Source organism: Mesorhizobium sp. B2-6-2, from assembly GCF_006440615.1.
Classification (GTDB): Bacteria; Pseudomonadota; Alphaproteobacteria; order Rhizobiales; family Rhizobiaceae; genus Mesorhizobium.
The window spans coordinates 1-53,446 of record NZ_VFUG01000020.1 but is presented as its reverse complement, the minus strand read 5'-3'; the positions used below and the strand labels follow the sequence as shown (position 1 = coordinate 53,446).

Genomic DNA, 53,446 nt, shown 5'->3' with positions numbered 1-53,446 from the left:
TCGGCCATGCGCGCCGTGATCAAGAATTTTCCGGCCGCTTTGACTCTTGGCGCTCGGCTGAGTGGAAAAGTCCAGCCCGTTCCAGGCTTTTGACTTCTAGTGCGTTTCACCGTTTCACGGAAACGGCGAAACGCCCTGTCTCTTTGTTTTTTAGGCAATTCCGGACGGAAAACCGCTCACACTTTTCCTGGAATTGCTCTAAATCGCAGCGACAAAACTTTTCCAAAGCCCGGCATCGAAGCATCGTTTCCCGCCACGGACCGGGATAGCCGCGATCGGCTGTGACCGCGCTCAGCTCAGCTTGTATGCGCGACCAGCCTGTTCACCGTCTCGGGGAAGAAGTCGGGCGCCGAGAGCCGCTTGCCGAACATCATGTCGTATTGGATGAGCCGGAAATCGTTGATCTTCGGATCGATCTGCTTCTGCCTCGCCCAATCCGGCGTTGCTTCGCCCACGGGCGACAGGAGCAGGTTGCGGTCGACCACCCGGTAGTGTTCGCGCAGCGCGCCGAGGAAGCCGGTGTAATAGGGGTGGCTGATGCCTGCCGTGGTCAGGATATGGTAGGGCAGGAAGGCCGGGCTCACCGAGCCAATGTTCTCGACCGGACCGGAGCGGTTCGACCAGATGACCAAAGGCGTGTCGTGGTGTTCGAGCGCGGCGACCGCCGGCTCCTTGCGCGGCGCGACATTGTCCTTGAGGAAGCCGGTCTCGACATACACAGGTCCGAGCGGCGGCAGATGGTCGCCGAAGAAGGCGATGATGGTCGGCCGCTGGCGGGCCTTCGCCCAGTCGATCAGGCGCTGCAGGCCGCGGTCGGCGTCGGCCGACCCCTCGGCATAGGAAAGCAGCGATTCCCGCGCCCAGGAACTGATCGGCGCGTCGATCGAATGCGTCGGGTTGTAGTAGCGGTAGGGCTCGTAAGGACCGTGGTTCTGCAGACTGACGGCGAACAGGAACACCGGATCGTCGCTGGCGTCGGCCTCGCGGATGATCTCGTCGGTCATCGCCGCGTCGGAAGCCAGCGGCCCGCGCTTTTCCATCGGCGGCAGCGTCTCTTCGGAGCGAAAGTCGTTGAAGCCGAAATCGGCATAGACGGCGCCGCGGTTCCAGAACCAGTTGGTGCCGGGATGGATGGCGCGCGCCCGGTAGCCCTGGCTCTTCAGGAAGGTCGCCAGCGACGGCGTCGGGGTGCGCACATATTGCTGATAGGGGATCGAGCCGGCCGGCAGGAAGGCGTTGGAAAAGCCGGTCAGCGCCTCGAACTCGATATTGGCCGTCATGCCCCCGAACTCGGGCGAGAACATCGAGCCGGAGCGCAACGCCCTGACCGTCGGGATCGGGTCGGGCTTGATGGTGACGCCGGGCAGATGCGTCGGATCCCAGAAGGATTCGCTCATCACCACCACGATATCCGGCTTCTCGTCCGGCACGGAAGCGGCGACGTCGGGGCGCTGGATCGCGGCCATCGTCTTCTCGGAATAGCCGGGCGGCGCCGCGACATGCGCCATCGGCACGTTCATCGCGAAGGCCAGCGCAAAGCCGTTGGAGGCGTAGTTCTCCTTCTGGTCCCACATGATCGGGATGATCTGCAGCCGGTCGCGCGTCCACGAGAAGGTGGCGTAGTCCATGATCGAGACGAAGAAGGCGAGCAGCGGCACGGCAAGCGCCAGCCGCGCCAGGCGGCCCTTGCGGCTGAGGATGGGCACTCGCCGGCGCCAGGTCCGCCAGCCGTAGACGAGCAGCGTCAGGCCACCGACGATGCCGACCGCCAGCATGACGGCCGTCCACGGGCGCTCGCGCACCAGAAGCGGCATCAGCGCCACGATCTGGCGGGCAAACAGGAAATCCGTGGGATAGAGCGGGTCGCCGAGGTAACGCGATTTCTGGTGGCCGACAAAGGCCAGCGCCAGCGTCAGCGGCGCCACGATCATCAGGCTCTGGTGGCTGCGGCCGAGTATGGCGTCCAGTCCGAGCAGCACCAGGGCGAAGACGATGATGGTGGTCCAGCCGGGCTTGAAGGGCTGCATGAAGAAATCGACTGTGCCGAAGAAATCGCCGCGTACGATCAGCTCGATCGCGAAGACGAGCAGGGCTGAGGCAAGAAGCGTCGACAGGCCGTAGCGTACGGTCGGCCAGGCTCGTCCCGGCAGATAGCCGGTGGACGGATCGTCTTCCAAAAATTGCGGCGCGGGTTTGGCCGCGCCTTTCCTGATCCTTGCCACTTTGCTTCCCCGGCCCTTGTCACGCGTCTTCCACTCGCGTCACGCTACTGTCATCGAAATGTCACGCAAAGCTAGCGCCTGTGGCGGAAATAAGAAGAGCCAGCAAACTAAACGTGAGCGGTTTTCATCAGGTGTGATCAAGTAAAAGGCCTTTTGGAACAGGCAGTCAGCCGGTTCTTCCGGCCGAAATGCAGGCCGAAGAGACGCCTGCGGGCTTGACTTGGCTGTCCGCCTTGCGCCAGAGGCAGACAAAATCAGCCTCTGGAGAGACCTCAAATGGCCGTCGCATTCACCTTTCCGGGACAGGGCAGCCAGGCCGTCGGCATGGGTAAGGACCTCGCCGATGCATTCCCCGAAGCACGCCGCGTCTTCGAGGAAGTGGACGCCGCGCTCGGCGAAAAACTGTCGAAACTCATCTGGGAAGGACCGGAAGAGACGCTGACGCTGACCGCCAACGCCCAGCCGGCGCTGATGGCGGTGTCGCTGGCGGCGATGCGCGCGCTCGAAGCGCGCGGCTTCTCTTTGAAGGACAAGGTGGCTTATGTCGCCGGCCATTCGCTTGGTGAATATTCCGCGCTTGCCGCGGCCGGCTTCGTTTCGGTCGGTGACGCGGCGCGGCTACTTCGGACCCGCGGCAACGCCATGCAGGCGGCGGTGCCGGCCGGCGAGGGCGCCATGGCCGCGATCATCGGGCTGGAACAGGCCGACGTCGAGTCCGCTTGCGCCGAGGCAGCTCGCGAGGTCGGCAACGGCTCCGTCTGCCAGGTCGCCAACGACAATGGCGGCGGCCAGCTGGTGATCTCCGGCGCCAGGCCGGCGGTCGAGCTGGCGGCGAAGCTGTGCACCGAAAAAGGCGCCAAGCGGGCGCTGATGCTGCAGGTTTCCGCCCCCTTTCATTCGGCGCTGATGACGCCGGCCGCCGACATCATGCGCGAGGCACTGGCCGGTGTCGCGAAATCCGCGCCGGTGGTTCCGATCGTCTCGAACGTCACCGTAACCCCGACCAGCGACCCCGATGAGATCGCCCGCCGCTTGGTCGAGCAGGTGGTCGCCCGCGTGCGTTGGCGAGAGACGGTGGAATGGTTTGGCGCCAACGGCGTCGCGAGCCTCTATGAAGTCGGCGCAGGCAGGGTGCTGTCGGGCCTGGCGCGCCGCATCAACCGCGACATCGCCACCGGCGCCATCGGCACGGCGGCGGAGGTCGAGGCGGCGCTGGCGGCGCTTGGCTAGGAACCTATCATAGGTGCGATATGGTCAGATCAAAGCCAAGGCGGAGCAAGGTCCAGCGCTCGCGAGACCGTGAGGACTATCGCCTCGCAGCTGAGGTCGTGAAGAGCATCGGGCTTGGACAGGAAAATATCCTTAATGCCGAAGATTTCTGGCACGGTTTGGACGATTTAACGTATACGGAACGCGCATCGCCTGTGGCGCGCAAAAATGAGGTTGGAAAATGTTCGAACTGACCGGCCGCAAGGCGCTCGTCACCGGTGCATCGGGAGGCATCGGCGAGGCGATCGCCAGGGTGCTGCACAGCCAGGGCGCGATCGTCGGCCTGCACGGCACCCGTGTGGAGAAGCTGGAAGCCTTGGCGGGCGAATTGGGCGACCGCGTAAAACTGTTTCCGGCGGACCTGACGAACCGCGACGCGGTCAAGGCGCTCGGCCAGAAAGCGGAGGCCGATCTCGAGGGCGTCGACATCCTGGTTAACAATGCCGGCATCACCAAGGACGGCCTGTTCGTGCGCATATCGGACGCCGACTGGGATTCTGTGATCGAGGTCAACCTCACCGCCGTGTTCCGGCTGACCCGCGAGCTGACCCATCCGATGATGCGCCGCCGCCATGGCCGCATCATCAACATCACCTCGGTGGTCGGCGTCACCGGCAATCCCGGCCAGACCAATTACTGCGCCTCCAAGGCAGGCATGATCGGCTTTTCCAAGTCGCTGGCGCAGGAGATCGCCACCCGCAACATCACCGTCAACTGCGTCGCCCCGGGCTTCATAGAATCGGCCATGACCGACAAGCTCAACGACAAGCAGAAAGAGACGATCATGGCCGCGATCCCGACCCGGCGCATGGGCACCAGTGTTGAAGTGGCGTCCGCCGTCGCTTATCTCGCCTCAAACGAGGCGGCCTATGTCACCGGCCAGACCATTCACGTCAACGGCGGCATGGCAATGATCTGAGGCAGGGCGGGCGCCTGTGAAAACAGCCATTTCGGCTTGGACGCCCGTCATTTTTCGTGTAATGCGGCCCGCAACCCGGCGGTTCGGGCAAAAACCGGTCCTGTGGCGTTGCGTTGCCCGCAAGACCATCTTTCAGCTTGATTAGCGGCATTCCGCCCGCTAACGAAGATAGACAACCTAAGACGAGGATTGCCCCAAATGAGTGACACCGCAGAGCGCGTCAAGAAGATCGTCATCGAGCATCTCGGCGTCGACGCCGACAAGGTGACGGAACAGGCGAGCTTCATCGACGATCTGGGCGCGGACAGCCTCGACACGGTTGAACTCGTCATGGCGTTCGAAGAAGAGTTCGGCGTCGAGATTCCGGACGATGCGGCCGAGACCATCCTCACCGTCGGCGACGCCGTCAAGTATATCGACAAGGCCTCGGCCTGAGTTCTTTCGCAGGCATCACCGGGGAGGACCTGCGATGAGGCGTGTCGTCGTCACGGGCCTTGGCCTGCTTTCGCCGTTCGGCATGGGCGTCGAGCATAGCTGGCGGGAATTGCTCTCCGGCCGCAGCGCCTGCCGGCGCGTCACCGAATTCGAGGTGGACGATCTTGCCTGCAAGATCGCCCACATCATTCCGCGCGGCGACGGCTCGAACGGCACCTTCAATCCGGAGGCAGTGCTCGAGCCGAAGGAACTGCGCAAGATCGGCGAGTTCATCCTCTACGGCATCGCGGCAGCCGACGAGGCGCTGGCCGATTCCGGCTGGAAGCCCGAGACACATGAGGACCAGTGCGCCACCGGCGTTCTGATCGGCTCCGGCATCGGCGGCATCGACGGCATCGCCGAGAACGCGATGATCCTGAAGGAACGCGGTCCGCGCCGCATCAGCCCCTTCTTCATCCCCGGACAGATCATCAACCTGGTTTCTGGCCAGGTTTCCATCCGCCACGGACTGAAAGGCCCGAACCATGCGGTGGTCACCGCCTGCTCGACCGGCGCGCACGCCATTGGCGACGCCGCCCGGCTGATCATGTGGGGCGATGCCGATGTGATGCTGGCCGGCGGCGCCGAGGCGCCGGTCACCCGGCTGTCGATTGCCGGCTTCGCCGCCTGCCGGGCGCTGTCCACCGAGCGCAATGACAGCCCCGAGACAGCTTCGCGTCCCTACGATCGCGACCGCGACGGCTTCGTCATGGGCGAGGGCGCGGGCGTTGTCGTCCTGGAAGAGCTGGAGCACGCCAAGGCGCGCGGTGCCAAGATTTATGCCGAGGTCACCGGCTATGGCCTGACCGGCGATGCCCACCATATCACCGCGCCGGCCGAAGATGGCGATGGCGCCTTCCGCTGCATGATGGCGGCGCTGAACCGGGCGAAACTCTCGCCGGCCGACGTCGACTACATCAACGCGCACGGCACCTCGACCATGGCCGACACGATCGAGCTCGGCGCCGTCGAGCGGCTGGTCGGCAATGCCGCCTCGAAGATCTCGATGTCGTCGACCAAGTCGTCGATCGGCCATCTGCTCGGCGCCGCGGGTGCCGCGGAAGCGATCTTCTCGATCCTCGCCATCCGCGACAACGTCGCGCCGGCAACCATCAATCTCGACAATCCGGAACGCGAGACGGCGATCGATCTCGTGCCGAACAAGCCGCGCCAGCGCCAGATCGATGTCGCGCTGTCGAATTCCTTCGGCTTCGGCGGCACCAACGCCTCGCTCGTGTTCCAGCGCTACAATGGCTGAAAGGCCAACCCGGGCAATCCCGGGAAGGGTGCTCAGCGCCTTTCCGCCCGGGATTGCCCGGAAATCCACAACCAGCCGGCAGGCCCGCCATCTGCCGTCATTTTTGCCAAATTCTCCCCTAGTTTGTAGCTAGGGGATTCGTTGCAAGATCAGACGGTAGGGCGCGCCATGAGCACAAATCCTGGGAGCACAAATCCGGGCGGCGACGGGGATTTCGCACGGCAGGGCACAAAGGTGCCGATCATGCCGAAGACCGCGGCCGAGGCGTTGCGCCCGGAAGCCGGCACGCCGCCGCCGTCGAAGCGCTCGCGCGCCTCGCGCAGCCAGTTCGTCGTGTTCCTGAATTTCTTTCTCTCCATGGTTATCCTTGCGGTGCTCGCCTCAGGTGCGGCGCTCTATTTCGGCATGCAGGCTTTCGTCGAGCCCGGCCCGTCCGCCAATGGCGACACCTTCATGATCAAGCCGAACACCGGCGTGCAGGAAATTGCCGACCAGCTGGAACGCCGCAGCCTGATCAGCGATGCCCGCATCTTCCGGCTCGGCGTGCGCGCCACGGGCAATGAATCGGCGCTCAAGGCTGGCGAATACGCCATCAAGCCGCGCGCCTCGATGCGCGACATCATGGAGCTCTTCAAGAGCGGCAAGTCGGTGATGTACTCGCTCACCATTCCCGAAGGGCTGACGGTCGAGCAGGCGCTGCAGCGCGTCGCCGATCAGGAGGCGCTCACCGGCGACATGCCGCCGACCTTGCCGCCGGAAGGTACCATCGCCACCGACACGCTGCGCTTCACCCGCGGCGCCACCAGGCAGCAAATGGTCGACAAGCTGGTCGCCGACCAGAAGAAGCTGGTCGAGGATGTCTGGTCGCATCGCGCGGCCGACCTGCCGATCGCCAACATCGACGACTTCGTCACGCTCGCCTCGATCGTCGAGAAGGAAACGGGCAGGAGCGACGAGCGCTCCCGCGTCGCCGCGGTGTTCCTCAACCGCCTGGCCAAGGGCATGCGGCTGCAGTCCGACCCGACCATCATTTACGGCCTGTTCGGCGGCAAGGGAAAGCCGGCGGACCGGCCGATCTACCAGTCGGACCTCGACAAGCAGACGCCCTACAACACCTACATGATCAAGGGCCTGCCGCCGACGCCGATCGCCAATCCGGGCCGCGCGGCGCTCGAAGCGGTCGCCAATCCGTCCAAGACCGACGACCTCTATTTCGTCGCCGACGGCAATGGCGGCCATGTCTTTGCAGCGACGCTGGAAGAGCACAACCAGAACGTCGCCCGTTACCGAGCGCTGCAGAAGAAGCAGGCTGATGCCGCCGCCAAGGCCTCCGGCCAGACGACGGCGCCGGCAGGCCCCGATGGCAACGCCGACAGCAGCGACGCCGGGGCCAATGGCGAGAATGGCGACGCCGGCGGCGACGACGCGCAATAGGCGCCATGCATGTCGCCCAAAAGTGCGCAGCGGTTTTGGGAAAAACGACATGCATCGAAACTCACTGCATGTCGCCCAAAAGTGCGCAGCGGTTTTGGGAAAAACGACATGCATCGAAACTCACTGCATGTCACCCAAAAGTGCGCAGCGGTTTTGGGAAAAACGACATGCACCACACAGAAGCACGCGTCCTTTGACGCGAGGCCATATTCATGTTTTGAGGGGGCGCCGGCCGATCGTCCGGCGATTTTTGGGCGCGCAGCGCTGGGCAATGCATGCCTTGGCTGCGACAAGGGGACGACAGGGCAATGAGCCTGCAAAGCATGACCGGTTTTGCGCGGTGCGCCGCTGAAAGCGAGGGCACCTCGATCGCCTGGGAGGTGAAATCGGTGAACGGCAAGAGCGCCGAGGTGAGGCTGAGGTTACCGCAAGGTTTCGACCGGCTGGAGACCGCCGTCCGGCAGACCGTTCAGAAGCGTTTCGCGCGCGGCAATTTCCAAGCGACGTTGACCGTCGGCCGCGCCGCCGCACGGCAAATCCAGCCGGTGGTCAACGAGGCGTTCCTCAGGGACCTGGCAGGGCTGGCCAAGCGTTTGCAGGAGCAGTTTGGCACCGAGCCCGCCACCGCCGACGGCTTGCTCTCCCTGCGCGGTGTGCTGGACATTCCCGAAGCGGTGGAGACGGAGGAGGAGCGGGCCGCTCTCGACGCGGCGGTCCTGTCTGCGCTTGCGATGGCGCTCGCCGGACTGGAGCAGGCGCGCCGCAGCGAGGGCGCGGCGCTGGGCGCGCTTCTCGCCGGTCATGTCGATATCATCGAGGCGCTGACGCTGAAGGCCGAAGCCGATCCCTCGCGCGAGCCCGCGGCAATCCGCGAGCGTATCGCCGAGCAGGTGCGCCTGTTGACGGATGCTTCGGCCAATCTCGACGCCGTCCGACTGCACCAGGAAGCGGCCTTCCTCGCCACCAAGGCCGACATCCGCGAGGAGATCGACCGGCTGAAGACGCATGTCGCTTCGGCGCGCGCGCTGCTCAAAAGCGGCGCCGCCGTTGGCCGCAAGCTCGATTTTCTGGCGCAGGAATTCAATCGCGAATCGAATACCTTGTGCTCCAAGTCGAACGCCGCCGCGGTCACTGCGATCGGGCTGGAGCTCAAGGCGGTGGTCGACCAGTTTCGCGAGCAGGTCCAGAATCTGGAGTGACGGGATGGTTGCCAAGGAGCCGACGGCCGCCAGGGATCTGGGGTCCCGCATCCGCCGCCGCGGATTGATGCTGGTGCTGTCGTCGCCGTCGGGCGCCGGCAAGTCGACGATCGCGCGCAATCTTCTCGAAAGCGATGGAAGTCTCGAGCTTTCGGTCTCCGTCACGACAAGGCCGCGCCGCGGCTCGGAGATCGAGGGCGTCCACTACCACTTCCGCACCATGCGCGAGTTCGAGCGGCTGCGCGATTCCGATGCGCTGCTGGAATGGGCCGAAGTGCACGGCAATTGCTATGCGACGCCGCGCGAGCCGGCGGAAATCGCGCTGGCCGAAGGCCGCGACATGCTGTTCGATATCGATTGGCAGGGTGCCCAGCAGCTCAAGGAGAAGATGCGCGCCGACATCGTCTCGATCTTCATCCTGCCGCCGTCGATGAAGGAATTAAAGGCGCGCCTGAAGCGCCGCGCCGAGGACCAGGAATCGGTCATCGAGACCAGGTTGAAGAACGCCCGCCTCGAGATCGAGCATTGGAAGGAATACGACTTCGTCATCGTCAACGACGATCTCGACCGCGCCTTCGCCGAGGTCCGCGCCATCGTCACGGCGGAACGGCTTCGCCGCGACAGGCGGCCGGGGCTGTTCGACTTCATTTCGGGATTGCTGGACGAGAAGACGGGGTGAGGCTGACTGGACAAGTCGAATAAATAGCGTCAGCTGCCTGCAAGGTCGTCCGGCCAACGCTGTGCTCCGTGAAGCACGCGCAGAATTCGTATCCTGCTCTCAGCTATCTGATAGGCCGCGACATATGGCGTGCCGACGATGACAAGCTCTCGTGTTCCAGCAAGCCTGCCGGTACGGCCGCTCTCCGGAAAATCACGGAGACGGCCTACTGCGGCGACGATCCGCTCATCGATCGCGACCGCAGCGGTGGGGTTGTCAGCCTCGATATGCGTGAATATCCCATCGCGATCCGAAAGCGCGAATGCCGACCATGTAATCCTCAAGATTTAGGCTCATTGACTTTGCGACGCGCTGCAGCGCGTCTTTCGGCAAAATGCGCCTCGGCTTGATCGTCGGGAATGTCGGCTCGGGTGTCGTCCAGAGCCTCGCGCACCTTGGCGCGAAACCACACATCATAAGCCTCGCTGTTTGCGAGCAGATCGATGGGCAGCGCGCCCTCGTTGGCGGTTCGGGTAAGGAGTATCCGCACCGCATCCGAGACCGTAAGTCCCATGCTTTCGAGCACCGCGGAAGCCCGATCCCGGATATCTGCGTCGATACGCGTCTGGACAAGTGCGTTCGTTGACATGGCTAGCTCCTTTGCCATGAATGTAATGCGTTTGAATGACGGTTGCCAGCGCAACTTCCCCCTTCCGTCGACGGAGGGAGGGTGACCCCCAAGGACCTGATGAATAGGGAGCGCCATACTTTTGCAGCTCGCGCCGCCCCTCATCTGCCTGCCGGCACTTCTGCCCGTAAACGGGGAGAAGAGAGCTACACCGCGTTGGTCAACCTTACAAACTCTTCCACGCTGAGCGTCTCCGCCCGCCGCGTCGGGTCGATGCCGGCCCGTAGCAGCAGCGCCTCGCCGCCAAGGCTCTTCACGCTTTGCCTGAGCATCTTGCGGCGCTGGCCGAAGGCGGCCTCGGTGACCCGGCCCAATTTCCTGGCATCCACGGGCAGGGGAGATAAGCGTGGCACCAGATGCACCACCGATGAGGTGACCTTCGGCGGCGGCGTGAATGCCTGCGGCGGCACGTCGAAGGCGATCTTCGCCTCGGTGCGCCAGCCGGCCAGGACGCCGAGCCGGCCATAGCCGTCGCTGTCCGGGACCGCCGTGATGCGCTCCGCCACCTCGCGCTGGAACATCAGCGTCATCGATTGGTAAAAGGGCGGCCAATCGGCCACCGTCAGCCAGCGGATCAGAAGCTCGGTGCCGATATTGTAGGGCAGGTTGGCAATGATCTTCACCGGCCCGCCGTTCGCCGCGCCGGCAAGCGCGGCAAAATCCGTCTTCAACGCATCGCCGGGAATGACCTCCAGGCGACCGGGATAATGGCTGGAGACCTCGGCCAGCGCTTCGAGGCAGCGCTCGTCGCGCTCGATGGCGATCACGCGCCGCGCGCCGTTGAAGAGAAGCGCCCGCGTCAGTCCGCCCGGACCCGGGCCGACCTCGATCACCGTCGCCTCGCCGAGATCGCCGGCGGCGCGCGCGATCTTGCCTGTCAGGTTGAGGTCGAGCAGAAAATTCTGCCCGAGCGCCTTCTTGGCCTGCAGGCCATGCCGCTCGATCACCTCGCGCAGCGGCGGCAACCCGTCGATTGTGGTGCGCCCGCTCAATGGAACCTCACGCGGCAGTGGCCTGCCGTCCGCTGTCGGCCAGCCGGCGCGCCAGCCTTAGCGCGGCGATCAGGCTGTCGGCGCGCGCAATACCCTTGCCGGCAATATCGAAAGCGGTGCCGTGATCGGGCGAGGTTCGGATAAAGGGCAGGCCCAGGGTCACGTTCACCGCCTCGTCGAAGGCTAAGGTCTTGGCCGGGATCAGCGCCTGGTCGTGATACATGCAGAGCGCCGCGTCATAGGAAGCGCGCGCGCGCGGATGAAACATCGTGTCGGCCGGCAGCGGTCCGATCGCGTCGATCCCTTCCGCCTTGAGCATCTCGACGGCCGGGGTCACGATCGCAGCATCCTCCAGGCCCATGGCGCCGCCTTCGCCGGCATGCGGGTTGAGCCCGGCGATCGCAAGCTTCGGCCGCGCGATGCCGAAGCGGGTCTCGAGATCGGCGGCGGTGATGCGCGCGGTCGCGACGATCAGCTCCGTCGTGAGCAGCTTCGGCACGTCGGCCAAAGCGATGTGGATGGTCACCGGAACGGTGCGCAGATCCGGTCCCGCCAGCAACATCACCGGCGTCACGTCCCTGCCAGTGTGGCGCGAAGCCAGATGCGCCAGATATTCGGTGTGGCCGGGAAAGCCAAATCCGGCATCATAGAGCGGCTTCTTGGCGATCGGGCAGGTGACTATCGCCGCTGCGTGACCCGCGAGACAATCGGCGACGGCGCGGTCGATGGCTTCGATGGTGCCGGCGGCGTTGGCCGGGTTCGGCTCTCCCGGGCTGTCGAAATGACGCGCATCGAGCGGAACGACAGGCAGAGCCCGGGCAAAGTGGTGCGCCGCCTGTCCGGGCAAGGTCTCGACGATCGTCACATTCGCGCCGACCAGGCGGGCGCGGGCCTCGATCAAAGCGGGGTCGGCAAGCAGGTAGAAGGGCGGCACACCCGCGCTGTCGCCAGCCTGCCAGGCGGCAATGGCGATCTCGGGCCCGATGCCCGAGGGATCGCCGACACTGAGCGCCAGCGGCGCGTGGGTCTTCTGCGTGCTCATGCGGTCGGCTGGCTGCGGTATCGCACGCTTGTCGCTCAGAGCATGATGCCGAAAAGTATGCAGCGGTCTTCGGGCGATATCATGCTTCGTTTCTTCGGTTTAGAGACGGATTCGGATTCCGGATCGGACCGACCTGAAATCATCCGGCTCTAGAGCATGATGCCGAAAAGTGTGGAGCGGTTTTCGGACGACATCATGCTCTATCTCTTTGATTTAGAGCCGGATTCAGATTTCGGGTCGGACCGACCTGAAATCATCCGGCTCTAGCGTTCGACGATCTTGGCCTTCTGGCGCAGCTCGGCGACATATTTCTTGCTGAGCTCGTCGGCGTCCTTGTCGTTGCTGCCTTCGGCCTGGAACACCATCTGCGCGGCCTTGTCGTCGGAAACCTCGCGCGAGGAGCAGATGCCGATGAACTCGACGCCGCGCTCGGTCTCGCGCGTCGGCGTCGCGGCGCCGACCTTGGTCGCCTTGATCTGCTCGGCCCAGTCGGACGGCAATTGCGGCGCCAGCACGCGGCCGAGGTCGCGCACGGTGACGTCGATCAGGCCCTTGGCGAATTCCCGCGTGGTGCTGCAGCCGCTGAAGCGGGCGCGCATGGCGTCGGCCTCGCGCTTGCGCTTGGCGAGCGTGCCGGCGCGCTCCGATGCCGGCACCACGAAGATCACCTGCTGCAGCATGTATTCCGTCGCGGTCGGCTTGGCGCCGCCCTTGTCGAGCATGCGCCGCACGGCGTCCTGCTCGGTCACCGAGCCGCCTTCGCCGGAGCGGTAGCGCGCGCTGAGCGCCTGGTTCCAGGCCATCTGGGCACGGATGAATTCCTTGAAATGTTCCTCGGTGACGCCCGACTGCGTCATGATCGCGTCGAGTTTCGCCAGCGGCATCTTGTTGCCCGAGGCGAAGCGCTGGTAGGCGGCGTCGACCTGCTGGTCGGTGATGCGGATGCCGAGCCGCTTGGCCTCGGCCAGCCGCAGCGTCTGGTCGATCATCTCCTGCGCGGCATCGCCCTTCTTGTGCTGCAGCTTGAAGAAGGCGGCGCGGTGCGCGATGTCGCCGGTGGTGATCGGCATGTTGTTGACGACATACTTGATCTCAGCGGCGAAAGCAGGCCGCACGACAGCTGTGACCGAAATCGAGGCCGCCACCAGAAGCGCGAATCCCGCTGAAAACAGGTATTTCCTCATCTTACCTTCCTAATTTTCCCCATCCCGATTTTCCGCCATCGCGGCGCTGCGCGTCCTCCGAACGCCTGCGCGATGCAGTCGACCCCATGCCCATCTTATGCGGCGAAACGATGTCGCCGGCGCATGGCCCCGGGAAACGCGCCCATTTTCGAAGGAACACGCTCCAAATCAAGACCAAAGCCCATCAGCGCCCCAGCCGGCGCACGGCTCGGAGACCGCGCGCCCGCCGCTTGATCACTGGATGGTATCGACCGCGCTTGTTGACGAACCGAAATCGCCGAGCGTGCGGAACGACAGGTTGAAACCGATGTTCTGCGACACTTCCTTGGTGACGGTGTCGCGCGTCTGCGAATACGTCATGATGTAAGTGAAGCAGGTATCGTTGTAGGCGAAGCCGACGCCGTCCTTGACCAGCACATTTGTCTCGATGTCGTAAGTGCCGGTGCCGAACAGGCGCCAGTTCTGCGCCAGATGGGTCGAAGCGCCGAGCGTGAGCTCGTGTCGGTCGGTGGTGAACCCATAGAGCGGCTGCGCCTCGATGAAGGCATATTTGGCGCTGAGCGATATCGGCAGGCTGGAATAGGCGGCCTTCACTTCGGCGCGCCTGACCTCGAAAGTCTGCTCGTCGAAACGCCCGCTCAGCGAGCCGGAGAAACCGCTCGGGCTGTTGAAGCCGACAAGGCCGACATAATCCGAGGTCCGCTTGTCCAGGCCGGACTCGGCCGTAACGTTGACGAGATCGGGTGCGGTGAAAGAGTTCTCGCCCGCGAGCTGATAGGATTGGCCGAAGATGGCGTTCGTGGCCCAGCCATTGTCATAGGCGCCTGAATACCGGAAGCCGACATTGGCGCGCGTGCCGCCTTCTATGCGGTCATAGCCCGAGAATTTGTCGCGCTCGAACAGCGTGGTGGCGTCGAAGACGAAGCTCTGCGCGTCTTCGTTCGGGACGGCCAGCCCGCCGACATATTGCTCGTTCGGACGCACGAAGACCTGCGCCGTCGGCTCCAGGACGTGGCTGGAACTTGTCATCGAGAACAACAGCGGCCATCGCGCCTCGAGGCCGAGGGTCGCCATGTAGCGGGCAAGCGAGGAACGCATGTCCTCGCCGGGTGTGCCCACCACGGGATTGTTAGCCATCGACGTAATTGCGTCAAGCGAAGCCGAATTCGCGTTGACATAGCCGGCGTCGCCACGGAACGCCAGCAATGGCGTCAGTTGCAGGCCGTCGTCGGTAGTGAAGGTACGCTTCCATTCGGCTTCCGCCGACAGCCGGCTTGATTGGCCCTCTATACCCGGAACGCGTAGAACCGAGCCTCCGTCAAGAGTTTCGTCCAGCCGGTTGCGACTGATAACACGAGCGTTAACGTTGAACGACAACTGGCCGCCGGCCACCGACGTGTCGGGGATATAGGCGTAGTCGAGAGACGGCAGCACCCAGGGCTGCTTGGCGGAACGCGCCGTCGGATCGCTGGAAAGCGTGTCTTCCTGCACCTCGAAGCGCATGGCGCGAACGTCGAAATAATTGCGGTCGCTCAAGCCCGTCAGATAGATCGACGACTGGTGGACGAGGTCGTTGTAGCCTTCGATGTTGTAGGTGCGCGAGAAATTCTTGTCGGTCTGGAGCAGCACGTCCCAGCCGAAGTCCCAGCGCTCGTTGATGGCGAACTGGCCCTTGGTGCCCATCATGCCGCGGAACTTGTTCGGATCGTTAAAATCACCCGAATCGACAGTGGGGCGATTGCCCGTGCCGATGAACGCGTTCGGATCCTGCTGATTGATGCCGGCGATCTTCAGCGTGTACTGGCCGTTGTTGAAGCGCTGGCGCCACTCGGCCTCGCCGAGGAAACCCTGCTTGGTATAGCCGCTGCCGGTGACGGTCAGGTCATAGGTCGGAGACAGGGCGAAGTAATACGGGACTTTGACGCCGACGCCGAGATGGTTGTTGTAGACGATGCCGGGGATCAGGAAGCCGCTCTTGTGCTTCACCGTCGGGTCGGCGATCTCGAAGGCGGGCAGATAGGCGAGCGGGTAGCCGAAGAATTCGAAATTCGAGTTCTCGAAGCGGACCGTCTTCTTCTCGCCGTTCCAGATGATCTTTCGCGCCTTGATGCGCCAGGTCGGCGCTTTGTCCGGCTTGTCCTCGCAAGGTTCGCAGGCGGTGTAGACGCCGTTGTGGAAGGTGGTGAGCACGCCGCCCATGCGCTCCGCGCTCTCGGCGGCGAAATAGGCTTTGTCTATCGTCTCGACGCGCAACGCGTTGAGAAAGCCGTCGGCGAAGTCGTCGGTGATGTCGATATGGTCGGAATTGACCTTGGTGCCGTCGCTGTTGATCAACTCGACGGCGCCGCTGGCGACAAGGCGCTTGGTGTCGCGGTTGTACACCACGCGCTGGGCGACCAGCTTGTTGCCGCCATAGTCGATCTGCACGCCGCCGACGGCCGTCACCGTGTGCTTGTCGTTGTCATAGACAAGCGTATCGGCGGCCAGCAGCATCTGCGTGCCGGAAGGGACGGACTTGGCAGTGATCTGCTGCGCCAGCGCGGATGCCGTCGGCACCGCGCAAGCGAACAGACACGCCAAGGCAGTCGCCCCATAGAGGCGTGCCAAACCGGCCTGCCTATGGCTGCGCAAAACCGCCTCCCTCACTAGCCGTCTTCCTTGTATAGCAGAAACGTCACCCCAAAGAACATAGCCACGACAACCGGAACCCATGCAGCCACCACAGTAGGCACGAATCCGGCTACACCGAATGCCTTGACCAGTACCGAAACGACATAAAGCAGAAAGCCGGCCACGACGCCACCCAGAATCATCGTTGCCGACTGTCCCATCCGTGCAAATCGCATTGAAACCGTTGCAGCAATCAGCGTCATGGCGACGAGAAGGAACGGCAAGGCGACCAGCGAATCAAACTGCATGGCGAAGGCGTTTGCCTTGAGCCCGAAGGAACGGGCAACCTCGATCTTGCGCGGCAGCTCGTAGAAGGGGATGGTTTCCGGGCGCGCCAGGCGCTCCTGCACGAATTCCGGCTTGAGATTGGTCGGCACCCTGTCGGACGCCAGCGCCTGGATATTGCCCCCCTTGAAGACCTTTACGTCCTGCAATTCCCAATAGCCGTCGCGCAGGAAGGCTTTGGCTGCATCCTTGCGTTCGGCGATGTTGCCCTGCGGGTCGAGGATGAAAAACACCGCGTCCGCCATCTCCAGCCCCTGATTGAGGATGGCGCGGGCGCCGATGATGGTGTCGCCCGATTCGGTCTTCTGCCTGAGCCAGGGCGTGACGTTGGTCGTCACGGCGTTCGACTTGCCGGCCCTGAGGTCGTTCTCCATCTGCTCGGACCAGGAAAAGCCATGCGCTGCGATCGGATTGATCACGGCGACCGACAGCACGCCGAACATCAGCGCGCCGACGCAGCACGGAAACAGGAACTGCCAGGCCGAGACGCCGGCCGAGCGGGCGATCACCAGCTCGTAGCGGCGGTTGAGCGACACCAGCGTTGCCATTGCCGAGAACAGTCCGACGAACGGCACCGTCTGCAGCATGATCATCGGCATCCTGAGCGCCGAAATGGCGAAGGCTGTGCCGTAGGTGAAGCCGGGCAGCCCGGTCGTGCGGCCGGAAAGCTCGGTAAAGTCGATCAGGAACACCAGCGCCAGCAGGCCGAGGAAGAACCAGAAGGTGATCGAGACGTAACGGAAAAAGAAATAACGGCCCAGCGTCCAGCCCATGGTCAGGCTCCCTGGCCGGAAGTGCGCCGGGCGAGCCAGAGCTTGAATGTTGTCCAGTTGTCGCCGGCACGCTTGGCAAGGCCCGTCAGCCAGTCTGCCCAGCTGACCGGCAATTCCATGGTGCGAGACGATACGATGAACCAGATCGAGACCGCGGAGGCGATGAGCGGTATGGCGTAGAGCAGGTAGACATAGTACCAGACCCTGTCGGCCTTGCCTGCTGCGAAGAAGCCCAGCCATCGCACGAAAAGCGCTATCGCGATTGCCGTGATCAGCGGATTGATGCGCGCCTCCCGGTGCGAGCGCGCGTCGCCCGCAACGGCAAGCGCGATCAGCGCGAACACCAGCGAATAGGACCATTCGGCGAGGCGCTGGTTGAGCTCCGCCCGGTAGCTGCCCGGGTCGCGCTGGAACATCTTGTCGTTGGGGTCCGGATTGAGCAGATATTGCGTCGTGCGGTCCTTGGGCAAAAGCGTGATGTCGTTCGCCGCCGACATGAACGCCGACATATCGAAGGCATAGGAGGTGAAGCGGATGACGGAGAGGTCGCCGGTCACCGATTTGCGGTTGATGACGCCGTCATTCATCATCAGCACCTTCTCGTCGCCCTTTTCGACGATGCTGCCGGTCTTGGCGTAGTAGGTCAGGCTGGCGCCTTCCTCGCGCGAATCGGCCACGAAGATGCCGCCGAGCCGGTTGCCGGGAAGCCGCTCGCCAACCTGCAGGAACAGGCCTTCGTCGATCTTGCGGAACGTGCCTTCCTGGATGATCAGCGACAGAAGGTCGGCACGCGATGCTGCCACCAGCTGGCGGTTCTTCTGCCTGGCGTAGGGATCGATGGCGTTGTCGACGATGAAGGAAAACGCGCAAGCCGCTATCGCGAGCAGCAGGATCGGTCGCGCGATCGTCCAGCGCGAGGCGCCGGCGGCGCCGAGCACGGCGAGCTCCGAATCGGTGTTCATGGCGCTCAGCGTCTGCGCCACCGCCACCACCAGGGCGAACGGCACCACGATTGGGATGATCGAGGGGATGATGAGTGCCGCGACTTCGAAAAAAGTCAGCGCCGACTGGCCATTGTCGGTAACGAGGTCGATCTTGGCCAGAACCTGCGTGGTCCACACGATCGCCAGCGTCCAGACCAGCGCCGCGAGGAACATCGTCAGCGCGCGGCGCATGATGTAGCGTTCAACGACCTTCATGAAGGCTTTTCTCGATTTTGCCGAACGGCATCATGCCCGCCGACAAAGTAGTGATCCGGCGGCGCCCGCACAACTGCGTCATGGGCGGCTCGCTCCGGTTTGTCGCCCCACGCCACGTGCCCCGGCGTGGCGGAGTCTCCGCGCCAATGAATAAGAAATGCAAAACATCGATGGTTAACAGCAGGTTGCGGCAGCAAACTAAGGTCGTGCCGAGGCGAATCCTTTGTCTATGGTGGCGCCGATATAGACCGCGATTTCGGCCAAAGTCTTGCCAAATGGCGGAAAACGACCAAATGTCGCGCACGCTTGCCAAACCTCTCGCCCGTTGAAAATTACCTTTGCCGGCACCTTACGGCCATCCCCGAAAGCAGGACCTGATGACGTCGAGACCATCCATTTCCTTCGCCAAATTCGCCGCGCCTAAAAAGGGCAGCGTCTTCGTCTTCGCGGCCGATGACGGCGGGCTCGGCGAGGCGGCGAAGGCCTGCGACCCGGCTGGTGCATTGGCTCGCGCCTTTCCGGTCGCCGATTTCTCCGGCAAATTCGCAAGCTCGGCCGAGGTGCTGGCGCCGGAAGGAACGCCGGTCGACCGGCTGGTGGCGGTCGGCGCCGGCAAGGTCTCGAGCCTCGACGACAATGCCTGGCTGAAGCTCGGTGGCGCCGTTGCCGCTTCGCTGCGCAAGGCGACCGAGGTGGCCGTCATCCTCGATCTGCCGGAGCTGCAGCCCGACGGTCGCCTGGCGGCGAGCCTTGCCGCGGGCATCCTGCTGCGCAGCTATTCCTTCGACAAATACAAGACCAGGAAGGACAAGGAAGACGGCCAATCCGACGCAAAGGCGGGCAAGCCCGCCAAGGTAACCATTCACTGCGCCGATCCCGCTGCCGCCAAGAAGGCTTTCGCCGGCGAGGAAGCGGTGGTCGAAGGCGTGCTGCTTGCGCGCGATCTGGTCAACGAGCCGGCCAATGCGCTTGGGCCCGTCGAATTCGCCGAGCGCGTCAAGGCGCTGGAGCAGCTCGGCGTCGAGGTAGAGGTCCTGGCTGAAAAGGAGATGAAGAAGCTCGGCATGGGCTCGCTGCTCGGCGTCGCGCAAGGCTCGCCGCGCGGCGCGCGCCTGGCTGTGATGCGCTGGAACGGCGGCAAGGCCAAGGGCGCGCCGCTCGCCTTCATCGGCAAGGGCGTCACCTTCGACACCGGCGGCAATTCGATGAAGCCGGCCTCCGGCATGGAGGACATGAAGGGCGACATGGGTGGTGCCGCCGCCGTCACCGGGCTGATGCACGCGCTCGCGGCGCGCAAGGCGAAGGCCAATGTGGTCGGCGTCATCGGCCTAGTCGAGAACGCCGTCGACGGCCACGCCCAGCGTCCCGGCGACATCGTCACCTCGATGTCAGGCCAAACGATCGAGGTGCTCAACACCGATGCGGAAGGCCGCCTCGTTCTGGCCGACGCGCTCTGGTACGCCAACGACCGTTTCAAGCCGAAATTCATGATCAACCTGGCGACGCTTACTGGCGCCGTCATGGTGGCGCTCGGCCAGCATTATGCCGGCCTTTTCTCCAACAATGACGAGCTTGCCGGCCGGCTTTTCGGCGCCGGCCAGGCATCGCAGGAGCGGCTATGGCGCATGCCGCTCGGACCCGAATACGACAAGCTGATCGATTCCAAGAACGCCGACATGAAGAACATCGGCGGCCGCTATGGCGGCGCCATCATCGCCGCGCAGTTCCTGCAGCGCTTCGTCAAGGACACGCCCTGGGCGCATCTCGACATCGCCGGCACCGCGATGGGCGCGCCGTCGAGCGAGATCAACCAGTCCTGGGGCTCGGGTTTCGGCGTGAGGCTGCTCGATAGGCTGGTCCGCGACCACTATGAGGGTTAGGTTTCCGGGATGACCGACATCCTGTTCTACCATTTGACCGAATCGACGCTCGAGGAGGCGCTGCCGGGCCTGCTCGAGCGCAGCGTCGAGCGCGGCTGGCGCGCGGTGGTGCAGACCGGCACGGAAGATCGCCGCGACGCGCTTGACCAGCATCTGTGGATTTTTCGCGACGATTCCTTCCTGGCGCATGCCACCGATCGCGAAGCCTATCCGACCGAACAGCCGATCCTGCTCACCACCGGCGAGAGCAACCAGAACGCCGCGCAGATCCGTTTCCTGGTCGACGGCGCGACGCCTCCCGACTTGTCCGGCTACGAACGCGCCGTCTTCCTGTTCGACGGCCATGACGCGGCACAGCTCGAAGCCGCCCGCGGCCATTGGAAGACGATGAAGGAAGCTGGCCACGCCGTCACCTACTGGCAGCAGACACGGGACCGACGCTGGGAACGCAAGGCTTAAAGCACCGTCGGCTAGGTGTTAGACCGACTTGGTCCTAGGGCGTTTTCTGCTGACCAAGCAGCAGCCGGTTAGCCTGCAGTAGATCGAGATAGCGTTGTTTCTCTGCAGGTGTGGCGTTGCAGAAGAACCGCAACAACTCGTTGGCACGGTCCTCAAAAGCGCGGAATGCTGGGTACTCTTTCGTTCCTGCGCTGTTTGAGCGAGTGAGCGTGAAACGGTTTCTGAAGTTCGACCCGTCTGTCGAGCTGGCAACCGCCACCTGATCTACTTGCCCGCCGACATACGTTGTCGACACGCGCGACGCGCTGCCATTCGGCTTTTCATCGACGGTCTCAAGGATCCCATCGCCGCCTGACCTGGGGCATTCGACCGAAATTCTCAGAAATTCGCTGTTGGCAGCGCTGTAATTACACATGCAAAGCAGCAAAGCGAACGCGAGGCTGGTCGAACGTTGCATTGGGTTGAGGTCCCAGAGTCACTGTTGTCCGCCAACTTGTTAGCACTGATCTTTAGGACAAAAGAACGGCAAATTTATCCGTGCGCGACGGGCTGAGCTCGACTCTGCGCCTGAAGATGTCGCCACAACGCCTCGGCCACAGGTCCGTGCGGCTTGTCGCGTCGCCGCACCGCGGCGACGGTTTCGCTGCGGCCGGGAATGTGCCGGCCGGCAATCGAGATCAGCCGTCCGTCGCGCAAGTCGTCCTCGATCAACCAATCGGGCAAATGACCCCAGGCGAGCCCGTGCAGGATCAGCTCCTTCTTCATCATATGGTCGGGCACCGAGCAGGAATGCGCGCCGTCGATGACGAAGAAGTTTTCTGGTGAAGGACGCCGCGTCGTGTCGCGGATCACGCATTGGGTGAAGGGCCGCATCGCTTCCGGCGCGACGTCATTCCTCGGGTCGAACGGCAAGAAACCCGGCGCCACCACCGGCACGAAGGCGACTTCACACAGGCCGATTCGTTCGAGATGCGGATCGGACAGGTCGGCGGGGTGGAAGACAAGGTCCGCTTCGCCGTCCATCAATCGCTCGACCGGCCCGCCGATTGCTTCATAGTCGAGATGCAGGCGCGTGCGCGGCCGCTCGGCGAAGAAGCGGCTGAGCAAGCCGAGTATTCTGGGCCGAGGGCAGACGTCGCCCATGACGACGCGCAGCATGGTTTCCTCGCCGCTCGCCAACTGGCCGGCATAGGTCCGAAGATGCTCGAACTCGCGGATCGTCAGTTGCGCCCGCGCATGGAACAGGCGGCCTTCGTCGGTCAAGCTCACCCGGTAGCCGCTGCGGTCCAGCAGCGTCAGTCCAAGTTGCTCTTCGAGCCGGGCGACGGCCGCGAATACCGAGGGATGCGTCCGGTGCAAGGCCTGTGCCGCGGCCTGGAAGCTGCCTCGGCGGGCGACCGCGTCGAAGCATCTGAGATCGTGAAGTTTCACGCCATCCATAGTCGATGATTCCTACAAGGATTGTCGCATCATAGTAATTTTCTTCGATGGTTTCCATGCTTACTTTGCCTCATCGAAAGCGTTGCAAAAGCGCCGAAAGGATGAGGACCCAAAATGACCGACACGCTTCACTTCACGGCGGGCGATGGCGCCCGCATCGCTTACCGGCTGGACGGTCCGGAAGACCGGCCGGTGCTGATGCTCTCCAACTCCATCGCCACGACGTTCCACATGTGGGACGGCCAGGTTCCGGAACTTGCCAAATCCTTCCGCGTGCTGCGCTATGATTTTCGCGGCCATGGCGGCTCCGACGCGCCGGCCGGCGCCTATTCGCTCGACCGTCTCGGCCGCGACGTGCTGGAACTGCTCGATTTCCTCGGGCTTGCCCGCGTGCATTTCCTCGGTCTGTCGCTGGGCGGTTTCGTCGGCCAATGGCTGGGCATCCATGCGCCGGAACGCGTCGAGCGCCTGATACTTTCCAACACCTCGCCGCATCTCGGGCCGGCATCCTATTTCGACGAGCAGATACGCAACGTGCTTGCGGCCAATGATCTGTCGGCGACGGCGGACATGTTCATGCGAAACTGGTTCCCGGCCTCCATGCTTGCCGGTCAAAACAAGACGGTCGAGCCATTCCACGCCGCGATCCTCGCCATGTCGCCGCATGGCCTGGCGGGATGCTTCGCCGCGGTCCGCGACGCCGATCTGCGCCGCCCGATTTGCCTTATCACCGCGCCGACATTGGTGATCGGTGGCGAGGACGACAAGGTGACGCTGGCAAGCCACAGCGAGGCGATCGCCGCGACGATCCCCGGCGCGGAACTCCTGCTTTTGCCGGGCGTCCACCTGCTCAATGTCGAGCGTCCGGCGGAGTTCATGGAAGCGGTGACGGGTTTCCTTCGGAAGCGATGATCTGGCAGTGCCGCATGAGCTTGGAAACGTCGCTATCGATCGCTTTTTGCGTTAGATAAGGGCCAAGCTCATGCGGCGGGGGGAGAATGCGGATCAGGATCGTCGGAACCGGCAGGGCGGTACCGGCTGAGCGCGTCACGACGCGGACGCTGGAGGAGCGGCTCGGCCTTGGCCACGGGGCGCTGGAAACCGCGACCGGCATCGTCGAGCGCTATGTCTGCGAGGGCGAATCGCAAATCGATCTAGCTTGCGCCGCGGCGACGCTGGCGCTTGAGGATGCTGGCCTCGATCCCGGCGCGGTCGACCTGATCATCGGCGGCTGCGGCGTGCCTTACCAGCCGCTGCCGGCGACCGCGCCCTTGGTCATGCAGCGCCTTGGGCTGGCCGACGGCTCGGCCGCCGCCTTCGACGTCAACAGCACGTGCCTGGGCTTCCTTACCGCCTTCGAGACCGCCGGCCGTATGATCGAGGCCGGGCAATGCGAGACGGCGCTGGTATTTTCGTCCGAAGTCGCCTCGCGCGCTTTGCCCTGGCAGGATGCGCCCGAGATCGCCGCGCTCTTCGGCGACGGCGCCGCGGCCGCCGTGCTGCGCAAAGGCGGCCAAGGCGAGGGCAAGGTGGCGGCCAGCCTGATGCGCACTTATCCATCCGCGTGGGCAGCCTGCGGCATCGGTTCGGGCGGCACGCGCTTCGATTTCCGCAAGGAGCAGGAAGCGTTCGCGGCGCACAGCCTGTTCCACATGAACGGCAGGGAACTGTTTCGGCTCACTTCACGCCATTTCAACGGCTTCGTCGCCGCTCTGCTCGAGCGCGCCGGCTGGCGGCATGGCGATGTCGATCTCGTCGTGCCGCACCAGGCGAGCCCCTTCGCGCTTGCCCATATGGCGCGTCAGACCGGCTTTGCGCCGGCAAAGCTCGTCGATATCTCCGCCCGCTTTGGCAACCAGATCGCGGCGTCCATTCCCTTCGCGCTGGACGTCGCGCGCCGCGAGGGCCGCGTGGCGCCGGGCATGAAGTTGCTCTTCCTCGGCACGTCGGCCGGCGTCTCCTTCGGCGGCATGGCGCTGGAGGTCTGAGGATGGCCGTGCTCGTCACCGGCGCCAGCGGTTTCTTGGGCTCGCATGTGCTCGAGCGGCTGGCTGCGTCCGGCACGCTGGCGCTCGGGCTCGGCCGCGATGAAGCGTGCTGCGCCGCGCTGGAGGCCGCCGGCCATCGCATCGTGCGCCACGATCTCGTGCGGCCGCTCGACGGCGCGCTCGATCCGAGGCTTGGCAGGGTCGAACGGATCATCCATTGCGCGGCGCTCTCCTCGCCTTTCGGACGCCTCGCGGATTTCGAGGCGGCCAATGTCACGGCAACGCGCAACCTTGTCGATTTCGCACGGCGGCAAGGCGTCAGCCGCTTCGTCCACATCTCCACCCCGTCCGTCTGCTTTGCCTTCCGCGACCAGCTTGGGCTCAGCGAGGACGCGGCCTTGCCGGAGCCCGTGAACCACTATGCCCGCACCAAGCGCGAGGCCGAAAAGATCGTGCTCGGCCAGCCCGCCATCCATCCGCTGGCGCTGCGGCCCCGCGGCATCTACGGCAAAGGCGACCACGCGCTGCTGCCGCGCCTGCTCAAGGCGGCAAGAAGCCGCCCGCTGCCGCTGTTTCGCGATGGCCGGGCGGCCATCGACCTCACTTACGTCGACGACGTCGTCGACGCGGTCATGGCGGCGCTTGCCGCGCCCGGGGAGGCGGAATGCCGGGTTTTCAACATCTCCGGCGGCGAGGTGCTGCCGGTCCGCCGCATCGCCGACGAGGCCTGCGCCCGCGCCGGTCTCGAGGCGCGCTGGCGGCCGACGCCGCTCATGCCGGCGATGCTGGCGGCGGGCCTGATGGAAGCGGTGGCGCTCCGGTTGCCTGGTCGGCCCGAGCCGCCGGTCACACGCTATGGGCTCGGTCTCTTCGCCTACGCGCAAAGCCTCGATCTTTCCAAGGCCAAGCGAGTTCTCGGTTGGACGCCGAAAATCTCGTTCGAACAGGGGCTTGACCGCACTTTTGCCGGCGGGTCCGGGCCATGAAGCTGCTCTTCGCCAACAGCGCCTGGGTGAGCGCCGCCGAACGGCTGATCCTGCGCGGCGGCAGTTGGCAGAGCGTCAGGCTGCGCGTCCGCTACGGGCTGATCTTTCACCCAACTGCCGGGCCGGTGCTCATCGATACCGGCTACACCCAAGAAGCTTTGAGCGGGGCGCGGCGCAGCCGCATGCTTCGGCTCTACGGTGCGCTGCTGAAACCCGAGCTCAACGCTGCCGAACAGGTCCTGCCGGTGCTTCGGCGTTTCGGCCTGTCGCCCGACGACATCCGCACGATCATCGTCACCCATTTCCACGCCGACCACATTTCGGGCCTGTCGCTGTTCCGCAACGCTCGCTTCATCGCCAGCGATGCCGCCTGGGCACGGGTCAAGGCGCGCAGCCCAAGGCAGAATCTGCGCCACGGCGTCTTCACCGAACTCTTCCCGCCGGATTTCGAGACAAGGCTGGAGGCGTTGTCCGCGAAGCGGCAGGTCGAGGCGCGCGAAGGCGCGCCAGGCGGCGCCGATCTCTTCGGCGACGGCAGCGTCATCGCGGTCGACCTTCCAGGACATGCCGACGGCCAGTTCGGCCTGCTGTTTACCGGCCCGGCCCGGCCGCTGCTCTACGCCGTCGATGCGCAATGGCTGCTCGCTGCATTGACCGAGAGCCGCTCGCCGGGTTTCCCGGCCACCCTGATCGCCGAGGATGCAGTGGCGATCGAGCCGACCAGCGCCATGCTGCGCCGCTTCCTCGCCTCCGGCGGCGAGGTGATGCTCTGCCATGATCCCGCGCCGACATCTTACGACCTTGCGCCGGAGGCTGCATGAACGGGCTGGCGGAAGCGGCAGGCTCCTTCGCCTTGACGCGCTGGGTCTCGCGGAAGAGCCGCGCGGATTTCGAGCGCTGGCAGGCGGCCGCTTTGCGGCGCTTCCTTGAGCGCGACCTGCCGCGCGCGCCCTTTTACGGCAAGGCGCCGGCGCGCCTCAGCGATCTGCCGGTCACCGACAAGGCGCTGCTGATGGCGCGCTTCGACGAATTCAACATCCACCGTCTCACCGCCGCGCAAGCCTGGGCGGCCTTGGCGGGCGAGGGCAGCGCCGGATCGCTCACAATCGGCGCCAGTACCGGGACATCGGGCAATCGCGGCCTGTTCGTGATTTCCGATGCCGAAAAATACCGCTGGCTGGGCGCGATCCTGGCCAAGGCGGCGCCCGATCTTCTCTGGCGCGGCATGCGCGTCGCGGTCATCCTGCCGCAGAACACCGAGCTTTACGACAGCGCCCGCAAATCGCGCCTGATCAAGCTCGCCTTCTTCGATCTGACCTCGGGCCCGGAAAGCTGGCGCGGCGCGCTCGAAGCCTTCGACCCGACGGTGATTATCGCGCCGCCGAAAATCCTGCGGCATTTCGCGAGCGAGGGTTTCCGTCTGCGTCCGAAGCGTGTCTTCTCGGCGGCTGAAACGCTGGATCCGGTTGACCGTTCGGTTATAGAGGATTTCTTCCGGCTGCCGCTCGATCAGATCTACATGGCGACAGAAGGCCTGTTCGCGGTCACCTGCCGCCAGAGCGGACTGCATCTTGCCGAAGACTCCGTCTTCTTCGAATTCGAGCCGGCGGGCGAGGGGCTGGTGACGCCGCTGGTGACGGCCTTTCGGCGCCGGACACAGATCATGGCGCGCTACAGGATGAACGACCTGTTGCGCTTGTCCAAAGAACCTTGCCGCTGCGGTTCGCCGCTGCGCTGCGTCGACGAGATCGTCGGCCGCATGGATGATGTGTTCCGGCTCATGTCGCCGGACGGCCCGGTCCTCGTCACGCCGGATGTGCTGCGCAACGCCGTGCTCAAGGCCGATCGCCGCATCGATGATTTTCGTCTTGTCCAGACCGGGCCGGACAGGGTCGAGCTCAGCCTTCCGCCGACGCTTCCGGACGATGCGGCGGCTGCCGCTCTTCAAGCTGTGCAAGCGTTACTGGGCGCGCGACAGGCGGCGGCGGCCGTCACGCTCGTCCGCTCGCCGCTGCCGCTGGAGACAGGCCGCAAGCTGCGTCGCGTCGAAGCCCGCCTGGAGCGCGCGCGATGAGCGGCGCGGCGATGGCGCAAAGGCCTGTGCAGCAGGCCGACCGGGTCGAGAACAAGCCGGCAAAGGTCGAGGCTTTTGTGCAGCTTTTCAACGAGGTGCCGGTACGCGATCTCGTCGCCAATCTGGACACGAAAGTCGAGACGTTCGAAATCGCCGGGCGGGTTTTTCCGCTGACGTTGAACGACGAGAGCAAGGCGCACAATTGCTACATCTGCTGCCTGACCAGCGCCTATATCGACTACGCGATGGATGAGACGCGCAACTTCGCCGGTCGCCCGCTGCTGCGTCGCGCGCTCAACGCGCTGATCAAGGCCTGCGCGCCGCTGGTCAGGGCGAGCGGCCTCGACCGTCAGGCGCAGGTCAACAACTGGCTCTATTCGACCAATCCGGTGCCGCTGCTCGACCGGCCGGCGATCGCATCGCTTCGCGCGACCTTGACCGCGCGTTTCCCCGATCGCGCCATCGTCATCCGCTCGTTGAACGATATCGCCGATCCCGCAACCATTGCCGCCTTGAGGGCCGAGGGGTTCCGCATGCTGGCGGCGCGCCAGATCTACATCTTCGCCGATTGCAGCGCCGCGCCCGCAATGACGCGCGACATGAAGCGCGACCGCGCCCGCTTGCGCGCGACACCGTTCGAGCGGGTCGGCAATGGCGATTTCACCGAGGCCGACTACGCGCGCGCCGAGCAGCTCTACACCATGCTCTATCTCGACAAGTACACGCCGCTCAATCCGCACTACACCGCCCGCTACATCGCCGAGATGCACCGGCGCGGCATCATCAGCCTGGCGGGATTGCGCCGGCCGCGCGGCGAGCTGGTCGCCGTCACCGGCCTGTTCGAGAACGGCGGCACGCTGACCCAGCCCATCGTCGGCTATGACACCAGCCTGCCGGTCGCCGACGGGCTTTATCGCATGATGATGGCGGTGGCGCAGGATCACGCCACAGCGCGCGGCCTGTTCTTCAACATGAGCGCGGGCGCCGCCGATTTCAAACGCCGGCGCGGCGCGGTCGCCGCGATCGAATACAACGCCGTCTATGCCGGGCATCTTGCGCGCCGTCGGCGCGTGGCGATCCGCGTCATCGAGGCCGTGCTGGCATGGGTCGGCGTCCCCCTGCTCAGGAGGTTCGAACTGTGAGCGAGCGCGGCGGCGGGGAAGCCTATTGGCAGGCGGTGGCGTTGTCGACCGACATCGGCAGACGGCCGAAGCGCGTCCTGTGCGACGGCGCGCCCGTGGTGCTGTTCCGCTCGGCGCAAGGCATTGCGGCACTTTTTGATCGTTGCCCGCACCGGCTGGTCGAGCTGTCGACCGGCAGGATCATCGGCGGCGAGATCGAATGCCCCTATCATGGCTGGCGTTATGACGGCGAGGGACGCTGCACCGCGATCCCCGGCCATGTCGGCGCCATGCCGCATTACCGGGTCCGCCGCTATGCGGCGATCGAGCGCGACGGCGTCGTCTTCATTTCTTCCGGCTCGCCGACGAGCGAGCCTTACCTGCACTGCATGCAGGGCAAGGATGTCATCGTGCGGCGGGTGCGCTCATCGACGCAGTCAACGGTCATCGATGCGGCGGAAAACATCCTCGATGCCACCCATACCCATTTCACCCATAAAGGCCTGCTGCGCGGCCTGACCTCGAAGCGCCATCTGGTGAGGGTCGAGGTGACCGGCGGCAAGGGCTGGGTCGAGGCCTGCTACACCGGCGAGGACCGTCAGCAGGGCCTGATCAGCCGGCTCTTGGAAGGCGAGCGTGCGAAGACCATTGGCCGCTTCCGCCATCCCGGCATCGCCGAGCTCGAATATTGGGGTAGGGACGGGCTGGTCTTAGCCACCACCTTCCATCTGCGCCAGGCGGATAAGCACACCGTCGAGGGTATCGGCTGGCTGATTGGCCGGCGCCAAGGCCTGCTCGGCGAGATGAAGGCGCTGGCCTTCAAGCCGCTTTTCAACGTCGCGCTGCACCAAGATCGCCGGGTGCTGAAATCGGCCAGCGACAACGCCCGGCTACCGCCGCAAGCCCTGCCGGTGATCGGCCCGCTCGATTTCCTGCGCCGCGACATCGCCGCGATCATGGATGGGAAGATGCCAGCGGCTGCGAGCGAGGCAAGGGTGCATGAGATTGAACTGTGATTGTTTGCCGATAAGGCGGCAACATCGCGTTCCTTCGCGCCCCCCTCTGGCCTGCCGGCCATCTCCCCCACGAGGGGGGAGATTGGCTGTCGCGCCGGCTTTGCCAATCGCCGGCGCGGCAGGAGGAGCGGGGCGCCCGAGCTGCTGATCTCCCCCCAAGTGGGGGAGATGTCCGGCAGGACAGAGGGGGGCGCTGTCCCGCCAGCTTCTACAATATGCATGCCTAGCCCGGCCCATTCCACTCGATATCGCGCGTCGACGCCGCCTGCAGGCTGATCCGCTCGCGCAACGCCATTTGTGCAATCTCCGCCAGCGCCGGCCATTGCGCCTTAACCGGCGCTGAATCTTCCGGCCAATCGAGCAATTCCTGGCCCCCGCGCATCGCCTTTCGGAATTCGCCAAGCCCGCCCGAACGCACCGCCACCGGCAATCCGTAAATCCACATCGCGAGCCGCACCGTTTGCGGGGCGATGACGTCGGGCGTGACTTCCTGACCGTCGCCGAGCACGGCATCCACAAAGCGCGCGGGGTCGCGAAAGAAATGCAGGCCGCTCACCGCGCGCGGATTGCATTCGAGCGGTAGCACACGGCCGCCCGGCTCGCGCATCAGGTCGAAGGAAATCTGCCCGGTCCACGTGGTGCCGGCCACGATCCGCTCGACCAGCTCGCGCGCGGCCTCGTCCTCGACCCGCTCGAAGAAGATGCCTGCGCCCTTTCCGGCACGATAGAGCGAGCGGTAGAGTGCGAGCGCCTTGAGCCTGCCCTGGCGCGCCACCGCGTAGGCGCTGATCTCCTCGCCCTCGACAAAACGCTGCGCCACCCAGGGCATGGGGGCCGAGGGCGCGATCGCATCGAGCGCTTCAGGCGGCGGACGCAGCAGCACATGGCTGGCAAAGCGCGACCAGACCGGCTTGAACGCCAGCTCGCGAGAGCGGCCGCGCACGACCTCCATATCGCTACGCGAGCTGAGCAGCGTCGTTTCCGGCACCTCCAGCCCGAGCCGTTCGGCGAGCCGGATGAAGCTGTGCTTGTTGTGGACCTCCGCCAGCAGCTCGATATCGGGCGCGAACATTTTTGCCGGCATGCTCCTGCCGCGCCAGGCAAGCGCAAGGTGAAAGACCTCCTCGCAGGTCGGGACGACGAGGCCGATGCCCTCGGCCCGGATCAGCTCCTCAACCGCATCGGCATAGGCTCGCGGCTCGAAGCGCGGCGGCGGCAATCGATGATAACGCGCGCAGGCTTTGCTCGCCGCCGCGATCGGCCGCGCCGGCGTGTCGGCCAGGATCACCCTTTGGCCCGCGCCATGGAAAAGGCGCGCCAGATGCAGCGCAACCGGCGCCCGCGCCCCGGTAATCAGGATGGATCCGTCAGCCCCCGGCATCGCTCATTCGCGTCGTTCCCGTCGCGAAAAATCGTTGCGCGAAATCGGCGTGGTTGGCAACGCGGGCAGCGATCGGTGCCGGAGCGGCAAGATCATTTCTTACGCGGCTTCGCCTTCTCGGCCGCCCGCTTGCTTCGGCCAATGCCAGCCTTCGCCCTCGCCATGCGTGGCCTGCGGCCGCGCCACATAGGCGAGCGCGCCATTGGCCTCGAGATAGACGCGCGACAGCATCTCGGCGAGCACGCCCGACGTCACCGCCTGCAGCGCGGCGATCACCAGGAAGAAGCCGGTGATGAGCATCGGCCGCGTGCCGATGTCCTGCCCCCAGAAAACCTTGATCGCTAACAGATAGGCAAGGATCAGCGAGCCGAGCACGCCGAGCACGATGCCGATGCCGCCGAAGAAATGGCCGGGCCGCGTGCGGTAGCGCAGGAAGAAGAACATGAAGACGAGGTCCAGCACCACGCGGAAGGTGCGCGAGATGCCGTATTTCGACTTGCCGTGGATGCGGGCGTGATGCGTCACCACCTCCTCGGCGATGCGGCGCGGCGTCGTCACCGTCGCGAGCCAGGCCGGGATGAAGCGGTGCATCTCGCCATAGAGCCGCACGCTGCGGATGACGCTGCCGCGGAACACTTTCAGGCTGCAGCCATAGTCCTTGAGCTGCACCCCGGTGACGCGGGCGATCAGCCTGTTGGCGATGCGCGAGGGCAGGCGGCGCATCCAGAAACCTTCCTTGCGGTCCTTGCGCCAGCCGGCGACGAGGTCGAGATCCTCGGTCAGCAGGCGGTAGACCATGCGCGGAATGTCGAACGGGTCGTTCTGCAGGTCGCCGTCGAGCGTCGCGATGACGTCGCCGCGCGCGGCGTCGAGGCCGGCCTGCATGGCGGCGGTCTGCTTGTAGTTGCGCACCAGTTCCACGCCATGCACATGCGGCCCGTATTGCGCCGCCAGCCGGCGGATCTCGGCGGGCGTGGCGTCGGTGCTGCCGTCGTCGACCAGCACCACTTCCCAGGGCTGGCTGTAATTTTCCATCGCCTGATGGATGCGGACCAGCAGCGGCTCGACATTGTCGGCTTCGTTGTACATCGGGACGACGATGGAGAGCTTGTGCTCGGGCATGACGGCGCCCTCGGGCAATCCGGAGGCCGGAACGGGAAGCACGTTCATGGCGGTCATTTCCTTGCCGGCCCCGCCGCCGGGGTTTCCGGCAGCGTCGATTTCGAGGGGAACAGCCAGGCGATCGCACCGGTTGCGACCGCCGAGCACAGGATGAAGAGATGCAGCGCGAGCGCGGCCTGCAGGCCGTCCTTCATGGCAATGTCGGAATAAAGCAGTGCGGCGGCCGCGCCCGCTTCATAGGTGCCGAAACCGGCGACACCCTGTACCGGCAGGATGGCGGCCGCCTCCGCCCCGACCGCGCCGGGAAAGGCGGTCTGGAACGAGGTGTCAAGCAGCATGGCGAGCAGCCAGCCCTGCACGCCGAGCTTCAGCGCCCAGTTGGCGATCGTCCACCACCAGCCGTAGCGCGAGCGTCCCGTCGCTTCGGTGAAGATGTCGCGCAATTTGCCGAGCGTCGAGACGATCCTGCTGCCGCCCGCCGTCCAGTTGTGCGGCGCGCGCGCCCAGCGCGGCAGGTACCATGCGGCGGCGATCAGCGCCGCGATGCCGGCGGCCCGCAGCGCCGGATGCAGGCCCGGCCAAACCAGGCAGGCCAGCACCCCGACGACGAAAGCGTCCTGCAGCCTGAACCACAACAGCGAAGCGCTGGCGCGCACGATCGGCACGCCGAACACCTGGCGCAAAAGGATCGGAAAGGCCGTCTCGCCGCCGCGGAACGGCACGATGTTGATCATCGCATTGTGGACCAGGATGACGCGAAGCACGGCGCCGAAGCGGCCGTTCACGTCGTCGCGGAACTCGTCGCAGACACGCAGCGCCCTGAGCACATAGGTGACGAACAGCGCCGCCGCGACTGCCGCGAAGGCGCCTGGCGTAATGGAGGCGAAGGCATCGCCGACCATCTTCCAGCGCTGGTCGCTGGCAAGCCATGCCAGCAGCGCCAGAGTGACGATTATCGATATCGCTCGCTTCAAACAGGTCTCCAACGGGCCGCCCGGTCGGGGCGGAAGCGCCATCCGGCGCCGGTCCGATATCGGATCCGTGCCGGCTTTTTCAAGGCGCTGTTCCTATAGAGCAATTCCAGGAAAAGTGTGAGCGGTTTTCCGTCCGGAATTGCGTCGAAACAAAGAGATAGAGCGGTTCGCCGTTTCCGTGAAACGGTGAAACGCTCTGGCGCAGCGGCGGCGACGAATCCACAAGCTTGGTTGGAGCCTCGATCGGGATGGCGAAAAGCGGGCGGGTTTCGCGCCCGCCCGCTTTGCCGTGATAAGCTCTACTCTCCGCCCATCTCTTTCTTGAACTGATCGAAATCGACCTGCATGCCATTGAAGATGGTGCTCCAATGGCGCGTCAGTGCCGCCATGGTGACGGCCTCCTGGATCTCCTCGTCGGTGGCGCCGGCGTGCTTGGCGTTCTGGGTGTCCGACCAGATGCAGTAGCTACAAGGGATCTGCGCCGCGACCGCCAGCGAGATCAGGGACTTCTCCTTCGGCGTCAGCGCCGTCTTGTCGCTGAGCTCGATGGCCTTGACCTCGGCCCAGGCGCCGGGCAGACCGGCCTTGGGGAACTGTTTGATGAAGCTCGGCACACCGCCCATCGTCGACTGGATGTCCTTGAGCGCGGCGTCATAGTCATCGGCGCGGGCAGGCGCGGAGGCGAGCACTGCGGCAGACACGCCCGCCGCGGCGATCAGCGAGGCGAAGCGAAGGTAGGAATGCGCGGTTGAGACGATGCGAATGACTGACATGATATTCTCCTCTGGTTTTTGTTAGCCTTACGATGTAAGGTGTGCGGAAGATGAACCTTACAGTGTAAGTTGTCAAGCGCCATGGATGCACCGAGCAAAAAAAAGCGATCCCGCGGAAAACTCTCCCGCGAGATGATCGAGGACGCCGCCTTCGAGGTGATCGAGCGGGAAGGGCTTTCCGGGTTTTCGATGCGCAAGCTCGCCGCCAGGCTCGGCTGCGAAGCGATGAGCATCTATCACCACTTCCCCTCGCAGGCGCATCTCTACGAGGCGCTGGTTGACCACCAGATGAGCGGGCTTGTGATCCCAGACGGCAGCCTGCCCTGGCGCGAGCGGGCCCGCATCGGCATGCAGGAATTCCGGCGTGTCGCCACCGAGCACCCGGCCTTTGCGCCGTTCATCGTCGTCTACCGCATGAACTCGCCGCCCTGCCTCGCCAAGCTCAACGCCATCATCGGCCTGTTCGAGGATGGCGGCTTCGGCCCCGAGCTCAGTGCCCGCCTGTTCCGCGCCGCAAGCTACTATCTGATGGGCGCGATCCTCGACGAGACGGCCGGCTACGCCAAGGGGCCTTCGGCGGTCACCACCGTCAGTAACGAGGAACTGGCGCGCGACTATCCGAGCGTCATGAAAGCCGGCGCCTATTTCGGCGCCGCCAGCTTCGACAAAACTTTCGAGCTTGGCCTGGAAATGTTTCTGGACGAGATGGAGCGGGTCCGCGAAGCTGCGCGAAACGAACCCGTCAAAAAATAGCAGCGATCTCGCTCAGAAGACCAAGGCTTGAATGCGCTTCCTGTGTGTCCTTCTCCTCATCGCCGGTGCCGCCATCGGCATCTTCTATCCCTGGGCGATGAGCAATTTTTCCGGCCACGCGATCGGCACGTATCGGGTCTATGAGGGCGGCCGCTTCAGGCCCGCCACCGTGCAACTTGCCGCAAGCGACGCTCCGGTAAGGGTGCTGGTCGACCTGACCGCGCGAGCCGAGCGCGTCGTGGGCCAGCAGCGCACGGTGCTGACGCTGACCGCGGTGCATGGCGGCCGCACGGTGCTGGCCTCGGCGCTCTCCTTCAACCACACGGACAATCCGCGCCAGGCCAGCCCGCAACTGCCCGACAAGATCTTTCGCGACGAGGCCGGCGTCATCGATAGGGTCGCGCCCGGTCCTTACCTCTTCACCGTCGGACCCGGCGATGCCGACGGCATCGCCATGCGCGCGGTCGATCTCATCCTGCGCGCCGGCACCGGCTCGATCGACGAACGCGCGCGGCCGACCGGCTATACGCTGATGGGCGTCGGCCTTGCCGGACTGGCGGTTTCGCTGGTCTTCGGGCGCCGCGGCGGTGGCCCGAAAAATCCCAATTCGCAGCCGCCACCGCCGCGCTGGGGCCGCAACGGTTCGCCACGAGCATGATGCCGAAAAGTGTGAAGCGGTTTTCGCTCGACATGCTCTCTAAAGGTAAGCGCGCATGAATTATCGCCACGCCTACCACGCCGGCAATTTCGCCGATGTCGTCAAGCATGCCGTGCTCGCGCGCCTCGTCGAATATCTCAAGCAGAAGGACAAGGCTTTTCGCGTCATCGACACCCATGCCGGCATCGGCCGCTACAATCTTGCCTCGGTCGAGGCCGGCAAGACCGGCGAATGGCAGACCGGCATCGGCCGGCTGGTCGAGTCCGCGCTCGAGCCGCAAGCGGCGGCGCTGCTTCAGCCCTATCTCGAAGCGGTGCGCGCGCGAAATCCCGACGGCGGCCTCAAGCATTATCCCGGCTCGCCGCTGATCGTGCGCCATCTCCTGCGCAACCAGGACCGGCTGACGGCGATCGAGCTGCACCCCCAGGATGCCGCGCGGCTGAAATCCGTCTTCGCCGGCGATTTCCAGACAAGGGTGATCGAGCTCGACGGCTGGCTGGCGCTTGGCGCGCAACTGCCGCCGAAGGAAAAGCGCGGCCTCGTCCTCATCGATCCGCCCTTCGAGGAGGAGGGCGAGTTCTCCAGGCTCGTCGAAGGCCTGCAGAAGGCGCATCGGCGCTGGCCGGGCGGCATCTACGCGCTCTGGTACCCGATCAAGGACCGCAAGGCGGTCACCGCTTTCCGCACGGCGTTGAAGGAGACCGGCATTCCGAAGCTGCTCGACATCGCCTTCGAGATCCGGCCCGCCTCGAACGAGCCCAGCCTCGACGGCAGCGGGCTGGTGGTGGTCAATCCGCCCTACACGCTGGAAGGCGAATTGAAGGTCCTGTTGCCGGCCCTCCACAAGGTTCTCGCCGTCCGGCAACCGTCGCGATGGACCCTTGATTGGCTGGCGGGCGAGTAGGGCGCCGCCTTCCCCTTACGCCAGCGCCGAGGGCGTCACGCCGGTCAGCCGCCGGCTTTCGCGGATCAGATGCGCCTGGTCGGCATAGCCGGCCTCGATGGCGAGCAGCGCGGTCGAGGCGTTGCCTTGCTGTCGTTGCAAGCGCCGGTACCGATGGAAGCGCAGGATGCGGTCGAGCGTCTTCGGGCCATAACCGAAGGCGTCCTCGAAGCGGCGGCGCAGCGTCCGTTCGCTCATATGCAGCTGGCGCTGCAGGAAGGAAACCAGCGGCGTTTCCGGCGGCAAACCTTTGTGGATGACGTCGAAGGCCCGGCCCATCTGCGGGTCGAGCGCATCGCGGCCTTCGGTGCGCATGCCGACCGTCTCTTCCAACTGCCGCAACATGGCTGGCAGATCGGTCGCAGCCTTGATGCGATCCGATAGTCCGCGGACACGCGTACCCCATAGTTCCTGGAGATCGAGCCGCCCGCCGACGATTTCGCTGGCTGGCACGCCCAGCCACCCGGCGGCCGCGCCGGGACGGAAGCGGAAGCCGACAATCACCGCCCCGGCCGGCGGCATCTCGATCTGCGGCTCCTTGTCGGGTCCGGCCACCCGGAAGCGGCCGTCGATCCATTGCAGGTCGGTCGTCGCGTCCGGCGTGATGACGATGGGCGGAACGGCGCGGTCGTCCATGCGGTGGACCCAGACCGCGCAGAAGGCAGCGGCAAGGCCGCCAGCGACTGGTCGCTCGCGAAAGAAGCCGGTGGTCTGCGCCAGGACCGGTTCCATTCTCTCTCTCCGATCTGCTCCAGCGGGAGTTGCCGGATCGGTGCGACGGTCATTTTGGCCGAAATATTCAAGGCCGGCCACGTCATCCATGGCAAAACGGACGCAACTTCACCGCGCTTCACGCGCTCGCATCAGACTGCATCCGTTCGCGGCTGCGGTCGCGAATATAGAAAGGAGTGAGAGAAATGAAAACTCGCATCACCGTATTGACGCTCGGCGTCGACGATCTGGAAGCGTCGCTCAAATTCTATCGCGACGGCCTCGGCCTGCCGACGGAAGGCATCATCGGGCGGGAATTCGAACATGGCGCCGTCGCCTTCTTCGAACTCGCCGGCGGCTTGAAATTCGCCATCTTCGAACGGTCCAGCATCGCCCATGACGCGACGGTGCCGCAGAGCGGCCGCAGCCCGACCGAGCTCACCATTGGCCACAATGTCGGCAGCGAGGCCGAGGTCGATGCCGTGATGGCCGAGGCCGTCAAGGCCGGCGCGCGCGTGGTCAAGCCGGCGCAAAAAACTTTCTGGGGCGGCTATGCCGGCTACTTCCAGGATCCCGACGATCATCTGTGGGAGGTCGTCTACAACCCGGCCTTCATTCCGCTGGATTGAGCAAAGCAAAGCGCGTCGTCGAGAGAGGAGGCTGCCATGCCCGTTCAATCCATTCAAGCGCTTGGCGCTCTCCTCATCGGCGGCGTGTTCGTCTTCGCCGGCATCGAGCATTTCCTGAAATTCGGAGCGATGCGCGACTATCTGGCCGCGCAGAAATTTCCGGCGCCGGCCTTGATGCTGGCCGTCGGTTCGATGGTCGAGGCCGTCGCGGGTTTCCTGCTTGCCGTTGGCATAACTCGGCCCTTTGCCGCCGGTGCGCTCGCCACCTTCACGCTGGCGACGAACGTCATGCTGCTACGTTTCTGGGCCGTGGAGGAGCCGGAGAGGCAGGTCCTGCGCAACGCATTCCTGGTCAACATTGCCGTCATCGGCGGGCTGCTGCTTGCCGGCACGCTTTACGTTGCATGGGGATTCAGGCCAGGCCGGCTGACCTGAATCTCCATGCAACCCAATTAGCCGGTGAAGTCTGGAACGAAGTTTTGCGGAAACCATTGTTTTCGCAACCGCTTGACCGCCGCCAAGTGCTCCCGCACAGTGCGCGGAACCGACCTTGAGAGGCTGTCATGACTCGCTTCGCCCATTCCGCCCTTGCCGCGCTGGTTGCCCTGTCCACCCCCTTTGCCGCTCCGCTGGGCTTTACCCAGGCGGCGCAGGCCGCCGATCTTTCCGTCTACAGCGGCGACGACGGCAGCGTCTGCGGCGAGGCCTGGGTGTTGAGCAAGATCACCGACCGCTTCTCCTATCAGGTGCATCACGTGCCGCATCTGCCCGACGTCGCGATCACCGATTTCCGCAACATCCGCCAGCATCGCTATGAGCCGGCGAGCGACGAATGGCCGATCGGCCGCCACTATTGCCGCGCCACCGTCAACCTGACGGACGGCCGCGACCGTTCGATCTTCTACCTGATCGAGGAAGGTCAGGGCTTTGCCTCGATCGGCGACAATGTCGAATTCTGCGTCTTGGGCTTCGACCGCTGGCTGGTGTATAACGGCCGCTGCCGCGTGCTGCGATGATATTTTGCGGGCGCTCTACGGCGCCCCCCTCTGGCCTGCCGGCCATCTCCCCCACAAGGGGGGAGATAGCGGCTTCGGCGTTCAGCTGCATTCTGTAGAGTTGGTGATTGGCGAAAGCCGGCGCGCCAACTGATCTCCCCCCTTGTGGGGGAGATGTCCGGCAGGACAGAGGGGGGCGCTGTCCCGCCGACCTGTCGGAAGTTGGCTTCTCGCTTTCAGAGGTCCGCCGCCGGCAGTCATGCAAGCAGCTCCCGCTCATAGCTGTTTCGCTGCCGCTCGCTCAGGCTGCCTTGCGGCCCGATACGTAAGCCTCGATCAACTCGACCAGCTGCTTCTGCAATTCCGGCGCGTCGAGCATGTTGCGCCGTGCCGCATTGTGGATCACGCCCTCGATCGCCGAGGAGAGCACGCGCGCCATCGTCTCGGTATCCTTGCGGCGCTTGCGATACTGCGCGACGGCCGCCGCATAGTGTTCGAGATAGCGCGCCTGGAACGAGGCATGGGCGGCGCGCGAGCCGCGGTCGCCGGGTGCTTCGTCGAGCAGCACCTGGTGCAGCGTCGGATGGATCGAGTGCGCTCCGATCATGCCGCGCACCAGCTCGCGCGCGAATTGCCTGAGCGGCTTCTCGTCGGCCGCCGCTTCGCGAATCACCGACAGCACATGATCGAAGTGGCGGCGCCGGATCGCTTCGACCAGGGCGAGCTTGTCGGGGAAATATTGATAGAGCGAGCCGATGCTGACGCCCGCGGCCTCGGCCACCTTGTTGGTGGAAAAGCCTGCCCAGCCGAGCTCGCTCAAAACGTGAGCACCGGCTTCGATGATCGCCTCGACGGTGGCGATCGAACGCGCCTGGCGCGGCTGCTTGCGCATGCGTGCGGCCGGCTTTGCAACGCGAGTAGACATGCTGGGCCCGTCTCCCGAGAATATAGACAGGATACTCACATTCATTTCACCAACGCAAATGGGGCGGCAAAGATGAGCGCCAAGACCTTGCTGAAGGGCATGCTCGCCTATCAGGCCTGGGCGAACGATGAATTGGTGGAGAAGCTTGGCGGGATCGACCCTTCTCGCGACGCGGGAGAGTGCCACGCCGCAATCCGTCTGATGAACCATATCCATGTCGTGGCGCGGATTTTTGCCGCGCATCTGAAGGGCGTCGCCCATGGCTATGCGAGCGATAATACGCCGGACACGCCCGAGCCGCGCGCATTGCGCGCCGCCTTGGCCGAGATCGACGGCTGGTATCTCGACTATCTCGAAACCGTTTCGGAGCAAGAGCTTGGTGGTCCTGTCGCTTTCACCTTCACTGACGGCAACAGGGGCTGCATGACGAGGCAGGAGATGCTGATCCATATCGTCTTGCACGGCAGCTACCATCGCGGCGAAATCGGCCGCATGCTGGCCGCCATGGCGCTCTCGCCGCCCTGGGACACCTACGCCGTCCATCTGCACAAGGCCGAGCCGGCGCGCCGCCTGCGGCCCGGACGCCACCCGGCGGGCGTTTGAATGCGGCGCCTGAATATGAGCCTTACGCTCACTTTAAAGCGCTCAAGCTTTGGTCGTCGCATCTAGCCGGTTCGTCTGTAGATGTTTCTGCTGGACAAGATGAAGTCGACGGTCGACGGCCTCTTATCTATTATGAGCGCTCTGCTCACATTGCGATGCAAGGTTATGCCGCCGGTCGATGGAGGATCGGGCGATAGAAGCTGCGCGAAAATCTGTGGGTCGGGCCATCACTTCGAAAGTGACAGATTCGCTCACAATTTTTCAATGAGATGCATCTTAAAGCGTTTCGTGTAACCAAAATTCAATAACTGAAAATCATTGTGTTGCTTCGCTGGCTAGACAGTCGCGAGTCAGATATGCATAGACACGCCGGGTCACTCACGACCATTGGCAAAACGCAAGGGGCATCGCATGGCAAAGACGACAACCAAGGCGCCGGCGGCGAAAGCGCCGGCAAAGAAGCCGGCAGCTAAAGCTGCCGCGAAACCTGCAGCAGTGAAGAAGGCAGCCGCACCGAAGGCCGCCGCCAAGGCCCCGGCCAAGGCAGCAGCGAAGCCGGCAGCGAAGGCTGCGGCTAAGCCCGCCGCCAAGAAGCCGGTAGCGAAGGCCGCGGCCAAGCCCGCCGTCAAGGCAGCGGCAAAGCCGGCGGCCAAGCCCGCCGCCAAGAAGCCGGCAGCGAAGGCCGCGGCCAAGCCCGCCGCCAAGGCTCCGATGAAGGCCGCCGCCGCCAAGGCACCGGCAGCCGTGAAGAAGGCAGCTCCGGCCAAGAAGCCGGCCGCCAAGAAGTAATCGCGTAGCTTCGCTCGCGAACCGCAACGGGTGAGGGCGGGTGCCACTCAGGCACCCCTTTCGCCAATTCGGTGTCACGGTGAACGGAGCCGGAGCGCACGCTCCTCCTAAAGCTCTCGGAAATTTTGCTGCCAGGCAAAACTTCCGGGAGCTTTTTTGTTGCCGCGCCCGCGCTGCCAAAATGCATTGGCCAAGCTGGATTGGCCTTGCTGGGCCGTTGCCCTGGAGACCCATTCGGTCGACAGTGCCGCGAACAAACTGGGAAAACCGATCATGCCGAAGCTGCTTTACGCTTCCGCGTCCCCTTACAGTTCGAAGGTCCGCATGGCGGCCGTTCATGCCGGCATCGCCATCGATCTCGTGCCGGTCAAGACGGAGGACAAGCCGGCCGAGCTGATCTCGGCCAATCCGCTCGGCAAGATCCCGGTGCTGGTGCTGGAGGACGGCCGGTCGATCCATGACAGCCGCACCATCACGCAACATCTCAACCGGCTGTCGAAGAGCGCGCTGTTCCCCCGCAATCCCGACAAGCGGCTCGAAGCGGAAGTTCTCGAGGCGCTGGCCGACGGCATCTGCGATTGCGCGCTGTCGATGGTCTATGAACGACGCACGCGTCCGGAAGCGATGGTCCACCAGCCCTGGCTCGATCGCCAGTGGGCGAAGATCACCGCCGCGCTCGACCTCATCAACGCCAACCCGCCGAAGCTGCCGAAGAAGATCACCGCCGGCCATATGGCGCTGCGCGCCTGCCTCGGCTATCTGGCGCTGCGCTTTTCCGGACAATGGGAGAAGGGCCGCAGCCGGCTCGTGCGCTGGGCCGCGAGGTTTGATGAGAAGTTTCCGGAGCTGAAGGGCTGCGTGCCGGGGTAGAAACAGCTGATCTCCCCCCTTGTGGGGGAGATGCCCGGCAGGGCAGAGGGGGGCGCTGTCCCGCCGGCATCTCAGTATTGCCGAGCATGTGCCGCCAACAAAGGTAACGGGGCCGCCTCGAAAGTTGGCGTTCCTTCGCGCCCCCCTCTGGCCTGCCGGCCATCTCCCCCACAAGGGGGGAGATTGGCAGCTTCGGCCTCGCGCCCGTCTTGAACCCCGTCCGTTTCCATGCTTGCCTAACACCGCCCAAGTCGGAGTGGTGACATGGCAAAGCCCTCAACGAGCCTCGCGCCCGACCCGATGGTCGAGCGTCTGCGCGCGGCGCTCGGCCGGCGCGCCTTCACCGAACAGAAAATGTTCGGCGGCACCTGCTTCATGATCGACGGCAACATGCTGATCGGCACGTCGAAGCGCGGCTTGCTGGTGCGTGTCGGCAAGGCCGCGCATGCGGCCGCAGCCGCACGGCCCCATGCAAGCCCGATGGAAATGGGCGGACGCTCGATGGAAGGTTATGTCCATGTCGCGCCGGAAGGCACAGCCACCGAGGCGGATCTCCGTGGCTGGCTCGGCCTTGCGCTGGCATTCGTCGAAACTTTGCCGCCGAAGGTCAAACCCGCCAAGGTCGCAAAGAAACGCGCGTAAGCCGCTCGTCGCACCAGCCTTCCGAGCCGCGACGTGTCAGTGTTGTTGAGCTGGCTTCGAGGAACGCACGGCCAGGGGAGGAAGCGATGGCACTCAATGGACATTGCATGTGCGGTGCTGTGGCCTGGGCCTATTCAGGCGAGATCACGCGCAACCTGGTCTGTCACTGTACCGATTGTCAGCGGGCGACATCCGCCCCCTTCACGGCCTTTCTGGGAATGAGGCCGGACAAGCTGAGCTGGAGCGGCGACATCAGGCACTATGAAAGCAGCCCGAATACTTTTCGCGGTTTCTGCCCGTCCTGCGGCGCGAGGCTCTACTTCCGCTCCGACCGATGGCCTGCCGAGATCCATGTCCACGCCGCCACGCTGGACGACCCGGGCGAGTACCGTGCGGACGCGCAAGTCATGATGCGCTCAAGAGCAAAATGGCTCGACCGGCTGCAATCGATTCCGGTCCATGAGGACTTCCAGCAGGCGCCGTCGACGGCGACTCCCTGAAATGTGGGCGATACGGCTCGCGTGAAGTTTGTTGCCTGCTCGTTCAAAACTTCTCGAAACCGGCAAGCTCCCGACAAGGGCAGAAGGACAGGATTGCAAACACAAAAAAAGCCGGGCGCAAGGCCCGGCTTTTCCGTGTCGTGGCTTCTACGACTTAGAACTTCATACCGACGCCGAAGGTGACGCGGTTGTCCGAAGACTTGACCTTGCCAGTGGCGCCGAAGTTCTTGCTGCCGTAGTCGGTGTAGCGGTATTCGACGCGGCCGAACACGTTGTCCGTGATCTTGATGTCGGTGCCGGCGCCGGCGGTCCAGCCGAGCATGGCCTTGCTGTCGTTTACGCCGGTGACACTGTCATCGATCTTCTGGTTCTTGGCAGCGAGACCGCCCGTGCCGTAGAGCAGGATTTCCGGGGTCACGGCATAGCCGAGGCGAGCGCGCAGCGAACCCTCGATGCCGGACTTAGCGGAAAGGCCGTTATCCGAGCCCTTGGTGCCGTTATAGCCGAGGTCGGCTTCAGCACCGTACACGAAGTTCTCCTGCTGCCAGTTGTAGCCGCCGAAAACGCCGCCGATGAAACCCTTGGTCTTGGCGTCGACGCCCGGGGCCTTCACATGGCCGCCGAAGCCGTAGCCGAGATTGATACCGGCATAGGGGCCGGCCCAGGAAGCGACCGGAAGCTCGGCAACCGGAGCGGGAGCCGGCGGCTCTTCGGAAACGACGTCGGCCGCAAAGGCGGTGCCACCAAAGGCGAACAGCCCGAGCGCAGCGGCAAGCGGCGCGAATTTGAAATTGGTCTTCATTGTTATACTCTCCTTAAGCCACAAGACACGTAGGCTTTTTTGTTCATGAAACGCCCCGGCCCGTCCGGGGGGATAAACGGGCTTGGCGCTCAACGGTTCCAAATGTCGTGCTGAAATGCGGCTGAAGCGAACCTGAACTTGGGTCATTCCCCGGCGCGAATAAGGCCGAAAGTTGACGTTGCATCTTCGCAACAGCGAATGTCAGCAGGCTAATCATGTTGCGCTGCACACCGCTTGGTTCAAGGGGTCCGGCGACATATATTGCCGGGAACGGCGCCCCGAATCCGATAGGGCGGAAGCGCGTCCGGGCCGCTTCGCCACATTCCTGCCCCAGGTGGAAATGGCATTTAACGCTTGGCCCGTCACATTGTGCCGGCTTCCCGGAATCGTGAAGCCGATTGAGGATTGACAGCATGAGACAAGCCGCGACCGTCGCGCTGGTGACGGGTGGAGCAAGGCGGATCGGCAAGGCGATCGTAGAGGATCTGGCCGCCAATGGCTTCGCCGTCGCCATCCACGCCAATCGCTCCGGCAACGAGGCCGAGGCGTTGGCAAAGAAGATCGTGGCCGAGGGCGGCCGCGCCGCCGTGGTCGCCGCCGACCTCACCGACATGGATGCCGTGGGTGAGCTTGTCGGTCGCGCGCAGGCGGCGCTCGGAGCCGTCACGCTGCTGGTCAACAACGCTTCGTTGTTTGTCGACGATCGCGTCGAGGATTTCGACTGGCAGGCCTGGGACCGCCACTTCGCCATCCATGTGAAGGCGCCGGCGCTTTTGGCGCAGAACTTTGCCCGCGCGCTGCCGCAAGACGGGGAGGGGCTGATCGTCAACATCGTCGACCAGCGCGTCTGGCGGCCGACGCCGCGCTATTTCTCCTATGCGCTGTCGAAATCGGCTCTGTGGACGCAAACGCAAATGCTTGCACAGGCGCTCGGACCGCGCATCCGCGTCAACGCCATAGGTCCTGGCCCGACACTGAAGAACAAGCGCCAGGATGACGATGATTTCGAAAGCCAGGTCGAGGGCCTGATCCTGAAGCGCGGCCCGCAATTGCCCGAATTCGGTGCCACGATCCGCTATCTTTGGCGCGCACGCTCGGTGACCGGCCAGATGATCGCGCTCGATGGCGGCCAGCATCTTGCGTGGCAGACGCCCGATGTGACAGGCATGGTGGAATGAGTCCCGTAGCCCAAAGAGACAAACGAAACGGCGCCGCCGACGATCTGCCGCCCGATGTCGACCCCGAGATGGACGTTGAGGACGAGGCGGCGGAGGAGATTGTCGAGGCCGAGCCTTTGCCGTCCGGCCCCGAGGTCGCCTTCACGGCCATCGACTGGACGCCGCACGCCGGCGACGCCGACGGCATGGTCGGCGCAGAGGTGATCCAGACCCTGGTCAAGCGGCTGCCCAACCAGCCCGGCGTCTATCGCATGATGAACGCCGCCGGCGACGTGCTCTATGTCGGCAAGGCGCGCAGCCTGAAGAAGCGCGTCACCAATTACGCGCAGGGGCGCTTCCACACCGCCCGCATCGGACGCATGGTGCGCGAGACGGCGACGATGGAATTCGTCGTCACCCGTACCGAGATCGAGGCCCTGCTGCTCGAGGCCAACCTCATCAAGCGGCTGCGGCCCCGTTTCAACGTGCTGATGCGGGACGACAAGTCCTTCCCCTATATCCTCTTGACCGGCGACCATGTCTCGCCCGGCATCTACAAGCATCGCGGCGCGCGCTCGCGAAAAGGCGACTATTTCGGCCCCTTCGCTTCCGCCGGCGCCGTCGGGCGCACCATCAACTCGCTGCAGCGCGCCTTCCTGCTTCGAAGCTGCACCAACTCTTTCTACGAGAACCGCACAAGGCCGTGCCTGCTCTATCAGATCAAGCGCTGCGCCGGGCCTTGCACCGGCGAGATCTCGCATCAGGGCTATGCCGAACTGGTCGCCGAGGCCAAGGATTTCCTCTCCGGCCGCAGCCAGAAGGTGAAGACCGAAATCTCGGCCGCCATGCAGCAGGCCTCCGAAGAGCTCGATTTCGAGCGCGCCGCCATCTACCGCGACCGGCTTGCGGCGCTCTCGCATGTCCAGGCACATCAGGGCATCAACCCGCAGACGGTCGAGGAGGCCGACGTCTTCGCCATCCACCAGGAGGGCGGCCAGACCTGCATCCAGGTGTTCTTCTTCCGCACCGGTCAGAACTGGGGCAACCGCGCCTATTTCCCCAAGGCCGATCCGGCGCTGGAGCCGGCGGAGGTGCTGGGCTCGTTCCTGGCGCAATTCTATGACGACAAACTGCCGGCGCGCATGCTGCTTCTGTCGCAGCCCGCGCAGGAACAGGAGCTGCTCGCAGAGGCGCTCGCGACCCATGCCGGCCGCAAGATTACGATTTCGGTGCCGCAGCGCGGCGAGAAGAAGGAGCTGACTGACCACGCGCTGCAGAACGCGCGCGAGGCGCTTGGCCGCAGGTTGGCCGAGACCTCGACGCAGGCGCGGCTGCTCGCCGGCTTCGCCGAGACCTTCGGCCTGGCAAAGCCGCCGGTACGCATCGAGGTCTACGACAATTCGCACATCATGGGCACCAACGCGGTCGGCGCCATGGTCGTCGCCGGACCGGAAGGTTTCGTGAAGAACCAGTACCGGAAATTCAACATCCGCTCCACCGAGATCACGCCGGGCGACGATTTCGGCATGATGCGCGAGGTGATGCAGCGGCGCTTTTCGCGGCTGCTCAAGGAGCATGGCGACGTCCAGCCCGGCTCGGCCGTCGAGGACGAAGCCGGCGAGGAGGATCTGGTCGCCGGCAATGGCGGCTTCCCGGCCTGGCCCGACGTCATCCTGATCGACGGCGGCCAGGGCCAGATGACGGCCGTGCGCCAGATTCTTGCCGATCTCGGCGTCGAGGACAGGGTGGTGGCCATCGGTATCGCCAAGGGCCCGGACCGCGACGCCGGCCGCGAGCGCTTCTTCGTCAAGGGCAGGGAAAGTTTCATGCTGCCGGTACGCGACCCGGTGCTCTATTTCGTCCAACGCCTGCGCGACGAGGTGCACCGTTTCGCCATTGGCTCGCACCGCGCCCGCCGCAAGAAGGAGATGGTCAAAAGCCCGCTCGACGAGATCGCCGGCATCGGCCCCGGTCGCAAGCGCGCGCTGCTCCACGCCTTCGGCACCGCCAAGGCGGTCAGCCGCGCCGCAGTCGAGGACCTTGTCAAGGTCGACGGCATTTCCGAGCATGTGGCGAAGCTGGTCTACAATCACTTCCACGAGAGCTGACGCCCATTGTGTCGTCATTCCAGGGCGGAGCAAGGAGCGCAGCGACGCGGCGCAGACTGGAATCCATTCCGTTACCTCTAGGCGCTGCAGCGGCTCAGAAAACCTCCGTTCTGCTCCGTTGCAGGCCGCGCGAGGTCACGGAATGGATCCTCGGGTCTGCGCGTCCGCTTCGCTGCCGCTCCGCCCGTGGATGACGAAGTTGCCTGGGCTTCACGCCATTTTTCCCTGGTCAATCGAATCTCGGCTGTTGACCCCCTACATTGGCTTCTGATTTGAGTACGTCTGGCGGTGGAGATTTCCCGAGACGACATGGCACAGCGCGCGTTCAACCTGCCGAACATCCTTACCTATGCCCGCATCGTCGCGGTACCGCTGGTCGTGCTGTGCTTTTTTCTTGAAGGCCACCTGAAGTCGTCCGACTTCGCCCGCTGGTCGGCGCTGGTCATTTTCCTGCTTGCCTCGATCACCGACTACTTTGACGGCTATTTCGCGCGCGCCTGGCAGCAGACTTCCAACATCGGCAAGATGCTCGACCCGATAGCCGACAAATTGCTGGTTGCCACCTGCCTGCTCCTGCTTGCCGCCGACACCGACCGCCATGGCGGCATCGCCGGCTGGTCGCTATGGGCGGCAATCATCATCCTGTGCCGCGAGATCCTGGTCTCGGGCCTGCGCGAATATCTGGCCGCCTTGAAGGTGTCGGTGCCGGTGACCCAGCTCGCCAAGTGGAAGACCACCATACAGATGGTCGCCATCGCCTTCCTGCTGGTCGGCCCCGCCGGCGACAAGATCTTTCCGCTGACCACGCAGATCGGCCTCGTGCTGCTGTGGGTCGCGGCACTTGTCACGCTCTACACCGGCTACGACTATTTCCGCGCCGGCCTCAAGCACATCATGGACGAGTAGGAAGCGCGGATGTCGACGAAACTCATCTATTTCGCCTGGGTGCGCGAGCGGATCGGCAAGCCGGAAGAGGACGTCGACTTGCCTGCCGGCATCGAGACGGTAGCCGATCTGCTGCGCTGGCTGAAGTCGCGCGGCGAGGAGTATGAAAACGCGCTGCAATACCCGGACGTCATTCGCGTCGCCATCAACCAGGAACATGTCGGCCATCGCGAGAAGATCGAAGGCGCGCGCGAGATCGCCCTGTTTCCGCCGATGACCGGCGGCTGACATGGCCGGTGCGGTCGTGCCCGCCATCCGCATCCAGCGCGAGGACTTCGACGTCGCCGCCGAGATCGCCGGCCTGACCAAAGGCCGGACCGATATCGGCGCCGTGGTCACTTTTTCCGGCCTTTGCCGTGACGAGCAGGGCGCGCTCTCGGCGCTCGAGCTCGAGCACTATCCCGGCATGGCGGAGGCCGAGATCGGCCGCATCGCCGCCGAGGCCGCCGGGCGCTGGCCGCTGCAGGGGCTCACCGTCATCCATCGCCACGGCAAGATAGCGCCGGGCGAGAATATCGTGCTGGTGGTCGCGGCCTCGTCGCACCGCCAGGCCGCCTTCGAGGCGGCGAATTTCCTGATGGATTACCTGAAGTCGCGTGCGCCCTTCTGGAAGAAGGAACACCGCGCCGACGGCTCCGAGGGCGGCTGGGTCGAGGCCAAGGAGGCTGACGATCACGCGGCGGAGCGCTGGAAGAGACAGCGCGAATAATGCATGTCGCCCAGAAGTGTGCAGCGATTCTGGGGCAACGACATGCATCAGAAAAAACTCCCGTTCGGCCATCGAACGACCGCAATCCTTCCCAAGCCTGTCGATTGGTTCGATTTGCTTGGCGGAGCAATCTCATGCTGGACCGGGTCGCGGAATTCTTCATCTTCGGGCTGGTACCATTGGTCGTCGGCGTGCTCGCCGTGCCGGAAGCGACCAGCGCCGACGAAAGGACGATCGCGGGCGAGGTGATCTATCGTGAGCGCATCGCGCTGCCGCCCGACGCCGTGCTCGTGGTCGAGCTCGCCGATGTTTCGCTGGCCGATGCGCCGGCAATCGTGATCGCCAAGCGCAGGATAGCGCCCACCGGCCAGGTGCCGATCAGGTTCGACATCGGTTTCGATCCCAAGGCGATCCAGGAGGGCCGGACCTATACGCTGCAGGCGCATATCGCGGTTGGCGAACGGCTGATGTTCGTTACCGGTACAAGTCATCCGGTCGATCCGCTGGCGGGCAAGCCTCAGACGGTTCTGCTGAAAATGGCGCGCTGACGTCGTGCGCCGAGCCCGACCGCGCAACTTTTGTGCCTGGACACCGTTTTCTCCGGAATAAACCGGCAACGCCGGGCGTTGACTTATGCAGATGGCGGGCAGGCAAGGGACAATGTCCCTTCACTTAAGCCGCCAGACCGAATGCGCGGGCTCGATCTGGCCACTCAAAGGAGACCAGACATGAAAAAGCGCATGCTCATCCTCGCAGCCGCGAGTGTATCGCTGATTGCCTTTGCCGGCATTGCCCGGGCGGACGATCATCTGTTCAATGCCGAGCAGCATGGCCTTAGCCCAGACAGCCAGCCGTTCCAGACCAACAAGGCCGGCCACAGCGGCGACCTTGCGCCTGGACAGGGCAGTCCGTTCACCGGTGAGGAGACGAAGACGCCGTCTACCGATACAGAGGCAGCGAACGCCCATGCGAATGTGAAAGACCGTCAAGCCAAATGACGTCTGCCCGCCGGGGGCCGGCGGGTTTTATGAGCAATTCCGGGAAAAACGGGGCGCGGTTTTCCGTCCGGAATTGCGTCGAAAACAACAGAGCATGATGTCGTCTGAAAGCCGCTCCATGCTTTTCGGCATCATGCTCTGGCTGGGCTGACCGTCTCAACGGTTCTGTCCGTCATTCAGCACGTCGCAATTGACCGCGCTGTTGCAACCGCCTAGGTTCCCTCGAAAATGGGGATGGGGTTCCCCCGAAACCGCCCTTATGGGCTGATGACTCCTGCCAGGCGTGCTCTCGCGCGGCAGGATTTGTTTTTCCGCTCCGCATCGTGCCTGTTCTTGTGAGGTGATTCCGGTTTGGGATCGCGTTTGGAAAGGCATGAAAGCGATGACCCTTGCGGCTTGCGCCCTGGTCCTGATCGGCGGTTTCTTCGGCGGCATTTCCCGCTTTTTCCTCTCCGGCGTGGTCGGCCGTTCCATCGGCGAGACCTTTCCCTGGGGCACGTTGTTGGTCAATGTTTCCGGCGCCCTGGCCATCGGCGCCTTCGCCGGCGCGGCACGCTCGGTCGGCGGCGTCTTCGCCAGCGATCTCGTGCGCGACCTGATCGTCGTCGGCCTGTTCGGCGGCTACACCACGGTGTCGTCCTTCTGCCTGCAGACGGTCAACCTCGCGGTCGACGGTGAGGGGCGGCTCGCCGCCTTCAACGTCGTCGCTTCGTCGGTGCTGTGCGTGCTGTTCGTCGCGCTCGGCTTTTGGGCGGTGGTCTGGGTGGTTGGTTCAACCACCGCGGCGATAGGCTGAGCGATGGTGGACAGACAGATGGCAATGCGGCTTTATCTGGCGGTCGGCTGCGGCGCGGCGATCGGCTCGCTAGCCCGCTTCCTGTCGGGCTATGTCATCGTCTCGCTGCTCGGCCTGAACGCGCTGTGGTCGACCGCTCTCGTCAATATCGTCGGCTCGTGGATCATCGTGGTTTTCGCCACGCTGACCGGGCCGGACGGCCGCATGATGGTCGGTCCCGCCAGTCGCAATTTCGTCATGACGGGCCTCTGCGGCGGCCTCACCACGTTTTCAGCGATGAGCCTCGACACCTTCACTCTGCTGTTCGAGGGCGACTTGCCGCTGGCCGCGACCTATCTCATCAGTGTGGTCGGCCTGTCGCTCGCCGCCGCGTGGCTGGGCTATCTCATGGCGTCCAGGCTCAACCGCCTGCCGGTCGACAGGCAGTCGGCCAACAGGTGATGGTCCAACACAGATGATCAGGGAGAAGTGAACATGGAACTTCCCGCGCAATGCGCGCTGCTCAGGATCTTCTTCGGCGAGGATGACAGGGCGGCCGACGGCAAGCCGCTGCATGAAGCGATCGTCATCAAGGCGCGCGAGACCGGCATGGCCGGCGCCACGGTTTTGAGGGGCCCGCTCGGCTTCGGCCGCTCCAGCGTGCTCCACACCGCCAAGATCCTGCGCCTGTCGCAGGATTTGCCCATCGTCGTCGAGATCGTCGACGCGCCGGAGAAGATCGATGCGCTGATCCCCGAGATCAAGGCACTGACCAGGACGAAGAGCTGCCTGATCACCCGGGAGAAGGTGGAAGTCATCCGCTACGGCGATGGGGACTGAACTCCCCGGTCTCCCCGTCACCGCCTCGGAGACGGCGGCCGATCGTCACTTCATCGAAGACACCGGCGGAAAACAGTCTCATCGCCTCTATCGCCAGGTCCGACGCCTCGGGACTGCCTATAACGATGCCGCGCTCCTCGCAGACCTCATCATAGATGCGCTTCAACAGGGCGAGGTCGTCCGGATAGGCAAGGCCACTTTCAGAAACATGAGGCTTGATCATGCCTCCCTCCCACGGTTCGGCGGAAGCGCGGCTCACAGCCGCCGAGCGCTACTTTGTTGCCAATTTCGCTGAACCTAGGGCAGGCGGCGAATGTGACCACCCGTTTCAAAAACAAAAAACGGCCCGCTGGAGCGGGCCGTTCCGTGAAACTCGAGCTTGCGCCTCAGCCGACGATCTCGGTGTCCGAGAACCAGTACTTGATCTCCTGCGCGGCGGTTTCGGGCGCGTCCGAGCCATGCACCGAATTCTCGCCGATCGATAGTGCATGCACCTTGCGGATGGTGCCCTCGGCGGCGTTGGCCGGATTGGTGGCGCCCATCACTTCGCGGTTCTTGGCGATGGCGTTCTCGCCCTCCAGCACCTGGACGATGGTCGGCGCCGACGACATGAATTCCACCAGCTCGCCGAAGAACGGGCGATCCTTGTGGACGGCGTAGAACCCTTCCGCCTCGCGGCGGCTCATCCAGACGCGGCGCGATGCGATGACGCGCAGGCCGGCGTCTTCCAGCATTTTGGTGATGGCGCCCGTCAGGTTGCGCCTGGTTGCGTCCGGCTTGATCATGGAGAAGGTGCGTTCGATCGCCATAGGGTCGTCCTTGTTGTGGGAATGGAAATTGGAGTGGCGGGCTCTATACAAGCCGCCCGGCGGCTTGCCAAGGGGAGGCGGCTTCTGGTCAAGGCGAGCGCTTTGCGGGATAATTGGACGGCTGCGAACGCGCTGGACGCAGCTTGGAGCTGAGGCGAATGAACTGGCCCTACCTCAGGCGCGGCGACATGGCGGGCATTGTCTTCATGGCCGTGGTTCTTGCCGTGGCTGCCTTCGCGCTGCTGTTCTTCCCGCAGCGCGCAGAGCAGAATTTCGGCTTCGGCCCGGAATGGCAGTGCGTGCGCATGGAACAGGGCGATCCGATCTGCGTGAGGCTGGCCGACGGCAATGCGCCGAACGGGGACGCGCGCGACAAGGACATGTCAAAGTAGACTATGGCACTGCACAGGGATTTTGATCGGTCGGCTTCAGTCGGCCCTATCTAAAGCTCGACCTCAATGGTCAGCATCGGCGAATCCCCTGCCTTGAGACCTTCGCGCTGGCGCACCGAGGCCTTGACCGGCAACAGAAGGCTGCCGGACGCCTTGTCGGGAAAGAGCGACGTTTGCCACCTGGTCTTCCCGATCGCCGCCGTGATGCCGAGCGAGCCCCAAGGGCGCGCCAGCCCCGCCATCGCCGCCTTGATCCGTGCCGCGAACTCCACCGGTAGTGTCACGAAATGCCAGCCGCCCTTGCCGGGGTAGACCCAAATCTCGGCTCGCATCTCATAGCGCAACATGCCAGCCCCCAACACTCGCGGTCTTCACGCCGCCGCCGCGACCTGCCGGCCGATCCCGCCATGCAGGTCGAGGCAGCGCTCGAGCCAGCGGGCGATGCTGTCGCCGTCGTCGAGCAACCGGAAAGGCGAGGCGATGCGGCCCCATTGCAGCGCCCCGAACACGATGTAATCGGCAAACAGCGGCGCCTCGCCGCCGATGAAAGGCTGGTAGGCGAGTGTCGAGCGCAGCGGCTCCAGCGCGGCGCGAAAGGCCGGGAGCCCGGCATCGCGGCTGGCCACGACGTCTTCCAGGCGCTTGCCATAGCGCTGCTCGCGATTCTCGCGGAAATAGGCCGCGTTCGGTTCGTCCTGCATCGCATGCAGATCGGTCAGCGCCACCGTCGCGATGTAGGGGTGTATGGTGAATTGCGACCAGCGCTCGATAAAGCGCGCCATCGCCTTGCCGCCTTCGCCGGAAAACAGCGTCGGCCGTTCCGGATAGGCTTCGTCGAGATAAAGCGCGATGGCGAAGGAATCGGCGACAACCCGCTCGCCGTCGCGGATCACCGGCACCGTCTTCGACACGCCGCCTTCGACTTTCGGCACCTCCAGGAAGCGCGTCGGCACATTGGTGGCGGCAAGTCCCTTATGCGCCAGTGCCATCTTGGTCTTCCAGCAATGCGGGCTGAACGGGCGGGCGACGTCATGGCCGACGAGGTCATAGAGCAGAATGGTCATTGGCGGGTCCGTTGCTGCGGGTTACGAAGGGCCCGGATTCGCGTCAAGCCGGGTGGGAAGAATGAAGCAGCATTTCATGATGTTTGCGGCCTACAATCAATGGGCCAATGGCCGTCTCTATGATGCCGCCGCCGATCTTGGCGAAGACGAGCTCGGTCGCGACGTCGGCGCCATCTTCGGCTCGATGCTCGGCACGCTCAACCATCTGCTCGCCGTCGACCGCATATGGATGAAGCGCTTCACCGGCGAGGGCGACGCGCCTTCGAACACCGCCGCCATGCTCTACCACGCCTTGCCGGCCCTGAGGCTGGCGCGCGAGGCCGAGGACAGGAGGATCGTCGACTGGGTG

The 53,446-nt window shown here is 64.4% G+C and carries 63 protein-coding genes and 1 riboswitch (1 of these 64 cut by a window edge); of the genes, 40 read left to right on the top strand and 23 right to left on the bottom strand.

The window, feature by feature from the left end:
* On the top strand, positions 1–93 hold the final stretch of the coding sequence (locus FJ419_RS26350) for an NAD(P)/FAD-dependent oxidoreductase (RefSeq protein ID WP_140700167.1). Its footprint begins 1,080 nt before the window's first position; 93 of the gene's 1,173 nt are visible here — the last part of the coding sequence; its start codon lies off the left edge, out of view; its stop codon occupies positions 91–93.
* Positions 94–296: 203 nt separating this feature from the next.
* Here FJ419_RS26350 and FJ419_RS26345 read toward each other — a convergent pair whose 3' ends face one another.
* The gene (locus FJ419_RS26345; protein WP_140700165.1) at positions 297–2,222 is read right to left on the bottom strand and encodes an LTA synthase family protein; all 1,926 of its coding nucleotides are present in this window, start codon (positions 2,220–2,222) and stop codon (positions 297–299) included.
* 276 nt (positions 2,223–2,498) lie between these two features.
* Here FJ419_RS26345 and fabD point away from each other — a divergent pair, with 276 nt between their 5' ends.
* The 7 genes from fabD to gmk all read left to right on the top strand — a co-directional run bounded on the left by fabD (position 2,499) and on the right by gmk (position 9,454).
* Complete coding sequence (gene fabD, locus FJ419_RS26340; protein ID WP_140700163.1) at positions 2,499–3,452, top strand: ACP S-malonyltransferase; 954 nt, start codon at positions 2,499–2,501, stop codon at positions 3,450–3,452.
* 220 nt (positions 3,453–3,672) lie between these two features.
* Entirely contained in the window at positions 3,673–4,410 is a 738-nt protein-coding gene (gene fabG / locus FJ419_RS26335) for a 3-oxoacyl-[acyl-carrier-protein] reductase (protein WP_140700161.1), read from the top strand.
* A 198-nt stretch (positions 4,411–4,608) separates the two neighbouring features.
* On the top strand, positions 4,609–4,845 hold the full coding sequence (locus FJ419_RS26330; RefSeq protein WP_006203723.1) for an acyl carrier protein: 237 nt from the start codon (positions 4,609–4,611) through the stop codon (positions 4,843–4,845).
* 34 nt (positions 4,846–4,879) lie between these two features.
* On the top strand, positions 4,880–6,142 hold the full coding sequence (gene fabF / locus FJ419_RS26325) for a beta-ketoacyl-ACP synthase II (protein WP_095767010.1): 1,263 nt from the start codon (positions 4,880–4,882) through the stop codon (positions 6,140–6,142).
* Between the two features lie 243 nt (positions 6,143–6,385).
* Positions 6,386–7,576 carry an endolytic transglycosylase MltG gene (gene mltG, locus FJ419_RS26320; RefSeq protein ID WP_246679393.1) on the top strand — a complete coding sequence of 397 codons (1,191 nt, stop codon included), beginning with the start codon at positions 6,386–6,388 and terminating at the stop codon, positions 7,574–7,576.
* 308 nt (positions 7,577–7,884) lie between these two features.
* Entirely contained in the window at positions 7,885–8,775 is an 891-nt protein-coding gene (locus tag FJ419_RS26315; RefSeq protein WP_140700155.1) for a YicC/YloC family endoribonuclease, read from the top strand.
* Positions 8,776–8,779: 4 nt separating this feature from the next.
* Positions 8,780–9,454: a guanylate kinase gene (gene gmk / locus FJ419_RS26310; RefSeq protein ID WP_095767013.1), complete on the top strand. Its 675-nt coding sequence runs from the start codon at positions 8,780–8,782 to the stop codon at positions 9,452–9,454.
* Positions 9,455–9,483: 29 nt separating this feature from the next.
* Here gmk and FJ419_RS26305 read toward each other — a convergent pair whose 3' ends face one another.
* The 8 genes from FJ419_RS26305 to lptF form a co-directional block, all read right to left on the bottom strand.
* Entirely contained in the window at positions 9,484–9,777 is a 294-nt protein-coding gene (locus FJ419_RS26305) for a type II toxin-antitoxin system RelE/ParE family toxin (protein WP_140700152.1), read from the bottom strand.
* Positions 9,774–10,082 (bottom strand): type II toxin-antitoxin system RelB/DinJ family antitoxin, encoded by a 309-nt coding sequence (locus FJ419_RS26300; protein ID WP_140700148.1) that lies wholly within the window; start codon positions 10,080–10,082, stop codon positions 9,774–9,776. Before FJ419_RS26300 ends, FJ419_RS26305 begins: the two co-directional genes overlap by 4 nt.
* A 185-nt stretch (positions 10,083–10,267) precedes the next feature.
* A complete protein-coding gene (rsmA, locus tag FJ419_RS26295) occupies positions 10,268–11,113 on the bottom strand; it encodes a 16S rRNA (adenine(1518)-N(6)/adenine(1519)-N(6))-dimethyltransferase RsmA (RefSeq protein ID WP_140700145.1) in 846 nt (281 codons plus the stop codon).
* Between the two features lie 7 nt (positions 11,114–11,120).
* Complete coding sequence (gene pdxA / locus FJ419_RS26290; protein ID WP_140700142.1) at positions 11,121–12,155, bottom strand: 4-hydroxythreonine-4-phosphate dehydrogenase PdxA; 1,035 nt, start codon at positions 12,153–12,155, stop codon at positions 11,121–11,123.
* Positions 12,156–12,418: 263 nt separating this feature from the next.
* Positions 12,419–13,339 carry a peptidylprolyl isomerase gene (locus FJ419_RS26285; protein WP_140700139.1) on the bottom strand — a complete coding sequence of 307 codons (921 nt, stop codon included), beginning with the start codon at positions 13,337–13,339 and terminating at the stop codon, positions 12,419–12,421.
* A gap of 234 nt (positions 13,340–13,573) precedes the next feature.
* Entirely contained in the window at positions 13,574–15,985 is a 2,412-nt protein-coding gene (locus FJ419_RS26280; protein ID WP_181170814.1) for an LPS-assembly protein LptD, read from the bottom strand.
* Complete coding sequence (gene lptG, locus FJ419_RS26275) at positions 15,985–17,067, bottom strand: LPS export ABC transporter permease LptG (protein WP_140540859.1); 1,083 nt, start codon at positions 17,065–17,067, stop codon at positions 15,985–15,987. Before lptG ends, FJ419_RS26280 begins: the two co-directional genes overlap by 1 nt.
* A 2-nt stretch (positions 17,068–17,069) precedes the next feature.
* The gene (gene lptF, locus FJ419_RS26270; RefSeq protein ID WP_140700133.1) at positions 17,070–18,266 is read right to left on the bottom strand and encodes an LPS export ABC transporter permease LptF; all 1,197 of its coding nucleotides are present in this window, start codon (positions 18,264–18,266) and stop codon (positions 17,070–17,072) included.
* A gap of 377 nt (positions 18,267–18,643) precedes the next feature.
* Between lptF and FJ419_RS26265 the strand changes: the two genes are divergently transcribed.
* Both FJ419_RS26265 and FJ419_RS26260 read left to right on the top strand, forming a co-directional pair.
* Positions 18,644–20,146, top strand: a complete 1,503-nt coding sequence (locus FJ419_RS26265) for a leucyl aminopeptidase (protein WP_140700130.1) — start codon at positions 18,644–18,646, stop codon at positions 20,144–20,146.
* A gap of 9 nt (positions 20,147–20,155) precedes the next feature.
* Positions 20,156–20,605 (top strand): DNA polymerase III subunit chi, encoded by a 450-nt coding sequence (locus tag FJ419_RS26260; RefSeq protein ID WP_140700127.1) that lies wholly within the window; start codon positions 20,156–20,158, stop codon positions 20,603–20,605.
* Positions 20,606–20,639: 34 nt separating this feature from the next.
* On the opposite strand, the gene FJ419_RS26255 is transcribed toward FJ419_RS26260, so the two are convergent.
* Positions 20,640–21,062 (bottom strand): hypothetical protein, encoded by a 423-nt coding sequence (locus FJ419_RS26255; protein ID WP_140700124.1) that lies wholly within the window; start codon positions 21,060–21,062, stop codon positions 20,640–20,642.
* Between the two features lie 74 nt (positions 21,063–21,136).
* Positions 21,137–22,045, bottom strand: coding sequence for a LysR family transcriptional regulator (locus FJ419_RS26250; RefSeq protein ID WP_140700121.1), 909 nt, complete (start codon positions 22,043–22,045; stop codon positions 21,137–21,139).
* Between the two features lie 114 nt (positions 22,046–22,159).
* On the opposite strand from FJ419_RS26250, the gene FJ419_RS26245 reads away from it, so the two are divergent.
* From FJ419_RS26245 to FJ419_RS26215, 7 genes are all read left to right on the top strand, one after another.
* Entirely contained in the window at positions 22,160–22,957 is a 798-nt protein-coding gene (locus FJ419_RS26245; protein ID WP_140700118.1) for an alpha/beta fold hydrolase, read from the top strand.
* An 86-nt stretch (positions 22,958–23,043) separates the two neighbouring features.
* Positions 23,044–24,033, top strand: a complete 990-nt coding sequence (locus tag FJ419_RS26240; RefSeq protein WP_140700115.1) for a 3-oxoacyl-[acyl-carrier-protein] synthase III C-terminal domain-containing protein — start codon at positions 23,044–23,046, stop codon at positions 24,031–24,033.
* Positions 24,034–24,035: 2 nt separating this feature from the next.
* Positions 24,036–25,019, top strand: coding sequence for an NAD(P)-dependent oxidoreductase (locus tag FJ419_RS26235; RefSeq protein ID WP_140700112.1), 984 nt, complete (start codon positions 24,036–24,038; stop codon positions 25,017–25,019).
* Positions 25,016–25,840 (top strand): MBL fold metallo-hydrolase, encoded by an 825-nt coding sequence (locus FJ419_RS26230; protein ID WP_140700109.1) that lies wholly within the window; start codon positions 25,016–25,018, stop codon positions 25,838–25,840. The genes FJ419_RS26235 and FJ419_RS26230 overlap by 4 nt, the downstream gene beginning before the upstream one ends.
* Positions 25,837–27,093, top strand: coding sequence for a F390 synthetase-related protein (locus tag FJ419_RS26225; protein ID WP_140700106.1), 1,257 nt, complete (start codon positions 25,837–25,839; stop codon positions 27,091–27,093). The genes FJ419_RS26230 and FJ419_RS26225 overlap by 4 nt, the downstream gene beginning before the upstream one ends.
* A complete protein-coding gene (locus tag FJ419_RS26220; RefSeq protein WP_140700103.1) occupies positions 27,090–28,235 on the top strand; it encodes a GNAT family N-acetyltransferase in 1,146 nt (381 codons plus the stop codon). Before FJ419_RS26225 ends, FJ419_RS26220 begins: the two co-directional genes overlap by 4 nt.
* A complete protein-coding gene (locus FJ419_RS26215) occupies positions 28,232–29,230 on the top strand; it encodes a Rieske 2Fe-2S domain-containing protein (RefSeq protein ID WP_140700100.1) in 999 nt (332 codons plus the stop codon). Before FJ419_RS26220 ends, FJ419_RS26215 begins: the two co-directional genes overlap by 4 nt.
* 223 nt (positions 29,231–29,453) lie before the next feature.
* Here FJ419_RS26215 and FJ419_RS26205 read toward each other — a convergent pair whose 3' ends face one another.
* The 4 genes from FJ419_RS26205 to FJ419_RS26190 form a co-directional block, all read right to left on the bottom strand.
* Positions 29,454–30,611, bottom strand: coding sequence for a hypothetical protein (locus FJ419_RS26205; RefSeq protein ID WP_140700097.1), 1,158 nt, complete (start codon positions 30,609–30,611; stop codon positions 29,454–29,456).
* Positions 30,612–30,710: 99 nt separating this feature from the next.
* The gene (locus tag FJ419_RS26200) at positions 30,711–31,781 is read right to left on the bottom strand and encodes a glycosyltransferase family 2 protein (RefSeq protein ID WP_140700094.1); all 1,071 of its coding nucleotides are present in this window, start codon (positions 31,779–31,781) and stop codon (positions 30,711–30,713) included.
* Positions 31,782–31,786: 5 nt separating this feature from the next.
* Positions 31,787–32,707 carry a lysylphosphatidylglycerol synthase domain-containing protein gene (locus FJ419_RS26195; RefSeq protein WP_140700091.1) on the bottom strand — a complete coding sequence of 307 codons (921 nt, stop codon included), beginning with the start codon at positions 32,705–32,707 and terminating at the stop codon, positions 31,787–31,789.
* A 299-nt stretch (positions 32,708–33,006) separates the two neighbouring features.
* Complete coding sequence (locus FJ419_RS26190; protein ID WP_140635988.1) at positions 33,007–33,480, bottom strand: carboxymuconolactone decarboxylase family protein; 474 nt, start codon at positions 33,478–33,480, stop codon at positions 33,007–33,009.
* A 132-nt stretch (positions 33,481–33,612) separates the two neighbouring features.
* Here FJ419_RS26190 and FJ419_RS26185 point away from each other — a divergent pair, with 132 nt between their 5' ends.
* The 3 genes from FJ419_RS26185 to FJ419_RS26175 are packed head-to-tail and all read left to right on the top strand — an operon-like array spanning position 33,613 to position 35,795.
* A complete protein-coding gene (locus FJ419_RS26185) occupies positions 33,613–34,233 on the top strand; it encodes a TetR/AcrR family transcriptional regulator (protein ID WP_246676251.1) in 621 nt (206 codons plus the stop codon).
* 31 nt (positions 34,234–34,264) lie between these two features.
* On the top strand, positions 34,265–34,891 hold the full coding sequence (locus FJ419_RS26180; protein WP_140700085.1) for a hypothetical protein: 627 nt from the start codon (positions 34,265–34,267) through the stop codon (positions 34,889–34,891).
* Between the two features lie 55 nt (positions 34,892–34,946).
* Positions 34,947–35,795, top strand: a complete 849-nt coding sequence (locus FJ419_RS26175; protein WP_140700082.1) for a 23S rRNA (adenine(2030)-N(6))-methyltransferase RlmJ — start codon at positions 34,947–34,949, stop codon at positions 35,793–35,795.
* 15 nt (positions 35,796–35,810) lie between these two features.
* On the opposite strand, the gene FJ419_RS26170 is transcribed toward FJ419_RS26175, so the two are convergent.
* On the bottom strand, positions 35,811–36,566 hold the full coding sequence (locus tag FJ419_RS26170; protein ID WP_140700079.1) for an AraC family transcriptional regulator: 756 nt from the start codon (positions 36,564–36,566) through the stop codon (positions 35,811–35,813).
* Positions 36,567–36,751: 185 nt separating this feature from the next.
* Between FJ419_RS26170 and FJ419_RS26165 the strand changes: the two genes are divergently transcribed.
* The 3 genes from FJ419_RS26165 to FJ419_RS26155 all read left to right on the top strand — a co-directional run bounded on the left by FJ419_RS26165 (position 36,752) and on the right by FJ419_RS26155 (position 38,190).
* On the top strand, positions 36,752–37,174 hold the full coding sequence (locus tag FJ419_RS26165; RefSeq protein ID WP_140700076.1) for a VOC family protein: 423 nt from the start codon (positions 36,752–36,754) through the stop codon (positions 37,172–37,174).
* A gap of 36 nt (positions 37,175–37,210) precedes the next feature.
* The gene (locus tag FJ419_RS26160; RefSeq protein ID WP_140700073.1) at positions 37,211–37,609 is read left to right on the top strand and encodes a DoxX family protein; all 399 of its coding nucleotides are present in this window, start codon (positions 37,211–37,213) and stop codon (positions 37,607–37,609) included.
* Positions 37,610–37,737: 128 nt separating this feature from the next.
* Positions 37,738–38,190: a hypothetical protein gene (locus FJ419_RS26155; protein WP_140700070.1), complete on the top strand. Its 453-nt coding sequence runs from the start codon at positions 37,738–37,740 to the stop codon at positions 38,188–38,190.
* A 280-nt stretch (positions 38,191–38,470) separates the two neighbouring features.
* Here the strand turns inward: FJ419_RS26155 and FJ419_RS26150 are convergent, their stop codons facing one another.
* Positions 38,471–39,061, bottom strand: a complete 591-nt coding sequence (locus FJ419_RS26150) for a TetR/AcrR family transcriptional regulator (RefSeq protein ID WP_140541114.1) — start codon at positions 39,059–39,061, stop codon at positions 38,471–38,473.
* A 105-nt stretch (positions 39,062–39,166) separates the two neighbouring features.
* On the opposite strand from FJ419_RS26150, the gene FJ419_RS26145 reads away from it, so the two are divergent.
* Together FJ419_RS26145 and FJ419_RS26140 are read left to right on the top strand one after the other, a co-directional pair.
* Positions 39,167–39,697 (top strand): DinB family protein, encoded by a 531-nt coding sequence (locus tag FJ419_RS26145; protein WP_140700067.1) that lies wholly within the window; start codon positions 39,167–39,169, stop codon positions 39,695–39,697.
* A gap of 411 nt (positions 39,698–40,108) precedes the next feature.
* Positions 40,109–40,486, top strand: a complete 378-nt coding sequence (locus FJ419_RS26140; RefSeq protein WP_181165047.1) for a hypothetical protein — start codon at positions 40,109–40,111, stop codon at positions 40,484–40,486.
* Positions 40,487–40,593: 107 nt separating this feature from the next.
* On the opposite strand, the gene FJ419_RS30920 is transcribed toward FJ419_RS26140, so the two are convergent.
* A complete protein-coding gene (locus tag FJ419_RS30920) occupies positions 40,594–40,761 on the bottom strand; it encodes a hypothetical protein (RefSeq protein WP_181170812.1) in 168 nt (55 codons plus the stop codon).
* Here FJ419_RS30920 and FJ419_RS26135 point away from each other — a divergent pair.
* From FJ419_RS26135 to FJ419_RS26125, 3 genes are all read left to right on the top strand, one after another.
* Positions 40,760–41,356, top strand: a complete 597-nt coding sequence (locus FJ419_RS26135; protein ID WP_140700062.1) for a glutathione S-transferase family protein — start codon at positions 40,760–40,762, stop codon at positions 41,354–41,356. The genes FJ419_RS30920 and FJ419_RS26135 overlap by 2 nt on opposite strands.
* Positions 41,357–41,620: 264 nt before the next feature.
* Positions 41,621–41,998 carry a TfoX/Sxy family protein gene (locus FJ419_RS26130; RefSeq protein ID WP_140700050.1) on the top strand — a complete coding sequence of 126 codons (378 nt, stop codon included), beginning with the start codon at positions 41,621–41,623 and terminating at the stop codon, positions 41,996–41,998.
* An 86-nt stretch (positions 41,999–42,084) separates the two neighbouring features.
* Positions 42,085–42,498, top strand: coding sequence for a GFA family protein (locus FJ419_RS26125; protein WP_140700044.1), 414 nt, complete (start codon positions 42,085–42,087; stop codon positions 42,496–42,498).
* Between the two features lie 154 nt (positions 42,499–42,652).
* Here the strand turns inward: FJ419_RS26125 and FJ419_RS26120 are convergent, their stop codons facing one another.
* Positions 42,653–43,300: an outer membrane protein gene (locus FJ419_RS26120; RefSeq protein ID WP_140540903.1), complete on the bottom strand. Its 648-nt coding sequence runs from the start codon at positions 43,298–43,300 to the stop codon at positions 42,653–42,655.
* Positions 43,301–43,713: 413 nt separating this feature from the next.
* On the opposite strand from FJ419_RS26120, the gene FJ419_RS26115 reads away from it, so the two are divergent.
* The 10 genes from FJ419_RS26115 to FJ419_RS26070 all read left to right on the top strand — a co-directional run bounded on the left by FJ419_RS26115 (position 43,714) and on the right by FJ419_RS26070 (position 50,832).
* Positions 43,714–44,478 carry an SDR family oxidoreductase gene (locus FJ419_RS26115; protein ID WP_140700038.1) on the top strand — a complete coding sequence of 255 codons (765 nt, stop codon included), beginning with the start codon at positions 43,714–43,716 and terminating at the stop codon, positions 44,476–44,478.
* On the top strand, positions 44,475–46,565 hold the full coding sequence (gene uvrC, locus FJ419_RS26110; RefSeq protein ID WP_140700035.1) for an excinuclease ABC subunit UvrC: 2,091 nt from the start codon (positions 44,475–44,477) through the stop codon (positions 46,563–46,565). Before FJ419_RS26115 ends, uvrC begins: the two co-directional genes overlap by 4 nt.
* 309 nt (positions 46,566–46,874) lie before the next feature.
* Positions 46,875–47,471 carry a CDP-diacylglycerol--glycerol-3-phosphate 3-phosphatidyltransferase gene (gene pgsA / locus FJ419_RS26105; protein WP_040984724.1) on the top strand — a complete coding sequence of 199 codons (597 nt, stop codon included), beginning with the start codon at positions 46,875–46,877 and terminating at the stop codon, positions 47,469–47,471.
* 9 nt (positions 47,472–47,480) lie between these two features.
* Positions 47,481–47,738 carry a molybdopterin converting factor subunit 1 gene (gene moaD / locus FJ419_RS26100; RefSeq protein ID WP_095767047.1) on the top strand — a complete coding sequence of 86 codons (258 nt, stop codon included), beginning with the start codon at positions 47,481–47,483 and terminating at the stop codon, positions 47,736–47,738.
* 1 nt (position 47,739) lies between these two features.
* Positions 47,740–48,219 (top strand): molybdenum cofactor biosynthesis protein MoaE, encoded by a 480-nt coding sequence (locus tag FJ419_RS26095; RefSeq protein WP_140700032.1) that lies wholly within the window; start codon positions 47,740–47,742, stop codon positions 48,217–48,219.
* Between the two features lie 134 nt (positions 48,220–48,353).
* On the top strand, positions 48,354–48,767 hold the full coding sequence (locus FJ419_RS26090) for a YbaY family lipoprotein (protein WP_140700029.1): 414 nt from the start codon (positions 48,354–48,356) through the stop codon (positions 48,765–48,767).
* Between the two features lie 180 nt (positions 48,768–48,947).
* Entirely contained in the window at positions 48,948–49,217 is a 270-nt protein-coding gene (locus FJ419_RS26085; RefSeq protein WP_246676253.1) for a hypothetical protein, read from the top strand.
* 221 nt (positions 49,218–49,438) lie between these two features.
* Positions 49,439–49,501, top strand: a riboswitch (Fluoride riboswitch).
* Between the two features lie 98 nt (positions 49,502–49,599).
* Complete coding sequence (crcB, locus tag FJ419_RS26080; protein WP_140700219.1) at positions 49,600–50,013, top strand: fluoride efflux transporter CrcB; 414 nt, start codon at positions 49,600–49,602, stop codon at positions 50,011–50,013.
* Positions 50,014–50,016: 3 nt separating this feature from the next.
* Complete coding sequence (gene crcB, locus FJ419_RS26075) at positions 50,017–50,454, top strand: fluoride efflux transporter CrcB (protein ID WP_140700026.1); 438 nt, start codon at positions 50,017–50,019, stop codon at positions 50,452–50,454.
* Between the two features lie 33 nt (positions 50,455–50,487).
* Entirely contained in the window at positions 50,488–50,832 is a 345-nt protein-coding gene (locus tag FJ419_RS26070) for a DUF190 domain-containing protein (RefSeq protein ID WP_140700021.1), read from the top strand.
* On the opposite strand, the gene FJ419_RS26065 is transcribed toward FJ419_RS26070, so the two are convergent.
* On the bottom strand, positions 50,807–51,055 hold the full coding sequence (locus FJ419_RS26065) for a hypothetical protein (protein WP_140700016.1): 249 nt from the start codon (positions 51,053–51,055) through the stop codon (positions 50,807–50,809). The two genes, FJ419_RS26070 and FJ419_RS26065, sit on opposite strands and share 26 nt — an antisense overlap.
* A gap of 163 nt (positions 51,056–51,218) precedes the next feature.
* Complete coding sequence (gene ndk, locus FJ419_RS26060; protein WP_027165590.1) at positions 51,219–51,641, bottom strand: nucleoside-diphosphate kinase; 423 nt, start codon at positions 51,639–51,641, stop codon at positions 51,219–51,221.
* 158 nt (positions 51,642–51,799) lie between these two features.
* On the opposite strand from ndk, the gene FJ419_RS26055 reads away from it, so the two are divergent.
* Complete coding sequence (locus FJ419_RS26055) at positions 51,800–52,033, top strand: hypothetical protein (protein ID WP_140700011.1); 234 nt, start codon at positions 51,800–51,802, stop codon at positions 52,031–52,033.
* Between the two features lie 50 nt (positions 52,034–52,083).
* Here FJ419_RS26055 and FJ419_RS26050 read toward each other — a convergent pair whose 3' ends face one another.
* Together FJ419_RS26050 and FJ419_RS26045 are read right to left on the bottom strand one after the other, a co-directional pair.
* A complete protein-coding gene (locus FJ419_RS26050) occupies positions 52,084–52,380 on the bottom strand; it encodes a DUF1905 domain-containing protein (RefSeq protein ID WP_140700008.1) in 297 nt (98 codons plus the stop codon).
* 24 nt (positions 52,381–52,404) lie between these two features.
* Positions 52,405–53,097, bottom strand: a complete 693-nt coding sequence (locus FJ419_RS26045) for a glutathione S-transferase family protein (RefSeq protein WP_140700005.1) — start codon at positions 53,095–53,097, stop codon at positions 52,405–52,407.
* 61 nt (positions 53,098–53,158) lie between these two features.
* Here FJ419_RS26045 and FJ419_RS26040 point away from each other — a divergent pair.
* On the top strand, positions 53,159–53,446 hold a 288-nt coding region (locus tag FJ419_RS26040), incomplete at its 3' end, for a DinB family protein (RefSeq protein WP_281405837.1).

Coding starts and splice junctions, on each gene's coding strand:
- fabD (WP_140700163.1), top strand. CDS start 2,499: ATGGCCGTCGCATTCACCTTTCCGGGACAGGGCAGCCAGGCCGTCGGC.
- fabG (WP_140700161.1), top strand. CDS start 3,673: ATGTTCGAACTGACCGGCCGCAAGGCGCTCGTCACCGGTGCATCGGGA.
- FJ419_RS26330 (WP_006203723.1), top strand. CDS start 4,609: ATGAGTGACACCGCAGAGCGCGTCAAGAAGATCGTCATCGAGCATCTC.
- fabF (WP_095767010.1), top strand. CDS start 4,880: ATGAGGCGTGTCGTCGTCACGGGCCTTGGCCTGCTTTCGCCGTTCGGC.
- mltG (WP_246679393.1), top strand. CDS start 6,386: ATGCCGAAGACCGCGGCCGAGGCGTTGCGCCCGGAAGCCGGCACGCCG.
- FJ419_RS26315 (WP_140700155.1), top strand. CDS start 7,885: ATGAGCCTGCAAAGCATGACCGGTTTTGCGCGGTGCGCCGCTGAAAGC.
- gmk (WP_095767013.1), top strand. CDS start 8,780: ATGGTTGCCAAGGAGCCGACGGCCGCCAGGGATCTGGGGTCCCGCATC.
- FJ419_RS26300 (WP_140700148.1), bottom strand. CDS start 10,082: ATGTCAACGAACGCACTTGTCCAGACGCGTATCGACGCAGATATCCGG.
- pdxA (WP_140700142.1), bottom strand. CDS start 12,155: ATGAGCACGCAGAAGACCCACGCGCCGCTGGCGCTCAGTGTCGGCGAT.
- FJ419_RS26285 (WP_140700139.1), bottom strand. CDS start 13,339: ATGAGGAAATACCTGTTTTCAGCGGGATTCGCGCTTCTGGTGGCGGCC.
- lptG (WP_140540859.1), bottom strand. CDS start 17,067: ATGGGCTGGACGCTGGGCCGTTATTTCTTTTTCCGTTACGTCTCGATC.
- lptF (WP_140700133.1), bottom strand. CDS start 18,266: ATGAAGGTCGTTGAACGCTACATCATGCGCCGCGCGCTGACGATGTTC.
- FJ419_RS26265 (WP_140700130.1), top strand. CDS start 18,644: ATGACGTCGAGACCATCCATTTCCTTCGCCAAATTCGCCGCGCCTAAA.
- FJ419_RS26260 (WP_140700127.1), top strand. CDS start 20,156: ATGACCGACATCCTGTTCTACCATTTGACCGAATCGACGCTCGAGGAG.
- FJ419_RS26255 (WP_140700124.1), bottom strand. CDS start 21,062: ATGCAACGTTCGACCAGCCTCGCGTTCGCTTTGCTGCTTTGCATGTGT.
- FJ419_RS26250 (WP_140700121.1), bottom strand. CDS start 22,045: ATGGATGGCGTGAAACTTCACGATCTCAGATGCTTCGACGCGGTCGCC.
- FJ419_RS26245 (WP_140700118.1), top strand. CDS start 22,160: ATGACCGACACGCTTCACTTCACGGCGGGCGATGGCGCCCGCATCGCT.
- FJ419_RS26240 (WP_140700115.1), top strand. CDS start 23,044: ATGCGGATCAGGATCGTCGGAACCGGCAGGGCGGTACCGGCTGAGCGC.
- FJ419_RS26235 (WP_140700112.1), top strand. CDS start 24,036: ATGGCCGTGCTCGTCACCGGCGCCAGCGGTTTCTTGGGCTCGCATGTG.
- FJ419_RS26230 (WP_140700109.1), top strand. CDS start 25,016: ATGAAGCTGCTCTTCGCCAACAGCGCCTGGGTGAGCGCCGCCGAACGG.
- FJ419_RS26225 (WP_140700106.1), top strand. CDS start 25,837: ATGAACGGGCTGGCGGAAGCGGCAGGCTCCTTCGCCTTGACGCGCTGG.
- FJ419_RS26220 (WP_140700103.1), top strand. CDS start 27,090: ATGAGCGGCGCGGCGATGGCGCAAAGGCCTGTGCAGCAGGCCGACCGG.
- FJ419_RS26205 (WP_140700097.1), bottom strand. CDS start 30,611: ATGCCGGGGGCTGACGGATCCATCCTGATTACCGGGGCGCGGGCGCCG.
- FJ419_RS26200 (WP_140700094.1), bottom strand. CDS start 31,781: ATGAACGTGCTTCCCGTTCCGGCCTCCGGATTGCCCGAGGGCGCCGTC.
- FJ419_RS26190 (WP_140635988.1), bottom strand. CDS start 33,480: ATGTCAGTCATTCGCATCGTCTCAACCGCGCATTCCTACCTTCGCTTC.
- FJ419_RS26185 (WP_246676251.1), top strand. CDS start 33,613: ATGATCGAGGACGCCGCCTTCGAGGTGATCGAGCGGGAAGGGCTTTCC.
- FJ419_RS26180 (WP_140700085.1), top strand. CDS start 34,265: ATGCGCTTCCTGTGTGTCCTTCTCCTCATCGCCGGTGCCGCCATCGGC.
- FJ419_RS26175 (WP_140700082.1), top strand. CDS start 34,947: ATGAATTATCGCCACGCCTACCACGCCGGCAATTTCGCCGATGTCGTC.
- FJ419_RS26170 (WP_140700079.1), bottom strand. CDS start 36,566: ATGGAACCGGTCCTGGCGCAGACCACCGGCTTCTTTCGCGAGCGACCA.
- FJ419_RS26165 (WP_140700076.1), top strand. CDS start 36,752: ATGAAAACTCGCATCACCGTATTGACGCTCGGCGTCGACGATCTGGAA.
- FJ419_RS26160 (WP_140700073.1), top strand. CDS start 37,211: ATGCCCGTTCAATCCATTCAAGCGCTTGGCGCTCTCCTCATCGGCGGC.
- FJ419_RS26155 (WP_140700070.1), top strand. CDS start 37,738: ATGACTCGCTTCGCCCATTCCGCCCTTGCCGCGCTGGTTGCCCTGTCC.
- FJ419_RS26150 (WP_140541114.1), bottom strand. CDS start 39,061: ATGCGCAAGCAGCCGCGCCAGGCGCGTTCGATCGCCACCGTCGAGGCG.
- FJ419_RS26145 (WP_140700067.1), top strand. CDS start 39,167: ATGAGCGCCAAGACCTTGCTGAAGGGCATGCTCGCCTATCAGGCCTGG.
- FJ419_RS26140 (WP_181165047.1), top strand. CDS start 40,109: ATGGCAAAGACGACAACCAAGGCGCCGGCGGCGAAAGCGCCGGCAAAG.
- FJ419_RS26135 (WP_140700062.1), top strand. CDS start 40,760: ATGCCGAAGCTGCTTTACGCTTCCGCGTCCCCTTACAGTTCGAAGGTC.
- FJ419_RS30920 (WP_181170812.1), bottom strand. CDS start 40,761: ATGATCGGTTTTCCCAGTTTGTTCGCGGCACTGTCGACCGAATGGGTC.
- FJ419_RS26130 (WP_140700050.1), top strand. CDS start 41,621: ATGGCAAAGCCCTCAACGAGCCTCGCGCCCGACCCGATGGTCGAGCGT.
- FJ419_RS26125 (WP_140700044.1), top strand. CDS start 42,085: ATGGCACTCAATGGACATTGCATGTGCGGTGCTGTGGCCTGGGCCTAT.
- FJ419_RS26120 (WP_140540903.1), bottom strand. CDS start 43,300: ATGAAGACCAATTTCAAATTCGCGCCGCTTGCCGCTGCGCTCGGGCTG.
- FJ419_RS26115 (WP_140700038.1), top strand. CDS start 43,714: ATGAGACAAGCCGCGACCGTCGCGCTGGTGACGGGTGGAGCAAGGCGG.
- uvrC (WP_140700035.1), top strand. CDS start 44,475: ATGAGTCCCGTAGCCCAAAGAGACAAACGAAACGGCGCCGCCGACGAT.
- pgsA (WP_040984724.1), top strand. CDS start 46,875: ATGGCACAGCGCGCGTTCAACCTGCCGAACATCCTTACCTATGCCCGC.
- moaD (WP_095767047.1), top strand. CDS start 47,481: ATGTCGACGAAACTCATCTATTTCGCCTGGGTGCGCGAGCGGATCGGC.
- FJ419_RS26095 (WP_140700032.1), top strand. CDS start 47,740: ATGGCCGGTGCGGTCGTGCCCGCCATCCGCATCCAGCGCGAGGACTTC.
- FJ419_RS26090 (WP_140700029.1), top strand. CDS start 48,354: ATGCTGGACCGGGTCGCGGAATTCTTCATCTTCGGGCTGGTACCATTG.
- FJ419_RS26085 (WP_246676253.1), top strand. CDS start 48,948: ATGAAAAAGCGCATGCTCATCCTCGCAGCCGCGAGTGTATCGCTGATT.
- crcB (WP_140700219.1), top strand. CDS start 49,600: ATGACCCTTGCGGCTTGCGCCCTGGTCCTGATCGGCGGTTTCTTCGGC.
- crcB (WP_140700026.1), top strand. CDS start 50,017: ATGGTGGACAGACAGATGGCAATGCGGCTTTATCTGGCGGTCGGCTGC.
- FJ419_RS26070 (WP_140700021.1), top strand. CDS start 50,488: ATGGAACTTCCCGCGCAATGCGCGCTGCTCAGGATCTTCTTCGGCGAG.
- FJ419_RS26065 (WP_140700016.1), bottom strand. CDS start 51,055: ATGATCAAGCCTCATGTTTCTGAAAGTGGCCTTGCCTATCCGGACGAC.
- ndk (WP_027165590.1), bottom strand. CDS start 51,641: ATGGCGATCGAACGCACCTTCTCCATGATCAAGCCGGACGCAACCAGG.
- FJ419_RS26055 (WP_140700011.1), top strand. CDS start 51,800: ATGAACTGGCCCTACCTCAGGCGCGGCGACATGGCGGGCATTGTCTTC.
- FJ419_RS26050 (WP_140700008.1), bottom strand. CDS start 52,380: ATGTTGCGCTATGAGATGCGAGCCGAGATTTGGGTCTACCCCGGCAAG.
- FJ419_RS26045 (WP_140700005.1), bottom strand. CDS start 53,097: ATGACCATTCTGCTCTATGACCTCGTCGGCCATGACGTCGCCCGCCCG.